This is a genomic window from Pseudomonas sp. FBCC-B35, from assembly GCF_059133755.1.
On the sequence record NZ_CP101439.1, the window covers coordinates 3,360,339 to 3,417,796 of the forward strand.

53 protein-coding genes (1 of these 53 only partly in view) are annotated in these 57,458 nt (G+C 62.0%); 20 read left to right on the forward strand and 33 right to left on the reverse strand.

Translation table 11 applies throughout. The annotated features are described in order from the left end of the window. Positions 1–209 precede the first annotated feature (209 nt). From phhA to NMB38_RS15250, 3 genes are all read left to right on the forward strand, one after another. Positions 210–998 (forward strand): phenylalanine 4-monooxygenase, encoded by a 789-nt coding sequence (gene phhA, locus NMB38_RS15240; protein WP_027915910.1) that lies wholly within the window; start codon positions 210–212, stop codon positions 996–998. 40 nt (positions 999–1,038) lie between these two features. Next, positions 1,039–1,395, forward strand: a complete 357-nt coding sequence (locus NMB38_RS15245) for a 4a-hydroxytetrahydrobiopterin dehydratase (RefSeq protein WP_023533765.1) — start codon at positions 1,039–1,041, stop codon at positions 1,393–1,395. Between the two features lie 238 nt (positions 1,396–1,633). Then, positions 1,634–1,762 carry a hypothetical protein gene (locus NMB38_RS15250; RefSeq protein ID WP_255212317.1) on the forward strand — a complete coding sequence of 43 codons (129 nt, stop codon included), beginning with the start codon at positions 1,634–1,636 and terminating at the stop codon, positions 1,760–1,762. An 87-nt stretch (positions 1,763–1,849) separates the two neighbouring features. Here the strand turns inward: NMB38_RS15250 and ydiJ are convergent, their stop codons facing one another. Continuing rightward, on the reverse strand, positions 1,850–4,870 hold the full coding sequence (gene ydiJ / locus NMB38_RS15255; RefSeq protein WP_088523376.1) for a D-2-hydroxyglutarate dehydrogenase YdiJ: 3,021 nt from the start codon (positions 4,868–4,870) through the stop codon (positions 1,850–1,852). Positions 4,871–5,020: 150 nt separating this feature from the next. Between ydiJ and NMB38_RS15260 the strand changes: the two genes are divergently transcribed. Further along, the gene (locus tag NMB38_RS15260) at positions 5,021–5,905 is read left to right on the forward strand and encodes a LysR substrate-binding domain-containing protein (protein ID WP_027915908.1); all 885 of its coding nucleotides are present in this window, start codon (positions 5,021–5,023) and stop codon (positions 5,903–5,905) included. A 62-nt stretch (positions 5,906–5,967) separates the two neighbouring features. Here the strand turns inward: NMB38_RS15260 and NMB38_RS15265 are convergent, their stop codons facing one another. From NMB38_RS15265 to NMB38_RS15290, 6 genes are all read right to left on the reverse strand, one after another. Next, a complete protein-coding gene (locus NMB38_RS15265; RefSeq protein ID WP_345956327.1) occupies positions 5,968–7,386 on the reverse strand; it encodes an amino acid permease in 1,419 nt (472 codons plus the stop codon). An 806-nt stretch (positions 7,387–8,192) separates the two neighbouring features. Continuing rightward, a complete protein-coding gene (gene rluB, locus NMB38_RS15270) occupies positions 8,193–9,260 on the reverse strand; it encodes a 23S rRNA pseudouridine(2605) synthase RluB (RefSeq protein ID WP_196129510.1) in 1,068 nt (355 codons plus the stop codon). Between the two features lie 193 nt (positions 9,261–9,453). Further along, positions 9,454–10,230 carry an SMC-Scp complex subunit ScpB gene (gene scpB / locus NMB38_RS15275; RefSeq protein ID WP_027915905.1) on the reverse strand — a complete coding sequence of 259 codons (777 nt, stop codon included), beginning with the start codon at positions 10,228–10,230 and terminating at the stop codon, positions 9,454–9,456. Then, a complete protein-coding gene (locus tag NMB38_RS15280; RefSeq protein ID WP_028688031.1) occupies positions 10,217–11,071 on the reverse strand; it encodes a segregation and condensation protein A in 855 nt (284 codons plus the stop codon). Before NMB38_RS15280 ends, scpB begins: the two co-directional genes overlap by 14 nt. Further along, positions 11,068–11,697, reverse strand: coding sequence for an L-threonylcarbamoyladenylate synthase (locus tag NMB38_RS15285; RefSeq protein WP_023533818.1), 630 nt, complete (start codon positions 11,695–11,697; stop codon positions 11,068–11,070). Before NMB38_RS15285 ends, NMB38_RS15280 begins: the two co-directional genes overlap by 4 nt. Positions 11,698–11,710: 13 nt before the next feature. Next, the gene (locus tag NMB38_RS15290) at positions 11,711–12,571 is read right to left on the reverse strand and encodes a PHP domain-containing protein (RefSeq protein ID WP_494354828.1); all 861 of its coding nucleotides are present in this window, start codon (positions 12,569–12,571) and stop codon (positions 11,711–11,713) included. A gap of 67 nt (positions 12,572–12,638) precedes the next feature. Between NMB38_RS15290 and NMB38_RS15295 the strand changes: the two genes are divergently transcribed. The 5 genes from NMB38_RS15295 to NMB38_RS15315 all read left to right on the forward strand — a co-directional run bounded on the left by NMB38_RS15295 (position 12,639) and on the right by NMB38_RS15315 (position 16,289). Then, entirely contained in the window at positions 12,639–13,232 is a 594-nt protein-coding gene (locus tag NMB38_RS15295; protein WP_027915901.1) for a septation protein A, read from the forward strand. A gap of 1 nt (position 13,233) precedes the next feature. Beyond that, positions 13,234–13,533 carry a YciI family protein gene (locus NMB38_RS15300; protein WP_027915900.1) on the forward strand — a complete coding sequence of 100 codons (300 nt, stop codon included), beginning with the start codon at positions 13,234–13,236 and terminating at the stop codon, positions 13,531–13,533. Between the two features lie 117 nt (positions 13,534–13,650). Next, positions 13,651–14,328: a response regulator transcription factor gene (locus NMB38_RS15305; RefSeq protein WP_027915899.1), complete on the forward strand. Its 678-nt coding sequence runs from the start codon at positions 13,651–13,653 to the stop codon at positions 14,326–14,328. 134 nt (positions 14,329–14,462) lie between these two features. Further along, positions 14,463–14,879 carry a Spy/CpxP family protein refolding chaperone gene (locus tag NMB38_RS15310; protein ID WP_027915898.1) on the forward strand — a complete coding sequence of 139 codons (417 nt, stop codon included), beginning with the start codon at positions 14,463–14,465 and terminating at the stop codon, positions 14,877–14,879. Positions 14,880–14,954: 75 nt separating this feature from the next. Next, positions 14,955–16,289, forward strand: a complete 1,335-nt coding sequence (locus tag NMB38_RS15315; protein WP_027915897.1) for a sensor histidine kinase — start codon at positions 14,955–14,957, stop codon at positions 16,287–16,289. Between the two features lie 61 nt (positions 16,290–16,350). Here the strand turns inward: NMB38_RS15315 and NMB38_RS15320 are convergent, their stop codons facing one another. After that, the gene (locus NMB38_RS15320; RefSeq protein WP_027915896.1) at positions 16,351–16,911 is read right to left on the reverse strand and encodes a nitroreductase family protein; all 561 of its coding nucleotides are present in this window, start codon (positions 16,909–16,911) and stop codon (positions 16,351–16,353) included. A gap of 167 nt (positions 16,912–17,078) precedes the next feature. Between NMB38_RS15320 and NMB38_RS15325 the strand changes: the two genes are divergently transcribed. Beyond that, a complete protein-coding gene (locus NMB38_RS15325; protein WP_027915895.1) occupies positions 17,079–18,533 on the forward strand; it encodes a TrkH family potassium uptake protein in 1,455 nt (484 codons plus the stop codon). Here NMB38_RS15325 and NMB38_RS15330 read toward each other — a convergent pair. Then, complete coding sequence (locus NMB38_RS15330; protein WP_027915894.1) at positions 18,490–19,551, reverse strand: AraC family transcriptional regulator; 1,062 nt, start codon at positions 19,549–19,551, stop codon at positions 18,490–18,492. The two genes, NMB38_RS15325 and NMB38_RS15330, sit on opposite strands and share 44 nt — an antisense overlap. Before the next feature lie 153 nt (positions 19,552–19,704). Here NMB38_RS15330 and NMB38_RS15335 point away from each other — a divergent pair, with 153 nt between their 5' ends. Further along, on the forward strand, positions 19,705–20,016 hold the full coding sequence (locus NMB38_RS15335; RefSeq protein WP_027915893.1) for an Mpo1-like protein: 312 nt from the start codon (positions 19,705–19,707) through the stop codon (positions 20,014–20,016). 45 nt (positions 20,017–20,061) lie between these two features. Here NMB38_RS15335 and NMB38_RS15340 read toward each other — a convergent pair whose 3' ends face one another. The 3 genes from NMB38_RS15340 to recQ all read right to left on the reverse strand — a co-directional run bounded on the left by NMB38_RS15340 (position 20,062) and on the right by recQ (position 23,101). After that, on the reverse strand, positions 20,062–20,343 hold the full coding sequence (locus tag NMB38_RS15340) for an Rdx family protein (protein WP_104926435.1): 282 nt from the start codon (positions 20,341–20,343) through the stop codon (positions 20,062–20,064). A 24-nt stretch (positions 20,344–20,367) separates the two neighbouring features. After that, a complete protein-coding gene (locus NMB38_RS15345; RefSeq protein ID WP_023533772.1) occupies positions 20,368–20,805 on the reverse strand; it encodes a MarR family transcriptional regulator in 438 nt (145 codons plus the stop codon). Between the two features lie 148 nt (positions 20,806–20,953). Further along, positions 20,954–23,101 (reverse strand): DNA helicase RecQ, encoded by a 2,148-nt coding sequence (gene recQ, locus NMB38_RS15350; RefSeq protein ID WP_027915891.1) that lies wholly within the window; start codon positions 23,099–23,101, stop codon positions 20,954–20,956. A 241-nt stretch (positions 23,102–23,342) separates the two neighbouring features. Here recQ and NMB38_RS15355 point away from each other — a divergent pair, with 241 nt between their 5' ends. The 3 genes from NMB38_RS15355 (at position 23,343) to NMB38_RS15365 (ending at position 25,974) form a co-directional block, all read left to right on the forward strand. After that, positions 23,343–23,930: a UPF0149 family protein gene (locus tag NMB38_RS15355; RefSeq protein WP_281211970.1), complete on the forward strand. Its 588-nt coding sequence runs from the start codon at positions 23,343–23,345 to the stop codon at positions 23,928–23,930. A 6-nt stretch (positions 23,931–23,936) separates the two neighbouring features. Then, positions 23,937–24,302, forward strand: a complete 366-nt coding sequence (locus tag NMB38_RS15360; protein ID WP_088523378.1) for a YbaN family protein — start codon at positions 23,937–23,939, stop codon at positions 24,300–24,302. Between the two features lie 310 nt (positions 24,303–24,612). Next, positions 24,613–25,974: a TolC family outer membrane protein gene (locus NMB38_RS15365; RefSeq protein ID WP_058637595.1), complete on the forward strand. Its 1,362-nt coding sequence runs from the start codon at positions 24,613–24,615 to the stop codon at positions 25,972–25,974. A 17-nt stretch (positions 25,975–25,991) separates the two neighbouring features. Here the strand turns inward: NMB38_RS15365 and NMB38_RS15370 are convergent, their stop codons facing one another. The 5 genes from NMB38_RS15370 to NMB38_RS15390 form a co-directional block, all read right to left on the reverse strand. Next, the gene (locus NMB38_RS15370; protein WP_027915887.1) at positions 25,992–26,603 is read right to left on the reverse strand and encodes a tRNA-uridine aminocarboxypropyltransferase; all 612 of its coding nucleotides are present in this window, start codon (positions 26,601–26,603) and stop codon (positions 25,992–25,994) included. A 90-nt stretch (positions 26,604–26,693) separates the two neighbouring features. Beyond that, positions 26,694–28,259, reverse strand: a complete 1,566-nt coding sequence (locus NMB38_RS15375) for a methyl-accepting chemotaxis protein (RefSeq protein WP_027915886.1) — start codon at positions 28,257–28,259, stop codon at positions 26,694–26,696. A gap of 346 nt (positions 28,260–28,605) precedes the next feature. Further along, entirely contained in the window at positions 28,606–28,734 is a 129-nt protein-coding gene (locus NMB38_RS15380; RefSeq protein ID WP_023533827.1) for a PA1414 family protein, read from the reverse strand. A gap of 186 nt (positions 28,735–28,920) precedes the next feature. After that, positions 28,921–29,847 carry a DMT family transporter gene (locus tag NMB38_RS15385; protein WP_027915885.1) on the reverse strand — a complete coding sequence of 309 codons (927 nt, stop codon included), beginning with the start codon at positions 29,845–29,847 and terminating at the stop codon, positions 28,921–28,923. Positions 29,848–29,942: 95 nt separating this feature from the next. Next, positions 29,943–30,350, reverse strand: a complete 408-nt coding sequence (locus NMB38_RS15390) for a hypothetical protein (protein WP_028688038.1) — start codon at positions 30,348–30,350, stop codon at positions 29,943–29,945. A 200-nt stretch (positions 30,351–30,550) separates the two neighbouring features. Between NMB38_RS15390 and NMB38_RS15395 the strand changes: the two genes are divergently transcribed. Continuing rightward, positions 30,551–30,823, forward strand: coding sequence for a hypothetical protein (locus NMB38_RS15395; RefSeq protein WP_027915883.1), 273 nt, complete (start codon positions 30,551–30,553; stop codon positions 30,821–30,823). Between the two features lie 57 nt (positions 30,824–30,880). On the opposite strand, the gene NMB38_RS15400 is transcribed toward NMB38_RS15395, so the two are convergent. Beyond that, complete coding sequence (locus NMB38_RS15400) at positions 30,881–32,203, reverse strand: DEAD/DEAH box helicase (protein ID WP_033695144.1); 1,323 nt, start codon at positions 32,201–32,203, stop codon at positions 30,881–30,883. A gap of 140 nt (positions 32,204–32,343) precedes the next feature. Here NMB38_RS15400 and NMB38_RS15405 point away from each other — a divergent pair, with 140 nt between their 5' ends. Continuing rightward, positions 32,344–33,651, forward strand: coding sequence for a mechanosensitive ion channel family protein (locus NMB38_RS15405; RefSeq protein WP_104926439.1), 1,308 nt, complete (start codon positions 32,344–32,346; stop codon positions 33,649–33,651). A 54-nt stretch (positions 33,652–33,705) separates the two neighbouring features. Here the strand turns inward: NMB38_RS15405 and NMB38_RS15410 are convergent, their stop codons facing one another. Both NMB38_RS15410 and NMB38_RS15415 read right to left on the reverse strand, forming a co-directional pair. Then, entirely contained in the window at positions 33,706–33,975 is a 270-nt protein-coding gene (locus NMB38_RS15410) for a DUF3077 domain-containing protein (RefSeq protein ID WP_104926440.1), read from the reverse strand. A gap of 830 nt (positions 33,976–34,805) precedes the next feature. Next, on the reverse strand, positions 34,806–35,981 hold the full coding sequence (locus tag NMB38_RS15415) for a DUF3800 domain-containing protein (RefSeq protein WP_345956330.1): 1,176 nt from the start codon (positions 35,979–35,981) through the stop codon (positions 34,806–34,808). Between the two features lie 463 nt (positions 35,982–36,444). Between NMB38_RS15415 and NMB38_RS15420 the strand changes: the two genes are divergently transcribed. Further along, the gene (locus NMB38_RS15420) at positions 36,445–37,443 is read left to right on the forward strand and encodes a DUF2314 domain-containing protein (protein ID WP_088523380.1); all 999 of its coding nucleotides are present in this window, start codon (positions 36,445–36,447) and stop codon (positions 37,441–37,443) included. A 129-nt stretch (positions 37,444–37,572) separates the two neighbouring features. On the opposite strand, the gene NMB38_RS15425 is transcribed toward NMB38_RS15420, so the two are convergent. From NMB38_RS15425 to mtnA, 9 genes are all read right to left on the reverse strand, one after another. Next, complete coding sequence (locus tag NMB38_RS15425; RefSeq protein WP_027915878.1) at positions 37,573–38,508, reverse strand: AEC family transporter; 936 nt, start codon at positions 38,506–38,508, stop codon at positions 37,573–37,575. A 1-nt stretch (position 38,509) separates the two neighbouring features. Then, positions 38,510–39,385: a carboxylate/amino acid/amine transporter gene (locus tag NMB38_RS15430; protein WP_111475164.1), complete on the reverse strand. Its 876-nt coding sequence runs from the start codon at positions 39,383–39,385 to the stop codon at positions 38,510–38,512. 154 nt (positions 39,386–39,539) lie between these two features. After that, complete coding sequence (gene rpsA, locus NMB38_RS15435; protein ID WP_003252673.1) at positions 39,540–41,216, reverse strand: 30S ribosomal protein S1; 1,677 nt, start codon at positions 41,214–41,216, stop codon at positions 39,540–39,542. A 124-nt stretch (positions 41,217–41,340) separates the two neighbouring features. Then, the gene (gene cmk / locus NMB38_RS15440) at positions 41,341–42,027 is read right to left on the reverse strand and encodes a (d)CMP kinase (RefSeq protein WP_023533778.1); all 687 of its coding nucleotides are present in this window, start codon (positions 42,025–42,027) and stop codon (positions 41,341–41,343) included. Beyond that, positions 42,024–44,231: a bifunctional prephenate dehydrogenase/3-phosphoshikimate 1-carboxyvinyltransferase gene (locus tag NMB38_RS15445; protein WP_028688040.1), complete on the reverse strand. Its 2,208-nt coding sequence runs from the start codon at positions 44,229–44,231 to the stop codon at positions 42,024–42,026. The genes cmk and NMB38_RS15445 overlap by 4 nt, the downstream gene beginning before the upstream one ends. 110 nt (positions 44,232–44,341) lie before the next feature. Next, positions 44,342–45,436: a prephenate dehydratase gene (gene pheA, locus NMB38_RS15450; RefSeq protein WP_345956331.1), complete on the reverse strand. Its 1,095-nt coding sequence runs from the start codon at positions 45,434–45,436 to the stop codon at positions 44,342–44,344. Beyond that, entirely contained in the window at positions 45,436–46,521 is a 1,086-nt protein-coding gene (gene serC, locus NMB38_RS15455) for a 3-phosphoserine/phosphohydroxythreonine transaminase (RefSeq protein WP_023533733.1), read from the reverse strand. The genes pheA and serC overlap by 1 nt, the downstream gene beginning before the upstream one ends. 136 nt (positions 46,522–46,657) lie before the next feature. Beyond that, on the reverse strand, positions 46,658–49,423 hold the full coding sequence (gene gyrA, locus NMB38_RS15460) for a DNA gyrase subunit A (protein WP_027915875.1): 2,766 nt from the start codon (positions 49,421–49,423) through the stop codon (positions 46,658–46,660). 387 nt (positions 49,424–49,810) lie between these two features. Beyond that, a complete protein-coding gene (mtnA, locus tag NMB38_RS15465) occupies positions 49,811–50,887 on the reverse strand; it encodes an S-methyl-5-thioribose-1-phosphate isomerase (RefSeq protein WP_028688041.1) in 1,077 nt (358 codons plus the stop codon). A 360-nt stretch (positions 50,888–51,247) separates the two neighbouring features. Here mtnA and ubiG point away from each other — a divergent pair, with 360 nt between their 5' ends. From ubiG to NMB38_RS15480, 3 genes are read left to right on the forward strand one after another with little or no spacing between them, the layout of a single operon-like run. Then, the gene (gene ubiG, locus NMB38_RS15470; RefSeq protein ID WP_023533768.1) at positions 51,248–51,946 is read left to right on the forward strand and encodes a bifunctional 2-polyprenyl-6-hydroxyphenol methylase/3-demethylubiquinol 3-O-methyltransferase UbiG; all 699 of its coding nucleotides are present in this window, start codon (positions 51,248–51,250) and stop codon (positions 51,944–51,946) included. A 2-nt stretch (positions 51,947–51,948) separates the two neighbouring features. Next, positions 51,949–52,620 (forward strand): N-acetylmuramic acid 6-phosphate phosphatase MupP, encoded by a 672-nt coding sequence (mupP, locus tag NMB38_RS15475; protein ID WP_028688042.1) that lies wholly within the window; start codon positions 51,949–51,951, stop codon positions 52,618–52,620. 26 nt (positions 52,621–52,646) lie between these two features. Next, positions 52,647–53,387, forward strand: coding sequence for a YciK family oxidoreductase (locus NMB38_RS15480; protein ID WP_028688043.1), 741 nt, complete (start codon positions 52,647–52,649; stop codon positions 53,385–53,387). Between the two features lie 103 nt (positions 53,388–53,490). On the opposite strand, the gene NMB38_RS15485 is transcribed toward NMB38_RS15480, so the two are convergent. The 4 genes from NMB38_RS15485 to NMB38_RS15500 form a co-directional block, all read right to left on the reverse strand. Continuing rightward, entirely contained in the window at positions 53,491–54,276 is a 786-nt protein-coding gene (locus tag NMB38_RS15485; RefSeq protein WP_028688044.1) for an iron-containing redox enzyme family protein, read from the reverse strand. Positions 54,277–54,306: 30 nt separating this feature from the next. Next, the gene (locus NMB38_RS15490; protein ID WP_494354829.1) at positions 54,307–56,763 is read right to left on the reverse strand and encodes an EAL domain-containing protein; all 2,457 of its coding nucleotides are present in this window, start codon (positions 56,761–56,763) and stop codon (positions 54,307–54,309) included. A gap of 305 nt (positions 56,764–57,068) precedes the next feature. After that, positions 57,069–57,389 carry an AtuA-related protein gene (locus tag NMB38_RS15495; protein WP_027915869.1) on the reverse strand — a complete coding sequence of 107 codons (321 nt, stop codon included), beginning with the start codon at positions 57,387–57,389 and terminating at the stop codon, positions 57,069–57,071. Further along, a protein-coding gene (locus NMB38_RS15500) for an acyclic terpene utilization AtuA family protein (RefSeq protein WP_028688046.1) crosses the window boundary here: on the reverse strand, positions 57,386–57,458 show its 3' end. It continues 1,292 nt past the right edge of the window; 73 of the gene's 1,365 nt are visible here — the last part of the coding sequence; the start codon falls outside the window, past its right edge — the gene reads right to left on this strand; its stop codon occupies positions 57,386–57,388. The genes NMB38_RS15495 and NMB38_RS15500 overlap by 4 nt, the downstream gene beginning before the upstream one ends.

Sequence of the window (57,458 nt, forward strand, 5' to 3'; positions counted from 1 at the left end):
CTTGTAAAGAAATGCTGACGAAATGACCGCTAACGTTCATCGCAGACGCTTGATGTTGGGACAAAATAGCGGATTTGTAAAATTATCCTTACAAGATAGCGTGTTTGCCTGGGCTCTAGCCCTTGCATAAGTAGGTGTGCACCGAGCAATAAAGGGTTATTTCTGATGCCTACCTGTACATAACGACAAGAGCCGACCAGGAGACCTTCATGAAGCACACCCAGTACGTGGCCCGCGAGCCGGATGCCCAGGGCTTCATCGATTACCCGCAGCAGGAGCATGGCGTGTGGAACACGTTGATCACCCGCCAACTGAAGGTGATCGAAGGGCGTGCCTGTCAGGAATACCTCGACGGTATCGAGCAGTTGAAGCTCCCTCATGACCGCATTCCGCAGCTGGGCGAGATCAACAAGGTGCTGGGGGCAACCACCGGCTGGCAGGTCGCTCGGGTTCCGGCATTGATTCCGTTCCAGACGTTCTTCGAGCTGCTCGCCAGCAAGCGCTTCCCGGTGGCGACATTCATTCGCACACCCGAAGAACTGGACTACCTCCAGGAACCAGACATCTTCCACGAAATCTTCGGCCACTGCCCGCTGCTGACCAACCCCTGGTTCGCCGAATTCACCCATACCTACGGCAAGCTGGGCTTGGCCGCCACGAAAGAACAGCGTGTTTACCTGGCGCGCCTGTACTGGATGACCATCGAATTCGGCCTGATGGACACACCCAACGGCCGCAAGATCTACGGCGGCGGCATTTTGTCCTCGCCCAAAGAGACGGTCTACAGCCTGTCCGGCGAACCGGAGCACCAGGCCTTCGACCCCATCGAGGCCATGCGCACCCCTTACCGGATCGACATCCTGCAGCCGGTGTACTTCATACTGCCAGAGCTCAAGCGCCTGTTCGACCTGGCTCATGAAGACATCATGGGCATGGTCGCGCAAGCCCAACAGCTGGGGTTGCACGCGCCGAAGTTTCCACCCAAGGTTGCCGCTTGACCGCTGCTTGCCACTCACAACGCCACATGGATAAGAACGTATGAATGCCTTGAACCAAGCCCACTGCGAAGCCTGCCGCGCCGATGCACCGAAAGTCAGCGAGCAGGAGCTTGCCGAGCTGATTCGCGAAATACCGGACTGGAACATCGAAGTGCGTGACGGGCACATGGAGCTTGAGCGCGTATTTTTGTTCAAGAATTTCAAGCATGCCCTGGCGTTCACCAATGCCGTCGGGGAAATTGCCGAGGCCGAAGGCCATCACCCAGGGCTGCTGACCGAGTGGGGCAAGGTGACCGTTACCTGGTGGAGCCACTCGATCAAAGGCCTGCACCGTAACGACTTCATCATGTGCGCACGCACCGACAAAGTGGCCGAGACGGCCGAAGGGCGCAAGTAAACTGCCCAAGGCTTCAGTCTCGGGGCTCACACGGGCGTGGCCGCCGGTCACGCCTTTTTTATGCCGCCAGAGCAGCCTTGAGCCTGCGGCACGAGCCGCCTTGATCGACCCGCTGCGGGGGCCGGGCGTAGGAAAAAAGCCAAACTGTCATCCAGACTTGTGTATCCTGCCCCAGCTTCTTGAAGCTTCACACGCGCCTGGCGCAGCCTTTTCACTCACACTTGCGAGGAACGACGAGATGCACGAGATCCCGAATCTTCCCTTCCCAAGCCTGAACCCAGAAGAGCCCACCGTTACCGCCCATGCCGACTCGGCACCTGCCCGCGAGCAGGAAGGTGACGATCAGACCAGCGCCGATCAGGACTAGACCGCGCGCACTGGCTGTGTGAAAACGGCTGATCGACACCTGGCGCTTCAGCACGTTTTCACACCGCTCGGTCGAGCAAGTCTCCCTTCAGCGCCTGGCGAACTGCAACACCACTTCCAATGGATGACGCATCGGCCGCCCGGCCATGCGCTTGACCTGACTGCGGCAGGAATAGCCGGTCGCCAAAGGCTCCCCTTCCTTATCCAGTTTCAGCGCCCACGACTGCTCGAAGATGTCCTTCGAGGTCTGCTGATTGCGCGCCTCGTGCCCATAGGTACCCGACATGCCGCAGCACCCGGTGGCCTCGGTGATCAGCTTGAGCCCCATGCGTTCGAACACCTGCTCCCACTGCCGGGTGCTGGCAGGGGCGTTGGTCTTCTCGGTGCAATGGGCCAACAGGCGGAAGGTGGACGTGCTCCCTGCCGCTTGCTCGGGCAACGCGCTCAGCAGCCACTCCTGAGGCAACAGCACGGTGGGGCACCCTTCGAGCCCAGGCACTTTCGGGTATTCCTGGCGATAGACGAGGGTCATGGCCGGATCCAGCCCGACCAACGGCACCCCGCAGTCGGCCAGCGCCTTGAGCTGGGTGGCGTTGCGCACGGCGGCCTTGGCGAAGGCACCCAGAAAGCCCTGAACATGCAGCGGCTTGCCATTGGCACTGTACGGTGCCAGGAAAACCTTGTGGCCCAGGCGATGCGCCAGGTCGATGAATGCCGACAGCAACGGCGTCTCAAAGTAGCGGGTGAATGCATCCTGCACCAGCACGATGCTGCGCTCGCGCTGGGCGGGTGTCAGTTCGCGTAGCGCCGGCACAGTGGCCACGCCCACGCCACAGCGCGTCAGGGTCGCCTGGAAGTTGAACCGGCTGATCAACGGGCTATCGACCATGCCCACCTGCTCGGCCAGCAGACGGCTGACCCATTTCGAGCCCATCACCGCGTTGTACAGACCAGGCGCATGGGCCAGGTACGGGATGGTGAATTCCAACGACCCGATCAGGTAGTCGCGCAAGGGGCGCTGGTAACGGGTGTGGTACAGCTCGAGAAAGCGCGAGCGGAAGTCAGGTACGTTGACTTTGATCGGGCATTGTCCTGCGCAGGATTTGCACGCCAGGCAGCCAGCCATGGCGTCATAGACTTCATGGGAAAAATCTTCCTGCCCCTGGCGCCGCGTCCGCTCGTTGCGCAACCGCGCTGGCAGCCCTTTGACCCAGGACACCGGCTTGCGCGCCACCTCCAGTACATCGACCCCCGCCTCGCCTTGCAGACGCAACCATTCGCGCATGAGCGAAGCCCGCCCCTTGGGCGAGTGCCGACGTTCACGGATCGCCTTCCACGACGGGCACATGGCGTCGTTCGGGTCGTAATTGTAGCAGGCACCGTTGCCGTTGCAATGCACGGCGCTGCCATAGGCCTGCCAGACCCGCTCATCGATGGTGCGATCCAGCTCGCCGCGCAAGGTCACGCCATCGACCTTGGTCAGGCCCTCGCTGGCCCCGAGCGGCGTGCAGATCTTGCCGGGGTTGAGCTGGTTGTGCGGATCGAACGCGCCTTTGAGGCGCTGCAGTGCCGGGTAAAGCTCGCCAAAGTACTCGGGCACGTACTCCGAGCGCAGGCCCTTGCCGTGCTCGCCCCACAACAGACCGCCGTAGCGACGGGTCAAGGCAGCTACTGCATCGGAGACAGGCTTGACCAATGCCGCCTGGGCCGGGTCCTTCATGTCCAGCGCAGGGCGCACATGCAGAACCCCGGCATCGACGTGCCCGAACATGCCGTACGCCAACCCGTAGCCGTCGAGCAAGGCACGGAACTCGGCGATGTAGTCGGCAAGTTTTTCCGGTGGCACCGCCGTGTCCTCGACGAACGGCTGCGGCCGCACTTCGCCTTCGACGTTGCCCAGCAGGCCAACCGAGCGCTTGCGCATGGCGTAGACGCGGGTCACCGCCTCAGCCCCCTCGGCCAGCGTATGGCCAAGGCGCTCGACGCTGGTGTCGACACGCAGGTGATCGATGAAGGCCTGGACCTTTGCGTTGACCTCGACGGGGTCATCACCGCAGAACTCGACCAGGTTGATGCCCAGCGTGGGGCGCTCGGGGTCGGCCGGGAAATACTCGGCGACGCTGTGCCAGACAATGTCCTTCATCGCCAGCCCAAGCACTTTGGAATCGACGGTCTCGATGGACAATGGCCGCTGCGCCATCAAGGCATTGGCATCGCGCAGCGCATCCATGAAGCTGGCGTACCGTACGTTCACCAGGGCAGCATACTTGGGAATCGGCAGCACGTTGAGCTTGGCCTCGACCACATACCCCAGCGACCCTTCGGCGCCGCACAGTACGCTGTTGAGGTTGAAGCGGCCTTGCTCGTCTCGCAGGTGCGCCAGGTCGTAGCCGGTCAGGCAGCGATTGAGCGGGGGAAAGGTGGTGCGGATGAGTTCAGCCTGGGTGTCCCAGATATCCAGGGCCGTGCGGTATACCTGACCCACGCGACCGGGCGCCGTACACGCTGCCTGCAACGCGTCTTCGTCAAGCGGCAGGCTGTGCAGGCGCTCACCCCCGAGCAGGATGCTGTGCAGCTCAAGCACATGGTCGCGCGTTTTGCCATAGGTGCAACTGCCCTGCCCGCTGGCGTCGGTGTTGATCATGCCACCCACGGTCGCGCGGTTCGAAGTGGACAGTTCAGGCGCGAAGAACAAGCCATGGGGCTTGAGGGCGGCGTTGAGCTGATCCTTGACCACACCGGCCTGCACCCGCACCCAACGCTGCTCGGCATTGATTTCGAGGATGCCGTTCATGTGCCGCGACAAATCCACGACCACGCCATCGGTCAACGACTGGCCATTGGTGCCTGTGCCGCCACCGCGCGGGGTCAGCTTGATCGCCTGGAAGCGCGACTCGCCCATCAGCGTGGCGACGCGCGCCACATCATCGGCGTCCAGTGGGAACACCGCAGCCTGCGGCAGACACTGGTAGATGGAATTGTCGGTGGCCAGGACGGTTCGGGTACCGTAGTCGGCGCTGATCTGGCCACGAAAGCCACTGTCATGCAGGGCTTTGAGGAATGCCGGGTAGTCGGCGTCAGGTGCAACGGTAGGCAGCTGGGCGATCATCGAAGGACGGCCTCGGAATAGGGCTGGTTCACGGAAAAGATGTCGTGGCGGCATGGGTGGCGCCGGCAACAGTGACGAATGTGGCAATGTTCCTGTAGTTTTGCGCCAGGGGCAAACGGATAATCCTGCCGCTATCGATGACTTTCATGAATGAATTACCGCCACCTAACCCCGTCCATGTCTCTGCTGCTGGCCTTCGAGGCGGCCGCCCGGCACCAGAGCTACACCCGCGCGGCCACTGAACTGTCGCTGACCCAGAGCGCGGTCAGCCGGCAAGTTCAGGCGCTGGAACAGCAGTTGGGTCTGACCCTGTTTCGCCGCGAGGGTCGCCAGGTACGGTTGACGGACGTCGGCCGCCTGTACCAACGCGAGCTCAGCGAAGCACTGGGCCGCATTCGGGGCGCGACCCTACAGGCGCTGGCCTATCAGTCCGGGGTCGGCACTTTGCGCCTGGCCACCTTGCCCACCTTTGGCTCCAAATGGCTGTTGCCGCGCCTGAACGACTTCTACAAGGCGCACCCTGGCATGCTTGTGCACTTGCATTCGCGTATCGAAGCCATCGACTTCGACACCAGCGAGATCGATGCAGCCATTGGCGTGGCCAGCGGTGACCTGCCAGGGCTGATCAGCCACCGCCTGCATGCCGAGGAACTGCTGGTGATCCTTCCGGCCCAGGCCGCAAACGAACAACCGCACTGGAGCCCCACCCGCATCAGCGAGCAGTTACTGTTGAACGTGGCCAACAACCCCCATGCCTGGGGTGAATGGTTCTCGCACCATGGCCTGCCCCACCGAAGCATGCGCCTGGGGCCAAGCTTCGAGTTGACCTCGCACTTGATTCAGGCCGTGCAGGCGGGTATTGGTGTGGGCCTGGTGCCCCGCGTGCTCGTGGAAGACGAGCTGGCCAAAGGGGCGCTGTACAGCCCAGGCCTGGCATTCGCCAGTCAACGCAGCTATTACCTGATCTATCCGCCGCGCAACGAAGCGCTACCTTCGCTACGGGCATTCAGGGCGTGGCTGCTGGAACAGATCTGACGCGCAGAAAAGAAAACCCGAAGCGGTCGACGCTTCGGGTTTTACAGGCGACTGTACGACGCTTATTTGGCGGCGCTGCCAACGGCTTCAGTGATGACGCCCTTACGCCGTGACTTGATGACATAAGCTACGAACATGCAGAGCAACCAGACCGGGATGGCGTAGACGGACACCTGGATACCCGGAATCTGCAGCATGATGCCCAGGATCAAGACCACGAAGGCCAGCACCACGTAGTTGCCGTAGGGGTACCACAGCGCCTTGAACAGGGGTTTCTGACCCGTGCGGTTGAGGTGCTGACGGAACTTGAGGTGCGAGTAGCTGATCATGGCCCAGTTGATCACCAGGGTAGCCACGACCAGCGACATCAGCAGCTCCAGCGCGCTGGAAGGCATCAGGTAGTTGAGCAGCACGGCGATCAGGGTCACGGCCGCGGACACAAGAATCGAACGCACCGGTACGCCACGCTTGTCGACCTTGGCCAAGGCAGCCGGCGCATCGCCCTGCTCGGCCATGCCCAGCAGCATGCGGGCATTGCAATAGGTACCGCTGTTGTACACCGACAAGGCCGCGGTCAGGACCACGAAGTTCAGCAGGTTGGCGGCCACATCGCTGCCCAGCAACGAGAACACCTGCACGAACGGGCTGCTGCCGTAGCTGCCGCCGGAGGCATCGATGCTGGCGACCAAGGTGTCCCACGGCGTGAGCGACAGCAGGATCACCAAGGCACCGACGTAGAAGATCAGGATGCGGTAGATGACCTGGTTGATGGCCTTGGGGATCACGGTCTTGGGCTTGTCGGCCTCTGCGGCCGTAAAGCCGAGCATCTCCAGCCCCCCGAACGAGAACATGATGAACGCCAGGGCCGTCACCAGGCCACTGACCCCATGGGGGAAGAAGCCACCGTGCGACCACAGGTTGGCCACGGTCGCGTCAGGCCCGCCACTGCCGCTGGTCAGCAGGTAGGCACCCAGGCCAATCATGCTGACAATGGCCACCACCTTGATGATGGCAAACCAGAACTCAGCTTCGCCGAAGAACTTCACGTTCATCAGGTTGATGGCGTTGATCAGCACGAAGAACGCAGCGGCTGTTACCCAGGTAGGGATTTCCGGCCACCAGTAGTGCACGTACTTGCCCACGGCGGACAATTCGGACATGCCCACCAGGATGTACAGCACCCAGCAGTTCCAGCCCGACAGGAAGCCGGGGAAGCCACCCCAGTAGGTATGGGCGAAATGGCTGAACGAGCCGGCCACGGGCTCCTCGACGATCATTTCGCCGAGCTGGCGCATGATCATGAAAGCGATGAAACCACAGATCGCGTAGCCCAGGATCATCGACGGGCCGGCGGATTTCATCACGCCCGCCGAACCCAGGAACAGGCCGGTACCGATGGCGCCTCCCAGGGCGATCAACTGAATATGGCGGTTCTTCAGGCCCCGCTTGAGCTCGCCTGAATGCTTGTCGTGTCCACTCATGAACGAAGTCACCTGCATTGTTTTTATCTGTGACGGAATCGGACCCACCGCGCTCGTGGCGCAGCGGAATGGGCAAGGTGGTCACCTTGTTTCCTGAAGGTACAGCTGCGCGGTCGAGTCAACCGGGCGGGGTCAGGAGTGCGCGGTACGCAAGGGGGTCACAGGTAAAACGCGGCGCACTGTATAACCCTGCAAGCGCGCAGGCGTCAACGCGTTGCGTGGTTTCCGGCGGAAAAAACGCAGCGTTCCTGGGGTAATGGCCTTTGTGGGCGAGTTGATCGGCGTACATGGCGCCTCCATTTGTTGTTTTATCAACCGGCTCTGCGGCGGGCTGTTGCACGGGGCAATGAGGGCTATAACACCGTGGAGCGGGGGTTTAGGCAAGGGAGGTGAAGGGCTGAGGACGCAACCGGAGACAGAAGCTTCGGCAAGCTTTCTTTACGGACGGGGACTTTTTCTGATTTGCTGCGAGAATCAGCCAAGGCTTGTAAACAAAACCTTACAAGCTGGAAATATAAGTTGCCAGACTAACGAAATGACTTTGCGCCCAATGGGTTACGGCCGACCATGAGTTGAGTCAGATCAGCACACTCGCACCCTCTGGCAGGGTGCATCTGGCAAGGCATGCATCATTTAGCGGGCTGCACATTGGGGCCGCTTCGCGCCCCATCGTTGGCCACTGGCTCCTGCTCAGCGCGAGATATTCGCCTTTTGCAGAAGCCGGCTTGCGGGCAATGGGCTGCGTAGCAGCCCCAATGTGTTCAGCGTCGGTAATTAAGCAAGGGCCAACAATGGCTCCGAATGCCTCAGCCGCGTGGCTTGCCGCGACCACGGCCTGCAGGCTTGTCACCCTCGGGCTTGGCCGGGCGCTTGCGCATTTCGCTCGGGCGCTCGGCCACTGCGCTGCCACGGTTGCCTTTGCGCGGCGATTCTTCGCGCGCCGGGCGTGCTGGACGCTCGCCGGCCGCTGCGCCGTCCTGGGCCGGGCGCAGGCTGCGCACGCGCTCACCACGACCCAGGGGGCGGGACGATTTGCGCTGCAGACGCTCCATCTTGTCCTTGGCCTTGAGCTTCAAGGCCGGCAACGCCACGGGCTGCAAGCCCACCTCGGCCGCCAGGATGTCGATTTCACCCTGGGTCATTTCCCGCCAGCGGCCCATGGGCAAATCCGAGTTGAGGAACACCGGGCCAAAGCGCACACGCTTCAGGCGGCTGACCACCATGCCCTGCGACTCCCACAGGCGACGGACCTCACGGTTGCGGCCTTCCATCACCACGCAGTGGTACCAGTGGTTGAAGCCTTCGCCGCCTGGTGCCTTCTGGATGTCGGTGAACTTGGCGGGGCCGTCTTCGAGCATGACACCCGCCTTCAGGCGCTCGAGCATCTCGTCATCCACTTCCCCACGTACGCGCACGGCATATTCGCGGTCCATTTCGTAGGACGGGTGCATCAGGCGGTTGGCCAGCTCACCGTCGGTGGTGAACAGCAGCAAGCCGGTGGTGTTGATGTCCAGACGGCCGATGTTGATCCAGCGACCTTCCTTGGGACGCGGCAGGCGATCGAACACGGTCGGGCGACCTTCCGGGTCATCGCGGGTGCAGATCTCGCCATCGGGCTTGTTGTACATGATCACCCGGCGCGTCGCCTCGGCCGCTTCTTCACGCTTGATCAGCTTGCCGTCGACGGCAATGGCGTCATGCAGGTCGACTCGCTGGCCAAGGGTGGCTGCAACGCCGTTGACCTTGATGCGGCCCTGGCTGATCCAGGCCTCGACGTCACGGCGCGAGCCCACGCCAATACGCGCGAGGACTTTCTGCAGCTTCTCGCCAACAGGTGGGGTGATCTGGGTATCTTGCAGGTCTTGCTCACTCATCTGGGCACCTCCCGGTGTAGGAATGAAAACAGGTTTCTGGCAACGAACGCGCCAAAAGGCCGCGCATCATACGTGGTTCGCCGCCTGAATGCATGGGAGGGTAGAAGCTTTTCCACCCTCTGCCACGACTTTCTGCCAGGCGGGCCCTGCTCGACGGCCTGGCCCATGGCCACAGCAGATCGAGTTGAGGCGATCAGGCCTGCTCGCTCGGCTCCCCCTCCAACGGCGTTTCGGCATCAGGGTCGTGCTGGAGCACATCGTCGAAATCGGTCTTGAGGCCCTGCTCCATGGCGTCGAGCTCCACGAGCAGGCTGCGAAAGCTGGTCTCGTCCTTGACCGGCTCAGCCTCCTCGTCCTCGCCCAGGCTGGCGTCGGCCAGGGCCTGCAGGTGCGCCGGTACCGGGGCATCGTCCGGGTCGAGCAAGGGCTCGGGCTCCATCTCGCGCAATTCGGCCAGCGCTGGCAGCTCATCCAGGCTGCGAAGGTTGAAATGGTCCAGGAATGCCTTGGTCGTGGCAAACAGAGCCGGCCGTCCGGGCACTTCCCGGTGGCCCACTACACGGATCCACTCGCGCTCGACCAACGTCTTGACGATGTTGCTATTGACCGCGACGCCACGCACGTCCTCGATTTCGCCACGGGTGATGGGCTGGCGGTAGGCAATCAGCGCCAGGGTCTCGAGCAGCGCCCGAGAATAGCGCTGCGGGCGCTCTTCCCACAGCCGGCCGACCCAAGGCGCGTAATCCTCGCGAATCTGCAGCCGATAACCGTTGGCCACCTCCTTGAGCTCGAACGCCCGACCGGCGCACGATTTGCCTAGCACTTCGAGTGCTCGCTTGAACGTCTTCGGCTCGGGCCGCTCGGGCTCCTCGAACAGCTCGTACAAGCGCTCAAGCGATTGAGGCTTGCCAGAGGCCAGCAGGAAGGCTTCGATCAACGGGGCCAGGTCGCGGGGGTCATTCAGGTTCATGGGCGTCTTCGGCAGGAGCAGGGCGTAACCGCACATGGATGGCGGCAAAGGCTTCATTTTGCACCAGTTCGACGAGGGTTTCCTTCACCAGCTCCAACACAGCCATGAACGTGACCACCACCCCCAGCTTGCCTTCATCGGGCGCGAACAGATCGATGAAGGGCACGAAACCACCGTCTTTCAAGCGTTCCAGCACCTGCCCCATGCGTTCCCGGGTCGACAGGGTCTCTCGGCTGATCTGGTGGCTTTCGAACAGGTCGTTGCGGCGCATCACTTCGGCCATGGACGCCAGCAGCTCCGGCAGGCTGACCTGCGGCAACAGCTTGCGTACCTTTGCCTGGGGCGCCTCCAGGCACGGCACGACCAGGTCACGACCGACCCTGGGCAACCCGTCCAGGCCTTCGGCGGCCGCCTTGAAACGTTCGTACTCCTGCAGACGTCGGATCAGCTCGGCGCGTGGGTCGCCCTCCTCCTCCTCGACCGTGACGCTGCGCGGCAGCAACATGCGCGACTTGATTTCGGCCAGCATGGCGGCCATCACCAAGTATTCGGCAGCCAGCTCAAGGCGCACGGTTTTCATCAACTCGACGTAGCCCATGTACTGGCGAGTGATTTCTGCCACCGGGATATCGAGGATATCGATGTTCTGCTTGCGAATCAGGTACAGCAGCAGGTCCAAAGGCCCTTCGAACGCTTCGAGAATGACCTCCAGGGCATCGGGGGGTATGTACAAGTCCAGCGGCAGCTCGGTCACGGCCTCGCCGTAGACCAGCGCGAGCTGCAACTGGCCTGGCAGCTCGGCCGGCTCGGCCGCTGCCTGGGCGAACGGCTCGGCGGTCACGCGTTGACCATGAACGGAGTAGGGTCGCCGCAGCCTTCGCGAATCAGTTCGGGTTCATCGCCTGACAGGTCGATGATGGTCGACGCCTTGAGGTCACCGTAGCCGCCATCGATGACCAGGTCGACATGGTGCTCCAGACGCTGGCGAATTTCGTAGGGGTCGGTCATGGGTTCGGCGTCGCCGGGCAGGATCAGGCTCACGCTCATCAAGGGCTCACCCAGCTCGGCAAGCAGTGCCAGGGTAATGGCATGGTCCGGCACGCGCAGGCCGATGGTGCGGCGTTTTTCATGCAACAACAGGCGCGGCACTTCGCGCGTGCCGTTGAGAATGAAGGTGTAGGGCCCCGGCACATGGGCCTTGAGCAGGCGGAAGGTGCCCGTATCGACCTTGGCGTACAAGCCCAACTGGGACATGTCGCAGCACATCAGGGTGAAATTGTGGGTCTTGTCCAGCCCGCGCAAACGGCGCACCCGCTCGATGGCCGACTTGTCACCGATCTGGCAACCCAGCGCATAGGCCGAGTCGGTGGGGTAGACCACTACCCCACCCTTGCGGATGATCTCGACCGCCTGGCGTATCAGTCGCGGCTGTGGGTTTTCCGGGTGAATCTGGAAAAATTGGCTCACGTCGTCGTCCTGTTCAAACCGGCAATGGCTGTTCATGGCTGAAACGGTGCCACACAGGTGGCAGGTCCTCGGGCAAAGGCCGATAGGCACCGATTTCGCCCCAGGTGCCGGGGCCGTGGAAGTCACTGCCAGCACTTGCCAGCAGCCCGAACTCACGGGTGATGATGGACAGGGTGCCCACCTGCTCGGCCGGCATCATCCCATTGACCACTTCAAGCGCCTGCCCGCCTGCCTGAATATAGTCGGCAATCAGCCGCCTGCGCTTGCTGCGCGTCAGCTCGTAATGCATGGGATGCGCCAGGCTCACCCATGCGTTGGACTGGCGCAGGGTGGCAACGGTTTCCTCCAACGATGGCCAATGTTGCTTGACGTCACCGAGCTTGCCGGCACCGAGCCATTTGCGGAAGGCCTCGCCCCGGTCTTTGACGTGGCCGGCATGCACCAGGTAGTCGGCAAAATGTGGCCGGGCCGGGGCATTGCCACTGTCACCGAGCGCCTGCTGGATTTGCCGGGCACCTGCCAGCGTCCCTGGCATGCCCTTGGCTGCCAGGCGCTTGTCGATTTCCTCGGCACGCAACCAGCGGCCACGGTGCAGGGCCTCGATCGCCGCCAGCAAGGGCGGTGCATCTACGGGGAAGTTGTAACCGAGTATGTGGATGGTTGCGCCGCCCCAGGTACAGGACAGCTCGACGCCGCTGACCCATTGCATGCCGTGCTCGCGGCAGGCCTGGCGGGCTTCGGCCAGGCCTTCGAGGGTATCGTGGTCGGTGAGCGCCAGCGTACGCACCCCATGCTCGAAGGCCCGGGCGACCAGGGCCGAAGGCGACAGGGCGCCGTCGGAGGCCGTGCTGTGACAGTGCAGATCAACATTCATGGAGTAGCGCTTTCGCTGGATTCGATGTTTGTTATTATGCCGTCACATCCCGGTTCTGGCTGCCATTGTGAAACAATTCATCGATTTCATCCCGCTGCTGCTGTTCTTCATCGTCTACAAACTGGACCCACGGCCCGTCGAGCTGGCCGGGCACAGCTTCGAATTCGGTGGTATCTACAGTGCCACTGCCATGCTGATCATCAGCTCGCTGGTGGTGTACGGCGCGTTGTTCCTGCGCCAGCGCAAGCTCGAGAAAGGCCAGTGGCTGACGCTGGTCGCCTGCCTGGTGTTTGGCGGCCTGACCCTGGCCTTTCACAGCGAAACCTTCCTCAAGTGGAAGGCGCCGGTGGTGAACTGGCTGTTCGCCCTGGCCTTCGCCGGTAGCCACTTCATCGGCGACCGGGTACTGATCAAGCGCATCATGGGCCATGCGCTGACCTTGCCCGATGCCATCTGGGCCCGCCTGAACCTCGCCTGGATCGCGTTCTTTCTGTTCTGCGGCGCCGCCAACCTGTTCGTCGCCTTCACCTTCCCAGCGTTCTGGGTCGACTTCAAGGTGTTCGGCAGCCTGGGCATGACCGTGCTGTTCCTGGTGGCACAAGGGCTGTACCTGTCGCGCCACCTGCAAGATACCTCCTCTGCCTCCAAACCCAAGGACTGACATGCTCTACGCCATCATTGCCAGCGACGTCGCTAACTCCCTGGAAAAACGCCTGGCTGCGCGCCCGGCCCACATCGAGCGCCTTCAGCAGCTCAAGGCAGAAGGCCGGGTGGTACTGGCCGGCCCGCACCCGGCCATCGACAGCAACGACCCAGGCGAGGCAGGCTTCAGCGGCAGCCTGATCGTGGCCGAGTTCGATTCCCTGACCGCCGCCCAAGCCTGGGCCGATGCCGATCCCTACATCGCTGCCGGCGTCTACGACCAGGTCGTGGTCAAGCCCTTCAAGCAAGTGCTGCCTTGAAACACCTCGCCTAGAAGGCGTGCTTGGCATCGCCAGTTGGCAGCTGACCTCAAGACTGGGGTATCTTTCCGGCTGGCGGACCAACGCGTCGCCGTCAATGGTTGAATTGAGTGAGTCATGAGCGAGCTGTTACTGATTGATGACGACCAGGAGCTGTGCGAGCTGCTCAGCAGCTGGCTGACCCAGGAAGGGTTCACTGTGCGGGCCTGCCACGATGGCCAGGCTGCACGCCAGGCGTTGGCCGAACGTGCGCCAGCGGCCGTGGTACTGGATGTGATGCTGCCCGACGGTAGCGGTCTTGAACTGCTCAAGCGCCTGCGCAGCGAGCATGCCGACCTGCCCGTGGTGATGCTGTCGGCCCGCGGCGAGCCGCTGGACCGCATCCTGGGCCTTGAACTGGGCGCCGACGACTACCTGGCAAAGCCGTGCGACCCACGCGAGCTGACTGCGCGGCTGCGCGCCGTGTTGCGCCGCAGCCATCCAGCCCCGGCCACCAGCCAGCTGGAATTGGGCGACCTGGTCTACAGCCCTGCCCGCGGGGTGGCCAGCATCGACGGTCGCGAGCTGACCCTGACCCTGTCCGAGAGCCGCATTCTTGAAGCATTGCTGCGCCAACCGGGCGAGCCTCTGGACAAACAGGCGCTGGCGCAGATCGGCCTTGGTCGCCGGCTGACGCTCTACGACCGCAGCCTGGACATGCACGTGAGCAACCTGCGCAAGAAGATCGGCCCGCACGCCGACGGCCGCCCCCGCATCATCGCCTTGCGCAGCCGCGGCTACTACTACTGCCTGTAGTACTTTCGTCAGTCTGATGCCAGGAAAGGGAACTGGCCTTTACGTTCCCTTTACCGTGCCCTGACCGCGCTTGACGATCATCTCCCTAGACTGTGCTCATCCGGTGATCGCCGGCCCATGACAGGAGAGACACCATGCGCAAGACCCTTACCGCCCTGCTGTTCGCCGCCGCACTGCCCACCGTTGCCATGGCCATGCCCGACGGCGGCCCGCGCCATGATGGCCCGCATCATCGCGGCGGCCCGGCCTTCCACGAACTGGACCTGAGCCGCGAACAGCGCGACCAGATCGGCAAGCTGATGGGCGATCAGATGAAACAGCGCCACGACATCACCGAGCGTTACCTTGGCAAGCTGCCGGCGGCCGATCAGAAAGCCATGAAAGAAGAGATGCAGGCCAGCCGCGACAAGACCGACGCTGCGGTACGCAACCTGCTCAAGCCAGACCAGCAGAAGAAGTTCGACGAACTGCAAAAGGAACGCGCCGCCAAGAAAGCGGAGTGGCAGGAGTTCCAGGCCTGGAAAGCTGAAAAAGCCGGCAAGTCCCAGTAAGCTCCACTGTCAGCGCCCGCTGTGCGCCAGGTTCGCCTGGTGCACGGCGGGCTTTCATCGTTTGGGGAGGTCTACGTGCGTTCACTGTTCTGGCGCATCCTGGCCAGCTTCTGGCTCGCCATCGCCCTGGTAGCTGGGCTGTCGATATTGCTGGCGCACACGCTCAACCAGGACGCCTGGATTCTAAGCCGTCACCCGGGGCTGAACACGTTGGCCAGCCAATGGGCCAGGCACTACGAACAGGAAGGCCCGGACGCAGCGCAGCATTTTCTCGAAAGGCGCAAGGCGCGCTACAAGATCGACGTGCAAGTACTGGACGACAGCGGCGACGCTGTGGTGCCAGGCACCTTTCCCCGGCGCGCGGCTGCACTCGAAGCCAGGCAGCACAACGATGAGCGGCGCCTGCCGTGGCGCCGCCTGACCGAGGAATACACCAGCCCCGAGAGCAAGGCGTCCTACCTGCTGATCTACCGCATCCCTCACCCTGCCCTCGATGCCTGGCACCGCGAGAGCCTGCTCTGGCCGCTGAGCGCACTGGGCATCGCCCTGGTGGTGCTGACCCTGTTCAGCCTGTTCGTCACACTGTCCATTACCCGCCCCCTGAGCCGCTTGCGTGGCGCGGTGCACGACCTGGGGCAGAGTACCTACCAGCAGAACAGCCTGGCGCAACTGGCCGGCAGGCGCGACGAATTCGGCGTCCTGGCCAAGGATTTCAACAAGATGGGTGCTCGCTTGCAGAGCACCATCGCCAGCCAGCGCCAGTTGCTGCGCGATGTGTCCCACGAGCTGCGCTCTCCGCTGGCCCGTCTGCGCATCGCCCTGGCCCTGGCCGAACGTGCCGAGCCGCAGCAACGCCAGGCCTTGTGGCCGCGCCTGACCCGCGAATGCGATCGGCTGGAAGACCTGATCAGTGAGATTTTGACCCTGGCGCGCGTGGATGCCGACCAGGCCCATGCCGAAACGGTCGATCTCAACGCGCTACTGGGCAGCGTGCGCAAGGACGCGCAACTGACGGCACCCGAGCATGACGTGCGCCTCGAAGCGCAACCCGGGTTGACCTTGCAAGGTTGGCCGACCCTGATCGAGCGTGCGGTGGACAACCTGCTGCGCAATGCACTGCGCTTTACCCCCGCGGGTCAACCCGTGGAGCTGAGCGCCTGGCGCGAGGACGACGTGCTCAGGGTCTGCGTACGTGACCGAGGCCCCGGCGTGGCAGCTGAGCACCTGGCCCAGCTGGGCGAGCCGTTTTTCCGGGCGCCGGGGCAAAAAGCCCCTGGACACGGCCTTGGGCTGGCGATTGCACGCAAGGCGGCAGAGCGCCACGGCGGCCGACTGATACTGGCCAACCATCCACAAGGCGGTTTTGTCGCAACCCTGGCGCTGCCGGTGGCAGAAGCACCTGGCAGCTAGCGCCACCACGCAGGTCTGCGCCAAGGCCAGCGGCTTGGGTCAAACGCGGCGGGCTGGGCGGTCAGTCGCCCCAGGCGCTGACGAAGTCGGCAGTGGCGAGCACAGGCGCCGTGCGAGGCTCGGTCATGGGCGTACCCACATACAGGAAGCCAAGCAGCTCCTCGTTTTCTGCCAAGCCCAGGCCTTCATGAACATGGGCATCGAAGGCCAGGTCTCCGGTACGCCATACGGCACCCACGCCCTGGGCGTGCGCGGCAATCAGTATGCCGTGGGCGGCGCACCCTGCTGCCAGTTGCTGCTCGAGCACTGGGACCTTGGGGTGCTGCTTGTGCAAATGGGCAATGACCACGATCAGCAAGGGCGCGCGTAGCGGCATGGCGCGGGCCTTGCTCAATGCCGCCTCACTGGCATCACCGCGCTTCTGAACCGCGCTGGCGAACAGTTCACCCAACCGCTCGCGTGCTTGGCCTTCGATGGTCAGAAAGCGCCACGGGCGTAGCTGACCGTGGTCCGGGGCCCGCAGCGCAGCCTGAAACAAGGCCTCACGCTGGGCATCGTTGGGCGCAGGGTCGGTCAGGCGCGGGACCGAAACCCGGTTGAGCAATGCGTCGAGAGCCTCCATCGGCTACCCTCCTGGAACATGAATGTGCGGCCATTCTCAAGGGCCCGGCCCCAGGCTGCAAGCCCGACCTCGTCCGAGACCTGCAGCATGAAGATGCAGCTTGGCCTTGAGCCTTTGCGCCCCACAGGTAGAATGGCGCCCTTCCGTTTCGAGCCCGAGCAGAACACATGGCGTTGCCGACCTTAAGGATCATTGGTTTCATCATCGGCATCTTCCTCATCACCCTCGCCGTGGGCATGGCTGTCCCCATGGCTACCTTGGTGATTTTCGAACGCACCAGCGACCTGCCGTCCTTTCTCTGGTCGAGCCTGATCACCTTCGTGGCGGGCCTGCTGCTGGTAGTGCCCGGCAGGCCGGAGCACGTGCATTTGCGTCCGCGTGACATGTACCTGCTGACGGTGTGTTCCTGGGTGGTGGTGTGCGTATTCGCTGCCCTGCCCTTTCTGCTTACGCAGCACATCAGCTACACCGATGCGTTTTTCGAAAGCATGTCGGGCATCACCGCCACTGGCGCTACCGTACTCAGCGGCCTGGACAGCATGTCGCCCGGCATCCTGATGTGGCGCTCGATGCTGCACTGGCTGGGCGGCATCGGCTTCATCGCCATGGCGGTGGCCATTCTTCCCCTGTTGCGCATTGGCGGCATGAGGCTGTTCCAGACCGAATCCTCGGACCGCTCCGAGAAGGTGATGCCGCGCTCGCACATGGTCGCCAAGTCCATCGTCGGGGTCTATGTCGGGTTTTCCATTTTCGGTGCCCTGGCGTTCTGGTGGGCCGGCATGAGCCCGTTCGATGCGATCAACCACGCCATGTCGGCGATCTCCACCGGCGGTTTTTCAACGTCCGACCAGTCCCTGGCCAAATGGGACATGCCCGCCGTGCACTGGGTGGCCGTGGTGGTGATGATCCTCGGCAGCCTGCCGTTCACCTTGTACGTGGCCACGTTGCGCGGCAACCGCGGGGCCCTGATACGTGATCAACAGGTGCAAGGCTTGCTGGGCATGCTGGTCGCGACCTGGGTGATACTGGGCACCTGGTACTGGTACACCACCAACCTGCACTGGCTCGATGCCTTGCGTCACGTCGCACTGAACGTGACCTCGGTGGTGACCACCACAGGGTTTGCGTTGGGTGACTACAGCCTGTGGGGCAATTTTTCGTTGATGCTGTTCTTCTATCTGGGATTCGTGGGCGGGTGCTCCGGCTCGACGGCCGGCGGCATCAAGATATTCCGGTTCCAGGTGGCCTACATCCTGCTCAAGGCCAACCTCAACCAGTTGATCCACCCCCGGGCGGTGATCAAGCAGAAGTACAACGGGCATCGCCTCGACGAAGAAATCGTACGCTCCATCCTCACGTTTTCCTTCTTCTTCGCCATCACCATCTGCGTGATGGCATTGCTGCTGTCATTGCTGGGGGTCGACTGGATGACCGCCCTGACCGGCGCGGCCGGGACGGTGTCCGGTGTGGGCCCCGGCCTTGGCGAAGTGATCGGGCCGTCCGGCAACTACGCCAAACTGCCCGACGCTGCAAAGTGGATCCTGGCCGGCGGCATGCTGCTGGGCCGGCTGGAAATCATCACCGTGCTGGTGTTGTGCATGCCGGCTTTCTGGCGTCACTGACGGCGTCGAGATCGGTGCCCAGGCGTGCCCGGTACTCGCTGGGCGTGACGCCAAACCAACGGCGAAAGGCCCGATAGAAGTTGCTAGGGTCGGCGAAGCCAAGCAGGTAGGCAGTTTCCAGCAAGGTCATGGTGGGCTGGGCCAGGTACTGTTCGGCCAATTCGCGCCGGGTATCGTCAAGTAACGCCTGGAAGCTGGTGCCCTCGTCTTGCAGCCGGCGCTGCAAGGTGCGCTGGGACAGGTGCAGTGCCTGTGCCAGGGTTTCACGCTTGGGCTCGCCCTGGGGCAGGATGCGGCACAGCACCTGACGCACCCGATGGGTCACCCGGCTCTCCGAGAAACGTGCCAGGTACTCACCGGCGAACCGATCGTGCAACACGGCCATGGCTTCGTTGGCCGTGGGCAGGGGTGCCTCCATGTCAGCCCGCTCGAACACCAGAGCATCGTGGGGGGCATTGAAGATCAACGGGGAATGAAAGGCTACCTTGTAGGGTTCCAGGTGCTTGGGCGGTGGCCCCTGTATCAGTACCCGCCGCGGCTGCACTGGCCGGCCGCTAAGCCATTTACACAAGGACAGCGCACAGGCCAGCGACGCCTCGGCACTGTGCCGGGTGGGCGGCAAGTGGTCGCCGTGCACGGTCAGGATCAGCGAATAGCCTTCAGGGGTGAGGATGAAGCTCAAGTCAGAACTTTCGGCAATGATGCGCTGATAGCGCACCAGCCGTGCGAAGCCTTCGGCCAGGGTACGGCTGGACATCAGCGCGTAGCCCACCACATGAAAGGATGCAGGCCTGACCACGCGCGCCATGTTCAGGCCGATTGCTTCATTGCCCGACAGCTCCACCGCCAGTTGCCAGAGCCGGGTCATGGCGTCCTGCGGGAAGCGCGCATCCGGATCATCGAGAGCAGCGAAGTCCAGCCCCAGCTGCTTGAACATGGCCTGGCAATCGAGCCCTTCGAGCTCCAGCGCCTTGACGATCCCAGATGCCCAGCTGGCGGAGGTGGTTCTTTCGCTCATGGCACGCTTCTTATGCTGACCGCTCCTGCGGTGAACCCCAAGGATACTCAATTGGCGCCTATTGTCACTGGTACGCCTCGTCAGTGACTCTAGACTCGAATCAGGCTCCACGCCGTCTCTATCATTCGCCAGTCAACCTTCCGGAGCAGTGTCATGGACCGCACAGCGCAATTCCGAACCTTCGCCGAGTTCTATCCCTACTACCTCAGTGAGCACAGCAACCCCACGTGCCGCCGTCTGCACTTCGTGGGCACCAGCCTGGTCATTGCCCTGCTGGCCTATGCCATTGGTAGCGGCAAGTGGATGCTGCTGCTCGCCGTGCCCGTGGTCGGCTACGGCCTGGCCTGGGCAGGTCATTTCTTTTTCGAGAAGAATCGGCCAGCGACCTTCACCTATCCCTTCTACAGCCTGCTGGGGGATTTTGCGATGTTCAGGGACGTGCTACTGGGCAAGGTGCGCCTCTGACGCCAAAGGGCCAGACTGCCCGCGGTATCGACACGGCCAGGGCGGTCAGCGATCGTTGTGACCCAGGTCGCGCTGTGGATCGATCTGATCGCGTATGCGCTGCTTGAGCACCTTCGCTTCGGGGAAGCCGCCATCGGCCTTGCGCTCCCACACCTGCACGCCATCGCACGTGATGCGAAAGACGCCGCCGCTGCCCGGCTGCAAGGCCACCTGCCCCAGGTCCTGGCCAAACGTACTGAGTAGCTCCTGGGCCAGCCAGCCGGCACGCAACAGCCACTGGCACTGGGTGCAATAGGTGATGATGATTTCAGGCTTTGGCTCGGTCATGTGATACCCCTCGCAATCGATGGATCAGGGCTTTTCAAGGTTGCCCAGAATCTTGGCATGGACCCGCATGCAGACCTCAAGGTCTGCTTCGTCGACACCTGTGAAAAGCTCGATGCGTAGCTGATTGGCGATGGTCTCGATCTGCTCGATCAGGGGCTTGGCCGGGGGGCACAGCACAATCTTCTTGGCCCGCCGGTCTTCGACAACGGCCTGGCGGCGCACCAGCCCCTGCCCTTCGAGGCTGTCGAGCAACCGCGCCAGGGTCGGGCCCTCGACGCCGACGCTCTGGGCCAGTTCGCGCTGGGTGGGCGCCTCCTCGAACCGCGCCAGGTGCAGCAGCACCAGCCACCGCGCCTGCGACAGATTGAGGCCGGCCAGGCGGCGATCAAGCTCGGCACGCCAACCACGGGACATCTGGGCAAGCTGCATGCCGAAGCGGTGTTGATTGTCGGTCAGGGGCATAAAGCGACTCGTTGAACAGTTCTAATTGTTAGGCAGCTAATCATGCGCGGCGCGACGAGGCAAGCCGTCCGGTCGCGCTGCTGCAGGGGAAACATGCGCTGGCATGACACGGATCAGCAAACCGCTTGGGGCAAGGCAGCGTGCATCGTTACAGCTCGAACTCTGCCGCCAAGGCGGCGCGCACGCAGTGCAAGACGCCGTCTGGCACACGTGATCCGAACAACGGCGCAATGGTGGAAACGGGTGGCAATTCGCCTTCGCCGTCGAGGAAGGCATCCTGGATCTCCGACAGAAGATCTTCCGGCAGGTCCAGCGCCTGTTCGAGGTTAAGCTCCTGACGCCCCAACGCCTCGGCCAGCAGGCTGTAGACATTCTTTTCCGTGCAGTCGAGCTGGCCGGCGATCTGCGCCGGCGTCATGCCGGCGCGGGCCAAGCTGACCAACTCATGACGCAAGTCCAGTACCACCTTCGGCGCCTCAGGGGTACCGCCACTGCCATTGAGCACTTCCAGGAAAGCCTGCCCGTAGCGTTCCAGCTTGCGGGCGCCAACACCGCTGACCTGCGCCATGTCGCTCAGGGTCACCGGCTGGCTGCGCAGCATCTCGAGCAAGGTGGAGTCCGGGAAGATGACGTAAGGCGGGACGCGGTGCTCTTCGGCAAGCTTGCGGCGCAAGGTGCGCAGCGCTTCCCACAATTCGCGTTCTTCTGCGCGCACCAACTGGCTGGCCGGGCTGCCGCCGCCAGAAGACGATGCCTTGGCCACGGTCTGCGGCTTCAGGTCACGGCGCAGTTGCAACGTGACCTCGCCCCGCAACAGCGGCCGGCAGCTGTCCGATAGGCGCAGGCCGCCGTAGCCTTCCAGGTCGATATCCACCAGGCCACGGGCCACCAGTTGGCGGAACAGGGAGCGCCAATCGGCCTCGGCCAGCGCCTTGCCGACGCCGAACACCGACAGTTTGTCATGTCCGAAATTGGTCACTTTCTCGGTCTGCTTGCCCAGCAGCACGTCCACCAAATGCCCCACGCCATAACGCTGGCCGGTACGAAATACCGCTGACAACGCCTGACGGGCAGGCTCGGTGGCATCCCACGTCTGCACATTGTCGACACAGTTGTCGCAGTGCCCGCAGGGCTGTTCAAGCGTCTCATCGAAGTACGCCAGCAAGGTCTGGCGTCGGCAACGTGTCTCCTCGCACAAGGCAAGCATCGCGTCGAGTTTGTGCTGCTCGATGCGCTTGTGGCGCTCGTCACCTTCGGAGTTCTGCAGCATTTGCTTGAGCATGACCATGTCCTGCAAGCCGTACGCCATCCAGGCGTCCGAAGGCAGGCCGTCACGACCGGCGCGACCGGTTTCCTGGTAGTAGGCTTCCAGCGACTTTGGCAGGTCCAAGTGCGCGACGAAACGCACGTTGGGCTTGTCGATGCCCATGCCAAAGGCGATGGTCGCGACCATGATCAGCCCTTCTTCGTTGAGGAACCGATGCTGGTTGGCCGAGCGCGTTTCAGCCGGCAGACCGGCGTGGTATGGCAGCGCCGGGAAGCCTTGGTCGCAGAGGAAGGCAGCGGTTTCGTCGACTTTCTTGCGCGACAGGCAATAGACGATACCTGCGTTTCCACGGCGTTCGCCGAGAAATGCCATGAGCTGCTTGCGGGGCGCTTCCTTGGGGACGATGCGGTAGAAGATGTTCGGCCGGTCGAAGCTCGACAGGAAGCGCTCGGCCCCCTGCAGGTGCAGACGCTGGACGATTTCTTCCCGGGTACGCATGTCCGCTGTGGCGGTGAGCGCGATGCGGGGTACATGGGGGAACAGCTCGGCCAGTTGGCCCAGTTGCAAGTATTCGGGGCGAAAATCGTGGCCCCACTGGGATACGCAGTGGGCTTCGTCGATGGCGAACAGCGAAATGTCCAGGTCGCGCAGAAAATCGAGCATGCGCGGTTGCACCAGGCGCTCTGGCGCCAGGTAGAGCATCTTCACCTCGCCGCGGCGCAGGCGCCCGGCCAGCTCACGTTGCTGCTCGGCGTTGAGCGTGGAGTTCAGCGCAGCGGCCGACACCCCCAGTTCATCGAGCGTGGCGACCTGATCGTCCATCAGTGCGATCAACGGCGACACCACCACGGTCAAGCCTGGGCGCAGCAACCCCGGCACCTGGAAACACAGCGACTTGCCGCCACCTGTGGGCATCAGCACCAGGGCATCGCCACCATTGGCTACGCATTCGATGATCGCTGCCTGGCGCCCTCGGAAGCTGTCGTAACCGAAGATGTCCTTGAGAACGCGCTGAGCCTGTTCGAGCATGTGCAACTCCAAAAACGCCGTACCACCCCGCTACAGGCTGGACGAAAAACCCGCGCCGCACACGCCGAATGCGTAAGCGGTTTTTGCCAAGGGCCCGACAACGGTGGGCCTTTGGCTGGAAACCGCCAAGTATACCGCACCCACCCCCTGCACTGGCACCGTTGCGATGGGCGTGTCTTTGCCCCGCTGACGCTGCAAGGTGCTAGAATTCGGTATCGTTTATTCCCAAGGTAGCCCCGTAATGTCCTTCGCCGAGCAACTGACCCGCCTGCAAGCCTTCCTCGACGCCGATGAGCTGCACGAAGAAGCGCTGGACTATGTCGCCGCCCACGGCTACCTCACTGCCTTGTCGATCAACGCCGAGGAGGTGCCCGAGCGCGAATGGATCGACGCCTTGTTCGCCGAAGAACCGCACTACGCCAGCGAGGCCCAGCGCGAGGAGATCGAAGCCACCCTGGTTGCCCTCAAAGGCCATATCGCGCGCCAGTTGGCCAGCGATGACGAGTTCGAACTGCCGTGCGACCTGGATCTGGGCGATGACCCAGACGACTCCGACCTGCGCGGCTGGTGCATCGGCTTCATGGAAGGGGTTTTCCTGCGTGAGGAAGCCTGGTTCGAGAACGCCGAGGAAGAAGTGAGCGAGATGCTGCTACCGATCATGGTCGGTTCTGGCCTGTTCGACGAGCAGCCTGAATTTGCCGACATCGCCAGTAATGCCAGCCTCCAGGACGACATGATCGTGCAGATTCCCGAGGCCCTGACCGCGCTGTTCCTGCTGCTGCATGCTCCGGAAGAGAAACCGGCACTGCTCAAGCCCCGTCACCACTAAGCCGGCATGCGCTACCTGTTGCTGGCCATCGGCTGGCTGAGCGTGGCGCTGGGCGTGGTCGGCGTCTTCCTGCCGGTACTGCCGACCACGCCGTTTCTCCTGCTGGCAGCGGCGTGTTTTGCCCGCAGCTCGCCGCGCTTTCACAACTGGTTGGTCAACCACCCTCGCCTGGGGCCCTGGATCAGGGGCTATCTCGGGGGCGAGGGGATGCCGCTCAAAGCCAAGGCTTATGCCCTAGGCCTGATGTGGTTGAGCATCGCCGTTTCCTGCTACCTAATTGCGTTTCCTTGGGCACGGCTGTTCATGCTGGCCAGTGCGGTGGCCGTCACTGTCTACATTCTTCGGCAGAAACCCTATACACCACCTAAGTGACAATAATTTGTCGCCAAATATCAATTTGGCCTACGGTACTGGCTTTTTATCTAAATCCGTTCTGGAACTGCCTGTAGCCCTCGTCCAGCGCCATCTGGACGGCGCCGAGTGGCGCCTGATTCAGCAGCCACCCTACTAATCGTTAGACAATTAATGTCGAACATGGCACGTTGATATGAATAAATCTTCTTACTCATTCCAGTGAATGTACTTAGCTGTGGGCTTAAAAACCTGCAACACTATACGGCATCGAAATATAGTCATTTTTTTGGCGATCTGCAGGAAAAACCAGGATCAGGGAGAGGTACCCATGCGTCTTTTGAACCCCATCACCAGCGCGTTGCTGTTGGCTCTGGCAAGTGCCCACGTGCAGGCGATGTCGATCACCGAAGCTGTCCAAAGCGCCGTGGACTACCACCCCCAGGTCAGCTCGAACCGCAACAGCAAGTTGTCTGCTGATGAAGATGTGAAGTTCGCCCGTGGCGGCTACTACCCGTCCGTCGACTTGGTGGCGGGGTACGGCCGCCAGCGCTCGGATAATGCCAACACGCGTGGTACTGACGGGCGACGTGGAAAGGAAACCCTCAACTACTCCCAGGCCGACCTGCGCCTGCGGCAGATGATCTTCGATGGGTTCAACACCTCCAGCGAAGTGGGCCGCACCCAAGCGGTCTCCACTTCCCGTGCGTACTACACCCAGGCGGTGGCTCAGGACGTTGCCTTGCGCGCCATCGAGGTCTACCTGGAAGTGCTCAAGCGCCGCGAACTGGTGAGCCTTGCCAAGAACAACCTGCAAGCCCACCTGCGAGTGAACGACCAGATCGGCCTGCGCAACGAACGGGGCGTAGGCAGCACGGCTGACCTGGACCAGTCCCGTGCCCGTCGCGCCCTGGCGGAAAACAACCTGGATACCGCAGAGGTCGACCTGGCCGATGCCGAGGCCAACTTCTTCAGCGTCGTAGGCCGTGTGCCGGATGAGCTGGAAGACCCGCAAGCGGTTGCCGTGCAGATGCCTGCAACGCTGGAAGAAGCACGCGAAGGCATGCGCCAGAACAACCCCTACATCAAGTCGGCCCAGGCAGACGTTAACGCTGCCGAAGAGCAGTACAAGGTTGCCAAGTCGACCTTCTACCCGCGCTTTGATGCCATTCTGGCCACCGGTGCCAACAACAACACCGGCGGTGAAAAAGGCCACAGCAACAACGACTGGCAGGCAGGCGTAGAGATGAACTACAACCTGTTCCGCGGTGGCAGCGACAAGGCACGCCTGAACTCCGATGCGCACAAGATCAACCAGGCTATGGACATTCGCAACAATGCACTGCGCGAGCTGACCGAAAACCTGAGCCTGGCCTGGAACGCCTTGAACAACGCCAGCAAGCAGTTGCCTACCGCGCGCGAATACGCCGACACCACCAAACGGGTGCGTGCTGCCTACCAGGACCAGTTTGGCCTTGGCCAGCGCACCCTGCTGGACGTGCTCGACAGTGAGAACGAACTGTACAACGCCGACCGTCGTTACACCGAGGTACGCTACACCGAAGCCTATTCCCGCTACCGGGTACTGGCCACCATGGGCGAGCTGTTGAGCAAGCAGCGCATCTCGCTGCCGCCTGACGCCTATGCTGCCACCGAAGTGCGCACCGAAGCCCATCTGCCCGAGATGCGCTGATTGCACCGGGGCGCCGTTCAGGGCGCCCCTGTGTCCTTGCGATGATTACGCTGGTAGGTGCCTGCCCCCATGGCTTGGATCTGCCCTTCGATCAGGCCTTCGAACGGCGCCAGCACGGCGTCGAAGCTGACCGGTTGCTCGAGCACGTTCAAGGCCTGCACCACCGCCTCGATGGTCGATAGCGCGCCTGCCTCCGGGGCCTTGCGCAGTCGGTAGCGTGACGGCGTCACATTCCCTAGGGTTACTTTCGGCAGAGCCGCCAGCAGTGGGTTGAGGTACATCAACTTGCGCGCCTTGCGCCAGGTGCCGTCCGGGACAACCAGCAACAACGGCATGCCGTCAGTCTGCGTGTAAGGCCCGAGCGCTTGTGAGTCCGCGCCCGGGAACAACACCACTGGCCGATAACCTGGCATTGCCAGCCATTGATCCAGGTCCTTGAATACCTCACCTACGTGCAACTGGGCATTGACCAGGCCAAGCGCTGCCAGGCGAGCCGTGTTCAGCGCATGAGACGCCTCGCTTGGGTGCTGCAGCAGCAACACGCGGGTCCTGCTGCTGATCGCAGGTATCAAGGCGCAGAGGCAATGGTCGAGGGGGCGCAGGCAGCGCTCGCAGCGGGGTCTGGACATGGGATCTCCTTGGCCGCGCAGTGTGCCACACAATCGCAGATCAACTGGCACGCCTTCAGGCCAAAGCGCGCCCAACGCAGGCATTGGCGATCAGCGATTGAAGCGCTCGGCCAAGCCATAGAGGTAGTCGGCCATGCGTTCGAGGTCCTGGCTGATTTGCGCGCCTTGCCGTGCCTGCCCGGCGCTTTGATCGCACAACTGGGCAATGCGCGTGATCTGCTGGTTGATGTCCTCGGCCACATGGCTTTGCTGTTCGGAAGCGGCAGCCATCTGCTGGCTCATGCCTGTGATCCTGCTGACCGCCTGGGCGATGCCGACCAGCGCGTTCTGCACGGCCTCGACGCTTTGCCTGCTGTCGCGCGCGATGCGTTCACCGTGGCCGGCGGAACTCACCGCCCGCTCGGCACCGGCGCGCAGGGTGGCGATGATCTGGTGAATTTCCTCGGTCGAGGTGCGGGTACGCTGGGCCAGCGAACGGACCTCGTCGGCCACCACGGCAAACCCCCGCCCTTGCTCTCCCGCACGGGCTGCTTCGATAGCAGCGTTGAGTGCCAGCAGGTTGGTCTGCTCGGCAATGGCAGTGATCACATCGACCACGCTGCCGATGGACTGGGTCTGCTGAGCGAGCGCATTGACGGCCTGGCCAATGTCACTGACCGCCTCGCTCATGCTGTCCATGGCGTGCAGGCTCTGCTGGGCCAGCTCGCTGCCGCGCTGAGCGAGCTGATCGGCGTCACCGGCAGCATGGGCCGTGTTCTGAACGTTCTGCGTGACCTGCTGGATGGTGGCTGCCATCTCGGCGATGGCAGTGGCCGATTGATCCGTTTCACTGCGCTGACGGTCAAGCATCGCGGCCTGGGTGTCTGACAATTTCGAGGATTGTGACGCCCGGTCCTTGACCCCCACGCCTGCATCCTCAAGCCGGGTCAGGGCCGTTTGCAGGCGTGCTTCTTCACTCAGGATGGCCAGGTCCATTTGCCCATGCAGCCCGGGGCTGGCGCTATAGGTCAGCGCCACCAGCGGGCTGGTGAAAGCCTTGGGGTGTGCGGCCAGCGTGCGCTGGATGGCTTGGCTGTGCTGGCGTTCGATGACGTACCAGGCCAGCAGCAGACTGGTCATCAGTACCGCCAGCGCAGCGTAGGCCGGCAGGCTGGCATAGGCCAGCGCCGATATCACCCCGGCGGCGGCAAGCGGCCAGCCAGTCCCCAGGCGCTGACGCACACGTGCCACCCAAGGCAACGGTGCGCGGTCACTGCGCAGGCGTGCGTACAGGCGCTCGGCACGTGCGATCTGCGCGCGGCTGGGCACTGAACGCACTGACTCGTAACCACTGACGCGGCCTTGTTCGTAGATGGGCGTGACATAGGCACTGACCCAGTAATAGTCACCGTTCTTTGCCCGGTTTTTGACGATTCCCATCCAGGGCTTGCCCTGCTTGATGGTGTCCCACATATGGCCAAACACCGCGGCGGGCATATCCGGGTGACGTACCAAATTGTGGGGCTGACCCACCAACTCGTCATAGGTGAAGCCACTGATGGCCACGAACGCTTCGTTGCAGTAGGTGATTCGGCTATCCAGATCGGTGGTCGAGATCAGGCGCTGATCGCCGGGGAAGGTTCTTTCGTGCTCGGTGACGGGCAGGTTCGTGCGCATCTTCGGCGATCCTTGCAGGATGAAAATGTGAGAAAAATAGGCGCAAGGTTGATATGTAGCAGAGCGCTTTCAAATAGGAGGCCGTAGCCGCAGGAAATTATTGCATCCTGACGAAATACATCAACGCAATGTTTAACCCAATGTCGCAGCTGGCTGAAACAGGTCGCAATGAACGGGGATGAGCGCATGAAGCGGGAGGCATGACAGGGGGGCGGAGCGGGGTTGCATCAGGCGGCATTAAGCCGCCTGAACAGACGGAACCTGGCAGCGGACGTGCCGGGAGCAGAAACGCTGATCGGAACAAAAAAGCCGCTCTACCCAAAACGGGAGAACGGGCTTCGCTCGCTCAGCGGCGTCGTGGCTGGCGAGGGCGCTGCTTTTCGTCAGTCGGTATGGGAACCGGCTGCAAGGGCGGCGGAATCAAACCCAAGGCAACCCCAAGGTCGTGGAGCCAGTTGTACAGTGCTTTATTCATAATGCCCCCTTTACGGGTAAGCCTAACGGCGAATCAGTTCGGCGCTGCCTTACACAGATCATAGCCGCATGTATCGGCTGACGCCTATATCTGATCTTACAGATGGGGGTGATTGTGACGCCGATCAAGCCGTTTGGGGGATTTCCTGGCACCGCCAATCGTTTCCCTATGTTACTGCTTGCCCCCTCATCCGACCCATTTGCGCAATTGCTGCCGTACCCAGGGCTCGGCACTTACCAGAACCACCCCCAAGAGCACCAGCACAGCGCCAAGCACGAAATTCACGGTCAGCGGCTCGCCCAGGATCAACACCCCGAAGGTGACGCCGAACAGGGGCGTGATGAATGAAAACACAGCCAGATTCGATGCCAGGTATTTGCGCAACAGCCAGAACCAGGTCAGGTAGCTGATGAACGAGACGATTACGCCCTGAAACAACACGCTCCCAACCGCCAGCGGCGTCATGACCACATCGCCGGCCTGCCCCGTGATCAGCCCAATGAGCAGTAAACCGACGAAACCTACGGCTAGCTGATAGAACAGGGTAAGGGTTGCCGGCGCCTCGGAAAGCCGCGACCCCCTGACCACGACCGTGGTCGCGCCCCACGCCAAGCCGGCCAGTACCCCGAAGGCATCTCCCAGCAAGGTGCGCCCGTCCATGTTGGCCCATGACGTCCCACCCGCAAAGGCCATTGCAATGCCCACGAACGCCAGCAGTATACCCAGCCACTGCAACAACCTCAGCCGTTCGCTGGGCAGCATGAAATGCAGGCCAAGGGCAGTGAAGATTGGCGCTGTGTACAGGAATACTGACATGTGCGCGGCCGTGGTCAGCTTGAGCCCTTCGGCAATGAACAGAAACTCAAGCCCGAACAACCCACCCGCCAGTACACCCGCGCGCCAGGTCACCCCCATCTGCTTCCAGTCGCCGCGCCAAAGCACCATCAACCCGACCAGCACCGCAGCGATGCAATTGCGCAGGGTTGCCTGCATCACCGGGGCAATGTCCACGGCGGCCGTTTTTATCAGCACCTGCTGGCTGCCCCAGATCAGGCAGAGCACCACCATGACCTGGAACGCGAAGGCATCGGGGTTCTTGCGGGCCACGCTCATCGGCGGACCTCGAGACGGTACAAAGGCATGCGCAGTGATTCACCTGAAGAGAGGGACAGGAGATTATCGATTCACGCATGCCTCACTGGCCAGCCTTAAATGGCACCACCGGCAATCTGCGCCTTGGACGAGACGTGCTCGAAGGTGCTTTCATCCAACGCATCTTCCTGATCGTCCAGCACTTGCCGCGGGTGTTCAAAGCCTGGAATGCTGCTGTCGATCAGGCTCATCAGGCGCGACCCTCGCTCGGTCAGTACGAAGTTTTCGCCGTTACCACCCTCCTCTTCCGGGCGGCTTTGAATATAGCCTCGCTCCAGAAGCAGCTTCTCATAGTCGCAGGCCTGGGTTTTGAGGCGATCCAGGTCACCGACCGGCTCCCCCTTGGCCGCCAGGTCAGCGGCATGCGCTTCGGCATAAGGGCGGGGCGTGAAGTTTTGCCCGCTACCGTTTTGTACTTCATGCAACAAGCGTTCGATCAGGTCCCAGTTATAGACAGTACGCATGCGATTACCTCCTGGTGTGCGTCGAGGATGTACACAGGCTTGGGACCTTCCGAATCTTCGCACGTTCCACGCAAATGGCCTGAAGGTCGCGTGCATTAGCTGCAAGAAACCACGCCAGCTTCTGCCCATTCATCCAAGGCTGTGAACCAATCGGTTTGCTGCACCTCAACCGTCCATCAACAACGCCGGAGGGCTAAAGGATGAAACCACTGCTGCGTATCACTTGCCTGGTTACCTTGTGCAGCGCGTTGCCCGCCTGGGCATGCACGCCGGAAGAAGCGACGCAAAAGCGCGAGGAACTGGCTGGGCTGGTGGCTCAACTGACCGAACAGAACCCGGCGAAGGCCAAGGAAATCAACGAGGAACTGCAAGGCATGCAGCTGGGAACCGCCAGCAAGGACTTGCCGGACAAGTGTCAGTTGATCGACACGCGTATCAAGGAATTGAAAGCGGCCGAGAAAAAGGCAGGATGATACAGGGACGTTAGGCCAGAGCAGCGCTGAGCGCTGCCCTGGCCCAGGCCCCTGGTATTACTCGGCTGAGGGCTTGCGCTTCTTCAACGGTGCGAGCCCATCAGAGCTGGTCAACGGTGCGTTGGCCTTGGGCTTGGCCGTAGGCTTGCGCTTGGCAGTGGCCTTCTTGTCACCACCTTTCTTGTCCGTCTTCTTCTTTTTGGTACTGGCAGCCTTGCCAGACGCCTTGACCTTCTTGGGCCCGCTATAGGTGCCCTTGACTTCCTTGATGACCCGGCGCTCGAACTGCTGCTTGAGGTAGCGCTCGATGCTGGACATCAGGTTCCAGTCGTTATGGGTGATCAGCGAGATCGCCAAGCCTTCGCCGCCGGCGCGCCCGGTACGGCCCACCCGGTGCACGTATTCATCGCCGCTGCGTGGCATGTCGAAGTTGATGACCAGGTCCAGCCCATCGATGTCCAGGCCCCGCGCGGCCACGTCGGTGGCGACCAACACCTTGGAGCTGCCCTGCTTGAAGCGCTCGATGGCCAGCTTGCGGTCTTTCTGGTCCTTCTCGCCATGCAGCACGAACGCCTTGACGTCCTTGGCGACCAGGTGACCGTAGATACGGTCGGCCATGGCGCGGGTATTGGAGAAGATGATCGCCTTGTCGAAGGTTTCGTTGGCCAGCAGCCATTGCACGATCTGCTCTTTGTGCTGGTCATGGTCGGCGGTGATGATCTGTTGGCGAGTGCCCTCGGCCAATTGTGACACGCTGTTGAGCATCAGGTGCTCAGGGTCCTTCAGGACCTTGCCGATCATGTCGCGCAAGGCCGCGCCGCCGGTAGTGGCCGAGAACAGCAGGGTCTGCTCGCGGTTTTCGCATTCCTTGCACAGGCGCTCCATGTCCTCGGCGAAGCCCATGTCGAGCATGCGGTCGGCCTCGTCCAGGATCAGCACCTGGACGTGGGACAGGTCGAGGTTGCCGGCGTTGAGCTGCTCAAGCAAACGGCCCGGTGTGCCGATCAGCACGTCCGGCACCTTGCGCAGCATGGCGGCCTGTTCCTTGAAGTCTTCGCCCCCGGTCACCAGGCCCGACTTGATGTAGGTGAACTGCGAGAACAGCTGCACCTGCTTGAGGGTCTGCTGTGCCAGCTCACGGGTAGGCAGCAGGATCAGCGCGCGAATCTCCACACGACGCTCGCGCAGATCGACCAGACGATTGAGCAGCGGCAGAACGAACGCTGCCGTCTTGCCACTGCCGGTCTGCGCGGTGACACGCAGGTCCCGCCCTTGCAGCGCCAGGGGAATGGCGGCGGCCTGCACCGGGGTAGGCTCGACGAATTTAAGCTCGGCCACGGCTTTGAGCAGGCGTTCGTGCAAGGCGAATTGGGAGAACACGGAGGTAACCTCAGGCAAGTACGGAAATCAGCTGCATAGGGTAACGTTTTCTAGCGATTTAGCCGAATTTCTTTTGGCATGGGCCTGCCCATCCGCGTTCTAATAACGCTTCGTTTGGCAACAAGACTGTAAGCAAGCCCATGGACATCCAACGCTTCTGGCGCGACTCCCTCGACCTGTGGGGCACACTCGACCAACACCCCATGCTGCACGCCGCCATCGGCCTGGCCGTATTGCTGGTGATATCGCTGATTCTAGGGCGCCTGGCGCGCTTTCTGGTGCTGCACGGCGCCCGCCTGCTGGCACGCCAGCCAGCCCTGAAATGGCTCGACGACTTGCGTCACAACAAGGTCTTCCACCGCCTGGCGCAGACCACACCGTCGCTGGTGCTGCAGTTCGGGCTCAAGCTGGTGCCGGAGCTGTCCGACACCGCCCAGCACTTTCTGGGCAACCTGGCGTTGGCCTTCACGTTGCTGTTCATGACCATGGCCCTGTCGTGCCTGCTCGATGCCCTGCTCGACATCTATGCCCGCACCGAGCACGCCCGCACTCGCTCCATCAAGGGCTATGTGCAACTGGCCAAGATGATGCTGTGGATCTTCGCGGCCATCGTCATCGTCGCTACCCTGATCGACCGTTCGCCGTTGCTGCTGCTGTCTGGCCTGGGCGCGATGTCGGCCGTGCTGCTGTTGGTGTACAAGGACACGCTCTTGTCGTTCGTGGCCAGCGTGCAGCTGACCAGCAACGACATGTTGCACGTCGGCGACTGGATCGAAATGCCGCAGGTCGGCGCCGATGGCGATGTGGTGGACATTACCCTGCACACGGTCAAGGTACAGAACTTCGACAAGACCATCGTTTCCATCCCCACCTGGCGCCTGATGAGCGAATCGTTCCGCAACTACCGTGGCATGCAGCAGTCAGGCGGCCGGCGCATCAAGCGCAGCCTGTTCATCGATGCCGCCGGGGTCCGTTTTCTGACCCGAGAAGAGGAACAGCGCCTGGGCCAGGTGCGCCTGCTGGGTGACTACCTGGCCGGCAAGCGTCAGGAGCTGCAAAGCTGGAACGAAGCCTTGGGGCCGGTGGCGGAACTCTCGGCCAACCGCCGCAAGCTGACCAACATCGGCACCTTCCGCGCCTTCGCTCTGGCCTACCTGAGAAACCATCCCGACGTGCACGCGAACATGACCTGCATGGTCCGCCAGATGCAGACCACGGCAGAAGGCGTGCCGCTGGAAATCTACTGCTTCACCACCACCACGGTGTGGGCCGAGTACGAGCGCATCCAAGGGGACATCTTCGATTACCTGTTGGCGGTGCTGCCGGAGTTCGGGTTGAGCTTGTATCAGCAGCCCAGTGGCAATGACATGCGCGTAGGCCTGGCCGGGCACAATGCGCCCGTGCAGGAGCCGATGCCGCGGCGGATTGAGGAAATGAGCGAGGCTTGAGAGGGAGGGGGGCTGCTGCGCAGCCCTCTTGCCCTGTCCAGTAGTACAGAAGCTCTAGGGGGCACTCATCATTCCAAGCTCTGCGTCATCGAGTAAGGCCTTAGCCATCGCACATAGGTACTGCGAAGCCCATAGTAACTGTGGCTTGTCTTCCAGAAGACCGTCGAGAGACAAATCCCGTGCGTACCCCATCAACTCTGAAGCTTGCTCGCGCGCGTAATCGCAGGGAATACCAGGTTCGATACGAAACAAAGGATGGGTTTGATTTTGACCCTGATAAAACGTGGTTTTGCCTACGGTTAACGGAGTTTCTTCATTTGCCATCGACTGATCACCCTTAAGTAAGTTAGTTGACCCTTCTCGCACACAGCTCCGTCAGCCCAGAACAGCCCAACGAACGATTCGTGGAGTACGTTCGCGTCTGCGAGTTGAACCAATTCCTGCACTGACTCAAAAAGTACTGCGAGTGTCTTGGTGAGTGCAGCCACCGACATTGTGAGATGGGAAATCTAGGCTGCATGCCTGCGTGCCGCTAACTGCCAGCCTCGCACAGTACGAACAGCGTCCTGAAATCGAAAAGCAGTACCTGAAGTGGAGAGAAGGAAGGGGGATCCGGCACTATTTTCAGCATGGTATGACCCTCAATTTGAGATTGGGTACTACCACCATCTGCTGTCAAACAAAGGGTGGCAGCTGTACACAGGTTGACAGACCGGTCAAATTGAGAAACCCGGCGCACCCGAAGGCGCCCCATGTACAGCCGCCATTGAAGGCCAAGCTATGGATTGCAATTTGAGTCGGCCTGTCAAAGCCGGTCGTTGAGTCGCAACGACTGGCTGAGATTAGGGGCCAACCTGGAACACTGCAATGGGTGAGAGTATCTTTGGGAAATGCCCTACAGGGAAGATGTATAGTCTGATTTCTGCCGCTATGCACTGGACGGAGTAAGCGCTGACGGACATTGCAAGAAACAAGCGCGGCAGACCATTTCGCCAGCCAGACGACGGGCTATGATCGTTACGCTGTCGACGCGAGCCTCATACGAAACCGCGAGCGGTGAAATCACTTTGTCCGTCCCGCCGCCTTTGGTGAGTCACCCTCTTTCGGCGAAAGAACGCTTCAATCATCCCTCGGCCTGTACCGAAAGCTACCCATCATCTCTCTGTGATCAGGTCATCAAGTGAGGATAGTAGTTTCTGTAGGTCCACGAGCCTTGAAGCCTTGATGATGTCGTACTCACCTCGACTACTGAGCATGTAAACCTCTCGGGCTTTTTTGACACGCTCAAGCAACGGCACGACCACACCTGATGCCATCTCGAGAAAGTCATTGATGTCAGCTCTTGTTTGGGGAATCTTATATCCCTTGGATGTACTCGTGATGATGACATCAGCATCTCGTAACTTTGCAATGCCGCTCGACCTCACACGCTGCTTGGACAGATCACCAAAGCCCCTCTCCTCCAGATGAGCAAGGATGTCGGCTATTGGAATGTAGTCCTTGGTCACAAACTCACTCTGGAATCTGAGGTAATCCAGAATACTGAGCTGCAAACGCTCGTCCTCGTCCGGATAAAGGCCGGCTTTATCGATGAAAATATCCGCCTGACGCAGAGCCTCCTGATGCACATGCCAGTCCGCGTAGCTGGAATCATCCATCGAGGGAGCAACCAGCGAATTGAACTTGGGTGGCCATTCGAGAATGCCGAGCGTCTGCTCACGTAGGATCTTTTTATAGACCTCAGTAATAATGCCGACAGCTTTTTGCTCATAGAGCTGGGCCACGGACCCCGCAAAGAAATCAGCGACCTGAATCAACACATCATCCTTGCTGGATTTTGTCTGGAATGCATGATCGTCCCCGAAGAGGTCTCCCATATAGCGATCCTCAACGTAGGCCTTAAGGCTTTCCTGAAACTCAGCTCCGCCATGCTCATCTACCATCATCTGCAGACTGTGGCAGTTCGTGAAAAGTCGGTTGTAAAGCAATCCGTTGATATGCTTCACGAACGAGGTCTTGAATTGCAGCCCCCCATCTTTGTAGATGCGCTCCTTCTCCACCGCCACGAAATAGAGCTTGATCGGAAGGTTCGCCAGGTCGGTCAGAATACGAACACGTCGCTCAGCATCCTTCGCCCGCACCTTACTGGACTTGATTTCGCCCGTTTGGAAGTGCTTCCGCCGGAGCGCCTCGGCACAGTGGTAGGCATCCTGCAGATTTTTCTCAGCAACAAGAATGGAACAAATGACGAAGAAACGAGAGCTCCCGGCCTTGGATATGCCCAGATCAGAATTACCTGACTCGTCCACATAGGCGTATGTCTTATCCAATTAGATGCCTCCTCATTAATAGGTAGCCGTAGTGCTACCAGGAGCAGGTCCTTCGCTGAATATGTGGACGCGATCAGGGCTGCTTCCACTCTGGCTATGGAGACTCCATAACTAGCGGAGCTATGCAGTCGCAGTCAAGCGCTACCAACAAAATCGCATGAAAGGAGTGTAGTGTCTCTATGGATTCTATGGACCCACGCCTATGCGGTCTAGTATTGCACCGGCGTCTGAACTGAGGTGAATCAAGCTTTAGTGCCTTACCTTATAAACGTTGAATCCGGCATGCCTAGACTCTGTACGAGCTTCCGAGAAAGCCAATTCCTGCCTCCCAACCCCAGAAGAACGTTACGAAAGACTATGGCTGTGTTCAAGGCTCGCCAGCCTCTCGAACCAGCTCCCTGCTCTTCGGTCAGATGACCTTGATACTCTTCGTCATCAACGCGCACTCACACGGATGTACCCCATGACCGAGCAAATCATCTACCCGGCCGACGACAACAGCCCTGCCCTTCAAGCCGCCATCGCCAATGCACAGGCCACGTTCAAGTTCTTCTGGCGCGAGCTCTCCTGGGAGGCGCGCCGGATCATCAAGGGCCTGGAAATGGCCGCCGTGAAGATGGCTTTCCCGGTCCAGGGCGACGACCCGGAACTGCCAACCGTCGAGAACATGTGGCTCAGCGAAGTGGCGTTCGACGGCGTCTCGATCAGCGGCGTACTGCTCAACGAACCGGAATGGGCTACGGGCTTCGATGCAGCGCAGCGTGTGACGCTGCCGTTTTCGGCGCTCACTGACTGGATGTACGTGTCTGCCGGTGAGGTCTATGGAGGCTTCACCATCGATGCAATGCGCAGCGAGATGCCCGCAACCGAACGTGCAGAACACGATGCGGCGTGGGGCCTGGAATTTGGTGAGCCCGGGTTCGTGGCGCTCGTACCGGCACCCAAAGGGCAACCTCAGGTATTGCTCTCGCGGGCCCTGGATACTCCCGCTGACGCCGAAGCGCTCAAGCGGCTGGAAGAGGCTGACCATCCCATGGCCGTGAGCATGGTGGCGCAGGTGCACGATGCACTGGTGCAACATCCTGCCATGGTGACCGACTCCGATGAGGGCGGTTGGTTGCTGCTGCACCGCGAAACGCTGGCGGGCAACTACCCGGTGGTGAGCGCTCTGCTTGAGCACGGGGCCGACACCTCGGCGCTCAACCCGCTGGGTCAAACGCCGTTGCAACTGGCCGAGCAGGCAGGCTGGCCGCGACTGGTGCGATTGTTGCGCGGGGAGGAGGTGCCGCTTGCGGCGCCGCACGCCCCTGCCCCGCAGGCGCGACCCGCTGAACCTGACGAGGAGCAGACGCACACCCGGCCCCACGCCCAGGCGCAGCCACAGCAAAACAGCCGGCCGCGCTGGATGATCGTGGCTGGCGTGGTATTCGTGGTGGCCTTGATCTGGCTGCTGGTGCGCTAGCGACCTACCCGGCGGTCAAGCAGCCGTGTCGGTGAGGCGTTCTGGACCAGCGCCTCACCCTCAGTGTTCAGGTCCCGGCCAGCATGTCGCTGAACGCGATCGGAATCTCTGAGCGTTCGAACCGCTCATTCACTGCGCATACCCCAAAAGGTAAAGCAGCGCCGTCAAGGTCAGCAGTGAGACCACCGTTGACCAGAGAATGGTCCTGGAGATCAAGCCCGCATCCCGGTTGTAGTACTCCGCCAGCATGAACGGCCCAGTACCGGTGGGCAGTGCAGCCAGCAGCACGGCCGAGGCGGCCCACATGTCGGGCAGGTGAAACACCTTGTACGCCAGCACCCAGGTCAGCGCCGGCTGGCCGATCAATTTCAACGCCACCAGCGGCCAGGGGCTGGCCTGTGCGCGCGGCTGTTTCTCTGCCAGAAAGGCTCCGAGCGACACCAATGCACAGGGCGTGGTGGCCAATGCGAGCATGTCGAGCAAGTGCATCACCGGTTCGGCCAGCCCCAGCCCGGTCATGGCCCACGCTGCGCCTGCCAGCGGCGCGACGACCAGCGGGTTTTTGGCCAACGCCTTGAGCACCAGACCCACGGCGCGGCCCACTTCGGGCTCATCCTGCAAGCCGATTTCGATCAGCATCAGCGACAGGGCAAATACCAGGCAGACCACAATCAGCGATGAAATCAGCGCTGGTTGCAAGCCAGGCTGACCGAACAGCAGCAAGCACAAGGGAATGCCGATGTAGCCGGTGTTGGCGTAGCCGGCACTCAGCCCATCGATGCTCGACGCCACTAATCCATGGCCGCCGCGCAGCCGCCATAGCAGGGTTATCGCAAACATCGCCAGGGCCCCGGCGCCAAATGCGGCGATGAAACCAGGGTGCCAGATTTCAGCCCAGGTGGCCGTGGCGGTGACCTTGAACAGCAAGGCCGGCAGGCACAGCCAGACCACCATCTTGTTGATTTCGGCCGCTGCCTTGTCGCCCAGTTTATGGGTACGGCGGCACAGGTAGCCGACGATGATCAAGGCGAAGATCGGTGCGACAATCACGAAAACGGTGTGCATGTCAGGCTTTGCCGGGCATTGGGGCCTGTGCCCGTGCACTGAAACGACTCAACCATACTGATCCCAGAATGATGGCTCCGCCTGCCAGAAGCCGCCCAAGCGGTTCATGCTGGTTCCAGATCAGCAGGTTGAGCAGCAGCCCCACCGGCACGTGCAGGTTGTTCATCACGGCGAGCGTGCCACCCGATACCAGGCAAGCACCCTTATTCCACCAGTACAGGCCCAGCGCCGTGGGGCACAGCCCCAGAAACACCAACACGCCCCACTGCACCGACGTGCTGGGCAGGTGTGCGCTGTTGCCGAACAACACAAACGCAGGTAGGACCACCAACAGTGCCCCCAGGTAGAAATAGCCGAACCGCGCATAGTGCGGCAGGTCACTGGGAAAACGGGCAACCAGATGCCGATACAACACTTGGCCCGCGGCATACGTGAAGTTGGCCAGCTGCAGCAACAGGAAACCCATAAAGAATTCGCCACTGATGCTGTCGAAGCGAATCACCGCCGCGCCGGCTACGGCCACCAGCGCTGCCAGCAGCGCCCATGGGTTGAACCGCCGGTTCATGGCATCTTCGATCAGGGTCACGTGCAACGGCGTAAGAATGGTGAACAGCAATACCTCAGGTACGCTGAGCACGCGAAAGCTCAAGTAAAGGCACACGTAGGTGATGCCGTACTGCAAGGCACCTATCAGCAGCATCGAGCGGACAAAGCGCGGTTCTACCTGCCGCCATCGGGTCAACGGCAGAAAGACCAGGCCCGCCAGCACCACGCGTGCAAGCACGGCAAAATAGCTGTCGACGTGGCCGGCCAGGTACTCGCCTATCAAGCTGAAAGAGAACGCCTGGATAAGCGCAACGATGATCAGATAGCCCATGGTTGTCTCTCGAAAATCAAGGTCGGGACCTTAGCGGGTTGAGGCAAGCGAGTTCAACCACGAAAAACGTAGGGACACGCCCTAAACGAGGCGAAGATAACGCCCATAAAAAAGGGCGACCCGAGGGTCGCCCTTTTTACCGATCAAACAGAACTCAGTTCTGCTTGGCCATTGCTTCGCGCAGCAGCGCAGCCATGGTGGTATCGGCAGCCGCTTCCGGAGCGTTTTTCAGACTCTGGATGGCTTCACGCTCTTCAGCGTCGTCTTTGGACTTGATCGACAGGCTGATGACACGCGATTTGCGGTCAACGCTGATGATCTTGGCTTCGATCTCTTCGCCTTCCTTCAGAACGTTACGCGCGTCTTCAACGCGGTCACGGCTGATTTCGGAAGCTTTCAGAGTGGCTTCGATGTCGTCGGCCAGGGTGACGATGGCACCTTTGGCGTCAACTTCTTTCACGATGCCCTTGACGATAGCGCCCTTGTCATTGACAGCAACGAAGTTGGAGAACGGATCGTCTTCCAGCTGCTTGATGCCCAGGGAGATGCGCTCGCGCTCTGGATCGACCGACAGGATGACGGTTTCCAGCTCGTCGCCCTTCTTGAAACGACGTACGGCTTCTTCGCCGGTTTCGTTCCAGGAGATGTCGGACAGGTGAACCAGGCCGTCGATGCCGCCGTCCAGACCAATGAAGATACCGAAGTCGGTGATCGACTTGATGGTACCGGTGATCTTGTCACCCTTGTTGAACTGGCCGGAGAAGTCTTCCCATGGGTTGGACTTGCACTGCTTGATGCCCAGGGAGATACGACGACGCTCTTCGTCGATGTCCAGAACCATGACTTCCACTTCGTCGCCAACCTGAACGACTTTCGACGGGTGGATGTTCTTGTTGGTCCAGTCCATTTCGGAAACGTGTACCAGACCTTCAACGCCTTCTTCCAGCTCAGCGAAGCAGCCGTAGTCGGTCAGGTTGGTTACGCGAGCCTGTACGCGAGTACCTTCTGGGTAACGGGCAGTGATAGCTACCCACGGATCTTCGCCCATCTGCTTCAGACCCAGCGAAACGCGGTTGCGCTCGCGGTCGAACTTCAGAACGCGTACGTCGACTTCGTCGCCAACGTTAACGATTTCCGATGGGTGCTTGATACGCTTCCAAGCCATGTCGGTGATGTGCAGCAGGCCGTCGATACCGCCCAGGTCCACGAATGCGCCGTAGTCGGTGAGGTTCTTGACGATACCTTTGACTTGCTGGCCTTCCTGCAGGGTTTCCAGCAGGGCTTCGCGCTCGGCGGAGTTCTCGGCTTCCAGCACGCTGCGACGGGAAACGACAACGTTGTTGCGCTTCTGGTCGAGCTTGATGACCTTGAATTCCAGCTCTTTGCCTTCCAGGTGGGTGGTGTCGCGCACTGGGCGGACATCAACCAGGGAGCCCGGCAGGAACGCACGGATGCCGTTAACGTCGACAGTGAAGCCGCCCTTAACCTTACCGTTGATAACGCCCTTGACCACTTCTTCGGCGGCGAAAGCTGCTTCCAGAACAATCCAGCACTCGGCGCGCTTGGCTTTTTCACGGGACAGCTTGGTTTCGCCAAAGCCGTCTTCGACCGCGTCCAGCGCAACGTGCACTTCGTCACCGACCTTGATGGTCAGCTCGCCAGCTTCGTTGTAGAACTGCTCGAGCGGGATGACGCCCTCGGACTTCAGGCCAGCGTGTACGGTAACCCAGTCGCCGTCGATGTCGACAACGATACCGGTGATGATCGCACCCGGCTGAAGATTGAGGGTTTTCAGGCTTTCTTCAAAGAGTTCTGCAAAGCTTTCGCTCATTTTAATTCCTGTAGATTCGGGCGAAACAGACGCCCATCGCCACATTCCAGACAATGTGGGTTTCGTTTAGATAAAGGAAAGCGGGCAGGACGTTGACTGGTGCCCCTGCCTGCCTTCCTGGTTATCAGAGGAGATCGCGCAAGGCGAGCTCGCTCCTGATACGTTGCAACACCTGCTCGATGGACAACTCGGTTGAGTCCAACTGAATGGCATCAGCCGCTGGTTTGAGCGGGGCCACTGCACGTTGGGTGTCGCGCTCGTCACGCGCACGAATCTCATCCAGCAGACTCGACAGACTAACATCTTCACCCTTGCCCTTCAACTGAAGGTAACGGCGGCGGGCACGTTCCTCGGCACTGGCGGTCAGAAATACCTTCAGCGGCGCGTCCGGAAACACCACCGTGCCCATGTCACGGCCATCGGCAATCAGGCCTGGGGCCTCGCGAAAGGCGCGCTGGCGCACCAGCAGCGCATCGCGCACCGCAGGCAGCGAAGCAACCATGGAAGCACCGGCACCGACGGTCTCGGTGCGAATCACGTTGCTGACATCCTCACCCTCGAGAATGATCTGCTGCAGTTTACCGGGCTCGGCGGCAATGAATTGCACATCCAGATGGGCGGCAAGCTGAGTCAGCAACTCCTCGTTGGTCAGGTCCACGCCATGGTTGCTGGCATTGAAGGCCAGCAGACGGTACAGCGCGCCCGAATCCAGCAGCCGCCAGCCCAGCTCGCGCGCCATCAGACCGGCCACGGTCCCCTTGCCGGAACCACTGGGCCCGTCGATAGTAATGACTGGCGTCAAGGCGCTCACGACTTGCCCTCTTCGGCCACGCGGATGCCAACCTCAGCGCACAGCGACAGGAAGTTGGGGAACGAAGTGGCGACGTTGGCGCAGTCATGGATACGAATCGGCGCGCTGGCGCGCAGCGATGCGACGCTGAAGGCCATCGCGATGCGGTGGTCACCGTGCCCGTGCACTTCACCGCCGCCCAGTTGCCCGCCGTCGATGATGATGCCATCGGGGGTGGGCTCACACTGGATGCCCAAAGTGAGCAGGCCATCGGCCATCACCTGGATGCGGTCGGACTCTTTCACGCGCAGTTCTTCGGCACCGCGCAGCACGGTACGCCCTTCGGCGCAGGCAGCGGCGACGAACAGCACGGGGAATTCGTCGATGGCCAGTGGCACGAGCGCCTCCGGGATCTCGATACCCTTGAGCTTGGCACCGCGCACACGCAGGTCCGCCACCGGCTCACCGCCCACCTCACGCTGGTTCTCCAGGGTGATGTCGCCGCCCATCAGGCGCAGGATGTCGATGACGCCGGTGCGGGTCGGGTTGATGCCGACATGTTCGAGCACCAGTTCCGACCCCTCGGCAATGGATGCCGCCACCAGGAAGAACGCTGCAGACGAGATATCGGCCGGCACCTCGATGCGGGTGGCGGTGAGTTTGCCGCCGGACTGCAACGAGGCGACCGGGCCATCGGACTGCACGTGGTATCCGAAACCGCGCAGCATGCGCTCAGTGTGGTCGCGCGTTGGCGCCGGCTCGGTGACGGTGGTGCGCCCCTCGGCGTACAGGCCGGCCAGCAGCAGGCAGGATTTGACCTGGGCGCTGGCCATCGGCAGCGTGTAGGTCAGGCCCTTGAGCGGCTTGCCGCCGCGAATGGTCAGCGGCGGACGGCCTTCGGGGCCGGTCTCGACCACGGCGCCCATTTCGCGCAGCGGGTTGGCCACCCGGTTCATCGGGCGCTTGGAAAGCGAGGCGTCGCCGGTCATGGTGACGTCGAACGACTGGCCGGCCAGCAGGCCCGACAGCAGGCGCATCGAGGTGCCGGAGTTACCCACGTACAGTGGACCCGGCGGCGGCTTCAGGCCGTGCAGGCCGACACCATGGATGGTCACGCGGCCCTGATGGGGGCCTTCGATGACGACGCCCATGTCGCGAAATGCCTGCAAGGTCGCCAGGGCATCTTCACCTTCGAGGAAACCCTCGACCTCGGTGGTGCCTTCGGCCAGCGAGCCGAGCATGATCGAGCGATGGGAAATCGACTTGTCGCCCGGTACGCGGATTCGCCCGTTCAGGCGGCCACCGGGTTGGGCCAGGAAAATCAGATCGTTGGCGTTCATAGCGTCCACATAGGCCCGGCGGGCCAGGATTTTACTGAAATGCTCGCGGGCAAACCGAGCGCGGGTGAAAACACCCAGCAGCTGGTGCCCGTCCCCTTCAGCGATCGCGTCGCGCAAGGCGTCGAGATCACTGCGATATGTATCGAGTGTGCGCAGGACAGCGTCGCGGTTGGCGAGAAAGATGTCATGCCACATGGTCGGGTCGCTACCGGCGATTCTCGTGAAATCGCGAAAGCCTCCCGCAGCGTACCGGAAGATGTCCAGGTTTTCATTGCGCTTGGCCAGCGAATCGACCAGCCCGAAGGCCAGCAGGTGTGGCAAGTGGCTGGTCGCAGCCAGCACTTCGTCGTGGCGCTCGACGGGCATATGCTCAACGTCAGCCTCCAGCGTACGCCACAGGCGATCGACCAGGGCCAACGCAGCAGGGTCGGTTTCGGCCAGCGGCGTGAGGATGACCTTATGCCGACGGAACAGGCTGGCGTTGGACGCCTCCACCCCGCTCTGCTCGGAGCCGGCGATGGGGTGGCCAGGCACGAAGCGCGACAAGCGCTCGCCAAGGACCGAACGCGCTTCGCGCACGACGTTACCCTTGGCGCTGCCGACGTCAGTGATCACGGCCTCACCCAGATCGAGCCGGGCCAGGCGCGCCAGGACTTTCTCCATGGCCAGGATCGGCACGGCCAGCTGGATCACGTCGGCGCCAAGGCAGGCCGTGGCTAGATCCTCTTCGCAGCGGTCGACCACGCCCAGGGCAACGGCCTGCTTGCGCGAAGGCGCATCGAGGTCGACGCCGACCACTTCGCGGCATAGGCCACTTTCACGCAGGCCTTTGGCGAACGAGCCACCGATCAGACCGAGACCGACCACCACCAGGCGGTCGATGATCGGGACGGGTTTGGTTTTTGCTGCTTTTACCACTGGTATGAACCCTGTACGAAAATCGAGGCAGTCCTTGAGGGCTTACGGGGCCATGCATCGGCCCGGAAGGTTGCGCTTCAAAGCACCGCCTTCGGATAAGACCCCAGCACTTTCAGCGCCACCGCCTCCTGGCTGATCTGTTCGAGCACTGCCTTGATCAACGGATCGCGGTGATGACCGACGAAGTCGATGAAGAAGACATACGTCCACTTGCCACTGCGCGAAGGCCGGGTCTCGATGCGGGTCAGGTCGATGCCGTTCTGGTGGAACGGCACCAACAGCTCGTGCAGGGCACCGGGCTTGTTGCTCATCGAGACGATGATCGAGGTCTTGTCGTCCCCAGTGGGTGGCACTTCCTGGCTGCCAATCATCAGGAACCGCGTGGCGTTGTCCGGGCGGTCCTCGATTTTCTCCGCAAGGCGGGTCAGCCCGTACAGGTTGGCCGCCATGTCGCCGGCGATGGCCGCCGAGTTCCACTCACCCTTGACCCGCTTGGCAGCCTCGGCGTTGCTCGACACCGCTACCCGCTCGACATTGGGGTAGTGGGCATCGAGCCACTTACGGCACTGGGCCAATGACTGGGCATGGGAGTAGATGCGGCTGATACTGTCGGTCTTGGTGTTCTCGCCCACCAGCAGATGGTGGTGAATACGCAGCTCCACTTCGCCACAGATCACCATGTCGTGCTCGAGGAAGCTGTCCAGGGTGTGGCTCACTGCGCCTTCGGTGGAGTTTTCCACCGGCACCACGCCGAAGTTCACGGCCCCGGCCGCCACTTCGCGGAACACCTCGTCGATGGCCGCCATCGGGCGGCTGACTACCGCATGACCGAAATGCTTCATGGCGGCGGCCTGGGTAAAGGTGCCTTCAGGGCCCAGGTAGGCGATCTTGAGCGGCTCTTCCAATGCCAGGCACGAGGACATGATCTCGCGGAACAGCCGCGCCATCTCCTCGTTGTCCAGCGGGCCCTTGTTGCGCTCCATCACGCGCTTGAGCACGGCAGCCTCGCGCTCGGGACGATAGAACACCGGCTCCTCGCCCTCGGCCAACGACGCCGTCTTGACCTTGGCCACTTCCTGGGCGCAGCGGGCACGCTCGCTGATCAGCTCGAGAATCTTTTCGTCGAGGCTGTCGATGCGCACACGCAGTGCCTGCAGTTCATGCTCGGACATCAACCGTGCTCCTTCTCGAATTCAGCCATGTAGGCCACCAAGGCTTCGACCGCATCCAGACCCAAGGCATTGTAGATGGATGCACGCATGCCTCCGACTGACCGGTGTCCCTTGAGGTTGAGCAGGCCACGGGCGTCGGCACCGGCCAGGAAGGCCTTGTCCAGACGCTCGTCGGCCAGGCGGAACGGCACGTTCATCCACGACCGGGCATTGACGCTGATCGGGTTGCTGTAGAACGCGCTGGCATCGATGAACCCGTACAGCAGGTCTTTCTTGGCACGGTTGCGCTGCTCCATGGCGTCCACGCCGCCCTGCTCCTTCAACCACTCGAAGACCAGGCCCGAGAGGTACCAGGCATAAGTCGCAGGCGTGTTGTACATCGAGCCATTGTCTGCCGAAACCTTGTAGTCGAGCATGGTCGGGCAGCTGCTGCGGGCATGGCCCAGCAGGTCTTCACGCACGATGACCACCACCAGCCCGCTGGGGCCGATGTTCTTCTGGGCACCTGCGTAGATCAGGCCGAACTGCGACACGTCGATGGGGCGCGAGAGAATGTCGGAGGACATGTCGACCACCAGCGGCACATCGCCGGTCTGTGGCACCCAGTCGAACTGCAGGCCACCGATGGTCTCGTTGGAGGCATAGTGCACGTAGGCTGCGTTGGCGGTCAGGTTCCATTCGTTCTGACCAGGGATGGCCAGGTAGTCGTAGGGCTTGGCGCTGGCAGCCACGTTGACGTTGCCGAAGCGGCGCGCTTCCTCGATGGCTTTCTTCGACCAGATACCGGTCTCGATGTAGTCGGCGGTGCCGTCTTCAGGCAACAGGTTGAGCGGGATTTCGGCAAATTGCTGGCTGGCGCCGCCCTGCAGGAACAGCACCTTGTAATTGGAGGGGATGGACAGCAGGTCACGCAAGTCCTGCTCGGCCTTCTCGGCGATGGCCACGTAGTCGTCGCTGCGATGGCTCATCTCCATGACCGACAGGCCCTTGCCGTGCCAGTCCAGCATCTCGGCCTGGGCGCGCTGCAGCACGGCATCAGGAAGCGCGGCAGGGCCTGCGCAGAAGTTAAAGGCTCGTTTGCTCACATCCACTCTCGCTCTGCCAAATAGAACAACATCGTAATTCGGTGGCCCAGGCCTGCCTGGGGCCCTTGCAGGCCAAATGCCTGGCTTGATCAGTCAAACGGGGCGACCTTGGTCGCCCCGTTCGGATTCAGCGCACTTACTCTTGCGGGGCTTCTTCGGCGCCCGCTGCATCTTGCTCGTCAGGGGCCTGGGCCTCCACGCCCTCCTCGTCAAGCTCGATGAGCGCATCGAGCTCTTCCTCGGACGGCTCCTGGATGCGCTCAAGGCCCACCAGCGTCTCGTCGGAGGCCAGCTTGATCAGCGTCACGCCCTGGGTGTTACGGCTCAGGCTGGACACCTCGCCGACCCGGGTACGTACCAGTGTGCCCTGATCGGAAATCAGCATGATTTCCTCACCTTCCTGCACCTGGATGGCGCCGATCAGCAACCCATTGCGCCCCTTGGTACCCATGGCGATCACGCCCTGGCCGCCACGGCCGCGACGAGGGAACTTGGACAGCGGGGTACGCTTGCCATAGCCACGCTCGGACGCGGTGAGGATCTGCGCACCGGACTCCGGGATCAGCATCGAGATGATCTGCTGCCCCTTGCCCAGCTTCATGCCGCGCACGCCGCGGGCGGTACGGCCCATTTCGCGCACCACGCTTTCGGCAAAGCGGATGACTTTGCCGGCGTCGGAGAACATCATCACTTCCTTGGCACCATCGGTGATGGCCGCAGCGATCAGGGTGTCACCTTCCTTGAGCTTCAGGGCGATCAGGCCGTTGGAGCGAGGACGGGCAAACTGGACCAACGGCGTCTTCTTGACAGTGCCGGAAGCGGTGGCCATGAAGATGTAGGCGCCAGTAGGCTCTGCCGCCCACTCGGGGGTGTCGCCTTCTTCCTCGTCCACTTCCTCGACTTCGACCAGCTCGCCTTCGAGCACGGCGTCATCGGCGTCTTCGAGTTCTTCTTCAAGGTCGGCGTTCTGCTGCAAGGCCTCAAGATCGACCTGCAGCATGGCGGTGATGCGCTCACCCTCTTCCAGCGGCAGCAGGTTGACCAGCGGGCGACCACGGGCAGCGCGAGATGCCTCGGGGATTTCGTAGGTCTTTTTCCAGTACACCTTGCCCTTGCTGGAAAACAGCAGCAGGGTGGCGTGACTGTTGGCGACCAACAGGTGCTCGATGTAGTCCTCGTCCTTCACGCCGGTGGCCGACTTGCCCTTGCCGCCACGGCGCTGGGCCTGGTAGGCGGACAATGGTTGGGTCTTGGCATACCCACCATGGGAAATGGTCACCACGCGCTCTTCTTCGGGGATCATGTCGCCGTAGTTGAGGTCGTGGCTGGCATTGAGGATCTCGGTGCGGCGGGCATCGCCGTACTCGGCGCGAATCGCCTCGAGCTCTTCGCGGATCACTTCCATCAGGCGCTCGGCGCTGTTGAGAATGCGGATCAGCTCACCGATCTGCTCCAGGATTTCCTGGTACTCGGCCAGCAGCTTCTCGTGCTCCAGGCCAGTCAGGCGGTGCAGGCGCAGATCAAGGATCGCCTGGGCCTGTTCCGGCGACAGGTAGTACTTGCCGTCGCGCAGGCCGTATTGTTCAGGCAGGTCGGCCGGGCGGCACGAATCGGCACCGGCACGTTCGACCATGACCTGCACGGCACTCGATTCCCAGGCGGTGGACACCAGGGCTTCCTTGGCCTCCGACGGGGTGGGCGAGGCCTTGATCATCGCGATGACCGGGTCGATGTTGGACAGCGCAACCGCCTGGCCTTCGAGGATGTGGCCGCGCTCACGCGCCTTGCGCAGTTCGAACACGGTGCGCCGGGTGACCACTTCGCGGCGGTGGCGCACGAAGGCTTCGAGCAAGTCCTTGAGGTTGAGCAGGCGCGGACGGCCATCGACCAGGGCCACGACGTTGATGCCGAACACGCTTTGCAGCTGGGTCTGCGAGTACAGGTTGTTGAGCACCACCTCCGGCACCTCGCCGCGACGCAGCTCGATGACGATGCGCATGCCGTCCTTGTCGGACTCGTCGCGCAGCTCGGTGATGCCCTCGATCTTCTTCTCTTTGACCAGCTCGGCGATCTTCTCGATCAGGCGCGCCTTGTTCAACTGGTACGGCAGCTCGGTCACCACGATCTGCTGACGACCGCCCACCTTGTCGATGTCTTCGATCTGGGAGCGGGCCCGCATGTAGATGCGGCCACGGCCGGTGCGGTAGGCCTCGATGATGCCCTGGCGGCCGTTGATCAGGCCTGCGGTAGGGAAATCGGGACCGGGGATGTGCTGCATCAGCTCATCGATGGTGACGTCCGGGTTGTCGATCAGCGCCAGGCAGCCATCGATCACTTCGCCCAGGTTGTGCGGCGGAATGTTGGTGGCCATGCCCACGGCGATGCCGCTGGAACCGTTGACCAGCAGGTTGGGAATACGCGTCGGCATGACCGCCGGGATCTGCTCGGTGCCGTCGTAGTTGGGCACCCAGTCGACGGTTTCCTTGTGCAGGTCGGCCAGCAGCTCATGAGCCAGCTTGGCCATGCGCACTTCGGTGTATCGCATGGCCGCGGCGTTGTCGCCGTCCACCGAACCGAAGTTGCCCTGGCCGTCGACCAGCAGGTAGCGCAGCGAGAAAGGCTGGGCCATACGCACGATGGTGTCGTAGACCGCAGTGTCGCCGTGCGGGTGGTACTTACCGATCACGTCACCGACCACACGGGCGGATTTCTTGTACGGCTTGTTCCAGTCGTTGCCCAGTTCGCTCATCGCAAAGAGAACGCGGCGATGCACGGGCTTCAAGCCGTCACGCGCATCGGGCAGCGCTCGCCCGACAATCACGCTCATCGCGTAGTCGAGGTAAGACTGTCTCAGTTCGTCTTCGATATTGACCGGGAGGATTTCTTTGGCCAGTTCGCCCATGAGAAGCCTGATTCCTTTTTCTGGTGAAACTTCGCAGCGCCATCAAGGGCCGAACGAAGCTCGCCGCCGCAGTGCACTCGCCTGTGACGACTTACGACAAATCAATGAGTTGTGCCATGGATCTGCGCAATGAAGACCGCCGCACAGCGGGGTCTTGGAAACTGCCGGATATTACCACAACGGCAGGGGTAGTGGGAGATGCGGCAAGTGGCCAGCCGGGCCGCGAATTCATGCCCTGGCCGAGCGGTGCACGCCGGGGTGAACGGTAGCCGCGAGCCCCACAGGCCCGCGCTCGACAGCGCGCCGGGCAGGTGCGCCTGGGCGCGTGTAAACACCTGCTAGGTCGGCAGCAGGCTATGGCGCACGAAGGGTCTGCTGCGCCGCCCTTCAGTGAAGGCGCTTGCGGCACATCATCTGCGCCAGCTTGGCGGTATCCGGGCGTTCGATGATGCCGCGCTCGGTCACGATCACATCAATCAGGTCCGCCGGGGTCACGTCGAAGACCGGATTGAATACCTCCACCTCCGGTGCCACCCGCGTGCCGGCATAGTCGAGCAGTTCATCCGGCTCGCGCTCTTCAAGCGGGATGTCGTCCCCCGTCTCCAGGTTCAGGTCGATACTGCTGCTCGGGGCTACCACCATGAAGCGCACACCATGGTGCATGGCGCTGACCGCCAGTTGATAAGTGCCGATCTTGCTGGCCACATCCCCATTGGCAGCGATGCAATCAGCGCCGACCACGACCCAGGTGATGCCCTTGGTCTTCATCAAGTGCGCCAGGGCCGAATCGGCGCACAGGGTGACCGGCAGGCCTTCGTTGGCCAGCTCCCAGGCCGTGAGCCGCGATCCCTGGAGCCACGGGCGAGTTTCCCCGGCGTACACCCGCTCCACCATGCCTTCCAGAAAGCCTGCGCGAATCACCCCCAGCGCGGTTCCGAAACCGCCGCTGGCCAAGGCGCCGGCATTGCCGTAGGTCAGCAGCGTCTGGGCATTGCCCTGGTGTCGGCGGATCAGTTCGGTGCCGTGCTGGGCCATGGTCAGGTTGGCCTCGCGATCGCTTTCGTGAATGGCCAGCGCCTCGGCTTCCAGTGCGCCCAGCACGTTCTCGTCGGGACGCAGGCGTTGCAGGCGCTCGCGCATCCGGTTCAAGGCCCAGAACAGGTTGGCTGCGGTAGGGCGCGCCTCGGCCAGGAGCATGAAATCCTCTTCGAGGTCCATCTCCCAGTCGCCACCTTCTGCCAGACGCTCCTCGGCGGCCAGTACCAGCCCATACGCGGCCACGATACCGATGGCCGATGCGCCGCGCACGGCCATGTCGCGAATGGCGGTGGCCACCTGGGCGACAGTGTCGCAGGCCAGCCAGTGTTCCTGGGACGGCAGCAGGCGCTGGTCGAGCAGATGCAGAACGCCGCCCTGCCAGCGGATTCCGGTCACCTTCTCGGCCGCCAAAAGTTGCTCGCGCATCACCTCTCCCCGTCGTTCGCGTATCAAAAGCCGGCGATTATAGCGACCCGGCGCCCCGAGCGCTCGGGTATACTTCGGCCTTTTCCAGCGCAAGCTGCGCGCCGCAGACATCCGGCAGCACAAGCAAGGTTGGGCACAGCGTCGCTGGCCGAGGCGCCATCGCCGCCCGCCCTCTGGCATGGGCCTTTACGGCCACGCACAGAAAGCCACCGCACTGCCCGACAGGCAAAAGGCCCACGGGGTGTGCACGAGCCCGGCCTGAACGCCGTGCGAACGCTTGGGCCAACGCCACCGTCTGTATGTCATGTACCTTGCAGCTTGCCACGTGAAGCTGATTCCCACGTTTCTGAGGACTGTTCAATGAGCAACGTCGACCGCGCTGAAATCGCCAAATTCGAAGCGCTGGCCCACCGCTGGTGGGACCGCGAGAGCGAGTTCAAGCCGCTGCACGATATCAACCCGCTGCGCGTCAACTGGATCGACGAGCGCGCCCACCTGGCTGGCAAGAAAGTGCTGGACGTGGGTTGCGGCGGCGGCATCCTCAGCGAAGCCATGGCCCTGCGCGGCGCCTCGGTGACCGGCATCGACATGGGCGAGGCGCCCCTGGCCGTCGCCCGCCTGCATCAACTGGAGTCGGGCGTGGAGGTCGAATACCGTCAGGTCACGGCCGAGGCCCTGGCCGAAGAAATGCCCGGTGCCTTCGACGTGGTCACCTGCCTTGAGATGCTCGAGCACGTACCTGACCCGTCATCGGTAATCCGCGCTTGCTACCGCATGGTCAAGCCAGGCGGCCAGGTGTTCTTCTCCACCATCAACCGCAACCCCAAGGCCTACCTGCTGGCCATCGTCGGCGCCGAGTACATCCTCAAGATGCTGCCGCGCGGGACCCATGACTTCAAGAAGTTCATCCGCCCTTCCGAGCTGGGTGCCTGGAGCCGCGTCGCCGGCCTTGAGGTCAAGGATATCATCGGCCTGACCTACAACCCGCTGACCAAGCACTACAAGCTCAGCAGCGACGTGGATGTCAACTACATGATCCAGACCCTGCGCGAGGAATGAGCATGCGCCTGCGAGCGGTACTCTTCGACATGGACGGCACCTTGCTGGACACGGCGCCCGATTTCATCGCCATCTGCCAGGCCATGCTCGCCGATCGAGGCCTGCCGGCCGTCGACGACGAGCTGATCCGGGGTGTGATCTCCGGTGGTGCTCGCGCCATGGTGGCCGCCACCTTCGCCATGGACCCGCAGGCCGAGGGTTTCGAAGCCCTGCGCCTGGAGTTCCTGGAGCGCTACCAGCGCGACTGCGCCGTGCATACCCGCCTGTTCGATGGCATGAGCGAGCTGCTGGAGGACATCGAGCGAGGCAAGCTGCTGTGGGGCGTGGTCACCAACAAGCCGGTGCGCTTCGCCGAGCCGATCATGCAGCGCCTGGGCCTGGCCGAGCGTTCGGCCTTGCTGATCTGCCCGGATCATGTAAAGAACAGCAAACCCGACCCGGAGCCGCTCATCCTGGCCTGCAAGACCCTGGCGCTGGACCCTGCCAGTGTGCTGTTCGTCGGTGACGACCTGCGCGATATCGAATCCGGCCGAGATGCTGGCACCCGCACCGCCGCGGTACGCTTCGGCTACATCCATCCTGAGGACAACCCCAACAACTGGGGTGCCGACGTGGTGGTGGACAGCCCGCAGGAGCTGCGTAAAGTCATCGACAGCGCCCTGTGTGGTTGCTGATCACCGCTAACGCCAAAGGATCTGACATGTTCGAATACACTGCCCGCCCCGACCTGCTCAAAGGCCGGGTCATCCTGGTCACCGGTGCCGGGCGCGGCATCGGTGCTGCCGCGGCCAAAGCCTACGCCGCCCTGGGCGCCACGGTGCTGTTGCTCGGCAAGACCGAAGCGAACCTCAATGCGCTCTATGACGAGATCGAAGCGGCCGGGCATCCCCAGCCTGTGGTGATCCCGTTCAACCTGGAAACCGCCCTGGCCCATCAGTACGACGAGCTGGCGGTCATGATCGAGGAACAGTTCGGGCGCCTGGACGGGTTGCTCAACAACGCCTCGATCATCGGTCCACGCACGCCCCTGGAACAGTTGTCGGGCGACAACTTCATGCGCGTCATGCACATCAACGTCAATGCCACCTTCATGCTCACCAGCACCCTGCTGCCGCTGCTCAAGCAGTCCGAAGACGCTTCGGTGGTGTTCACCAGCAGCAGTGTCGGGCGCAAGGGCCGCGCCTATTGGGGCGCCTACGGCATCTCCAAGTTCGCCACCGAAGGCATGATGCAGACCCTGGCCGACGAACTCGAAGGGGTGGCGCCGGTGCGCTCCAACAGCATCAACCCGGGCGCGACGCGTACGGCCATGCGCGCGCAGGCCTACCCGAGCGAGAACCCCCAGGACAACCCGCTGCCCGAGCAAATCATGCCGGTCTACCTCTATCTGATGGGGCCTGACAGCAAGGATGTGAACGGGCAGGCATTCAACGCCCAGTGAGCGGCTCGTCTACCTGAGGCCGCCTTGCGCGTTCTCGGCCGTTTCGCAGCCCATCGCCGGCGTATCGGCGATGGGCTGAGCCTGCGTCACGACAGGCGCGCAATCACCCCGCCGCCAACGCCGGGCTCGCCCGCTCGTGCTGGGTGGCTTCAAGTTGCATGCACCGCTCCAGGAACAGGTACATGCAGTCATAGCTCTTGCAGATGGCCCGGCGCAATTCGGTGCGCAAGGCCGTGCTCGGGTTCTCGCCTACCAGCGTACAGATGATCTCCAGCGCCTCCCACGGGTGGGTGTCGTCATACTGCGCGTGCATCTTGAGCCACTTCATGGCCCGCTTGCGCTGCTCTTCCGGGAAGCCCATCGCGTAGGTGTCGGTGGAACACACCACCGCCGACCACTCCCCGGTGGCCCCTTCGATGGCATAGTTGGTGGCGGCCATGGCAATGGCCAGGTTTTCCGTGGCACACACACGCCAGCACCAATCGTTGAGGCCATTGAGCTCAGGCGGCACATCCTGAGCCTGCAGGTCGTGCAGGTGAATGCCGTGGGCGTGGGCCCAGTTCACCCAGTAATCGGCATGGTTAAGCTCCACGCGGATATTACGCATCAACCAGCGCCGCGCCATGTCCTCGCCTGGGTGCCGGCCATAACGGGTCTTGGTGAGGTTATGGGCCATGTACAACGAGAACTGCTCGACCACCGGCCAGCCGCCGATCAGGTACTGGCGAATGGTCGCTTGCTTCAATTTGCCGTCACGCAGACGTCGATACACCTCATGGTCAACCACTCGCTGCTTGCTCTCATGGCAATCGGCAAGCAGTTGCTGGGCCCATTTGGGGTAACTGGCCGGGTCCATCAATGGCCCGATACGAACGAATGCATCAATCACTGTCTACTCCTTGTTCCTTGTGATTTCCAGCTAACGAAAGGTGCCAGGCGCCCGCTGCAACAGAGGCCGGGCGGCAATCCGTTGGCGATGCAGACTGTCACATGTGAATACCTGGGGCCGCTCGATCAGATAGCCCTGGGCGTAATCGACACCAATTTCCTGTAGCGCTTGTTCGATCATGGGTGTTTCCACGAATTCTGCAATGGTGCGCTTGCCCATGACATGGCCAATATGGTTGATGACCTCCACCATGGCCCGGTTGACCGGATCGTCCAGCATGTCCTTGACGAAGCTGCCGTCGATCTTGAGGAAGTCGACGGGCAGATGCTTGAGGTAGGCGAACGATGACATGCCTGCACAGAAATCATCCAGTGAAAAACGACAACCCAGGCCTTTTAGCTCGTTGATGAAGCGAATGGCGCTGCCCAGGTTGGCAATGGCGCTGGTTTCGGTGATCTCGAAGCAGATCATGCGCGGAGGAATGGCATATTCGGCGAACAGGCGCTGCAGGTATTCGAGGAACTTGTCATCGCCGATGCTTGCACCGGACAGGTTGATGGCGCAGGTCGACAGCGGCCCCTGGTGGCCTGCATCCAGGCATTGGCGGATGATGATGAAGACGTTGCGCACTACCCAGCGATCGAGCGCGGTAATCAGCCCGTAGCGCTCGGCAGCCGGGATGAAGCTGTTGGGGAGTATGGTGCGCCCGCTTTCATCGTGCAGGCGCAACAGGATTTCGATGTGGCCGGGCCCCTCGAAAGCCTTCAACGGCGCGATCTCCTGGGCGTACAGGCAGAACCGGTTCTCTTCCAGGGCCACGTGCAAGCGCTGAATCCAGGCCATCTCGCCAAACCGAATGGACAGCTCGCTGTCATCGGCGTGGTACACCTGAACCCGGTTGCGCCCCTTTTCCTTGGCCATGTAGCAGGCCATGTCAGCAGCCCGCAGTGATGCCTCGAGGGTGCCGGGGGTCTGAGCGATATGCACCAGCCCGATGCTGACCGTGGTCACGAACGGCCGGCCTTTCCACACGAAGTGCAGGCTCTGGACGGTCTGGCGTAACTGCTCGGCAATCCGCTCGGCCTGCTCGGACGGGCAATTCTCCAGCAACACGCCAAACTCATCGCCCCCCAGCCGCGCCAGCGTGTCACCTTCTCGCAGGCCCGATTGCAGCACGGCGCAGATGTGCCGAAGCAACTCGTCCCCGGCGGCATGGCCGCACGTATCGTTGACCAGCTTGAACTGATCCAGGTCCAGGAACATCAGTGAATGCCGCCCAGGCTGGCGCGCCAGCGCATTGAGCGCCTGCTCCAGCCGGTATTCGAACTCGCGACGGTTGGCCAGGCCTGTCAGCGCATCGTGCGTGGCCTGCCAGGAGAGGTTGGCGATGTACTGGCGCTCCTGGGTCATGTCGTGCAGCACCAGCACGATGCCATTGACCTGTCCGTCATTGACAATGGACGAGCCCACCAGGTTGATCGACACCGTGCTGCCGTCCAGGCGCTGAATCAGGCGGGCATGTTCGGCGCCCCCTTTCAAACTGCCACTGAGCACCTGCTCCACTAGGCTGCGGCCCTCGTCCACGTCGTGCTCGTCCACCAGGGTGAACAGGGCCGACAACGGCAGGCCCAGGGCCTGGGCGGCCTTCCAGTGGGTCAGCTGCTCGGCCGCCGGGTTCATGTAGCCGATCAAGCCCTCCACATCCGTGGTGATTACCGCGTCACCGATAGCCTGCAAAGTGATCTGCGCACGCTCCTTTTCTTCCTCCAGCGCGTTGGCAAACGCCTGGCGCTGGGCCAGCAGTTTGCTGGAGCGCCGCCAGGCGATGGTGATCAGGATCATCGCAGTCAGCAGGTTGGTGATCAGCAGCACCCGCAGCAGGACGCGCGACCCCTCGCCCAGGGCATCGCTGAACGCCTTGGCAGCCGGCGTCACCCCCTCGTTGATGGTGGCAATGCGGCTTTTCCAGGCACGAATCACCTGCTCATCGACCGGCCCGCTGGCGAAGCGCTGGTGCATCTCGCCTGCCAGCACGTTCAGCTTGGCCAGGTAATCGTCGCCGATGTCCCAGTAATTGATGGCTGTCTGCAGGTAGCTGACAGTACGAAAGTGGCGGTAGAACCAGATGATGCGTTGCACGTCGTCGGGGTGGTTGCCACCTTGCAGGACGGCCTGGCGCACCGCCTCCAGGTCCAGATTCGACTGATCCATGAGCTTGCGCGCGCGGTGATCGCCCTGGGGCACCACGATGGCCTGCTGGTAGCGGCCATAGGTGGCTTCGTCGCGCGTGGTGGCGTACAGGTTGAGGTAGTAGATGGCGTCTTTTTGCGCCTTTGACCACAAGCTTTCGCCCGCCACGTAGGCACGCACGGCAGAAAGCGTGTAGAGGCTGAGGCTGCCAAGGGCGACCTGGAAAACCACCACGGCGATGAATGGCCAGGTGAGCCCGAGGAGCTTGGGCGCTTCTTGAGTGCGATGTCCCTTCATGGAGTCCCTGTCACAGAGCAGATAAGGCGCGAATCAACCCAGACAAAGCACAGCGTAGGCCATCTGCCATTAACGCGATGAAAATTTAGGGGCCCGATTTCAGTCAATGATAGCCGCCGCGCCTGCTGCCTGCAGGGCGCAGCGTCTGGTTCGCCGGTTTGAGCGTGGCGCGGTGCTGGACCCATTGTCGCAGACACCGCACGGACCCCGTCAATCACGTCATGCCAGCCTGGTTTTTGGCCCACTCAAGTGCGCACCGCAGGGGCCGGGCTTGACCCGTGTGCACGGCGCGGGCCGACCGCTTGTCAGAGTTCGAGATCCAGCAGCGCCGCCCCCAGCGTCTTGCCATGGGCATCCAAGGCCAGCGATCGGGTCACACCGCCACGCAGGATGCCGGGCAGCACGAAGTTCAACGCCCCGAGCTGCGCCAGCTCGTACCGGCGAACGGGGGGGCCTGCCGGGTCCAGCAGCTCGGCAAAGTGGGCCGTGACGCGCTCTACCGTCAGCCACTGGGCCAGGCGCGGGTAGTCAGCCGAATCAAAGGCGATTACCGAGATGTTCGACGTGTCGCCCTTGTCGCCAGTACGGCTGTGGGCTATATCGCGCAATTTCGTGTGGGTACTCATGCCACCTCCTCCAGATGCACCTGCAAGGCGACCGCGTCCCTGGGCAGCAACAGCGAAGCCACCGCCACC

Coding starts and splice junctions, on each gene's coding strand:
- phhA (WP_027915910.1), top strand. CDS start 210: ATGAAGCACACCCAGTACGTGGCCCGCGAGCCGGATGCCCAGGGCTTC.
- NMB38_RS15245 (WP_023533765.1), top strand. CDS start 1,039: ATGAATGCCTTGAACCAAGCCCACTGCGAAGCCTGCCGCGCCGATGCA.
- NMB38_RS15250 (WP_255212317.1), top strand. CDS start 1,634: ATGCACGAGATCCCGAATCTTCCCTTCCCAAGCCTGAACCCAGAAGAG.
- ydiJ (WP_088523376.1), bottom strand. CDS start 4,870: ATGATCGCCCAGCTGCCTACCGTTGCACCTGACGCCGACTACCCGGCA.
- NMB38_RS15260 (WP_027915908.1), top strand. CDS start 5,021: ATGAATTACCGCCACCTAACCCCGTCCATGTCTCTGCTGCTGGCCTTC.
- NMB38_RS15265 (WP_345956327.1), bottom strand. CDS start 7,386: ATGAGTGGACACGACAAGCATTCAGGCGAGCTCAAGCGGGGCCTGAAG.
- rluB (WP_196129510.1), bottom strand. CDS start 9,260: ATGAGTGAGCAAGACCTGCAAGATACCCAGATCACCCCACCTGTTGGC.
- scpB (WP_027915905.1), bottom strand. CDS start 10,230: ATGAACCTGAATGACCCCCGCGACCTGGCCCCGTTGATCGAAGCCTTC.
- NMB38_RS15290 (WP_494354828.1), bottom strand. CDS start 12,571: ATGAATGTTGATCTGCACTGTCACAGCACGGCCTCCGACGGCGCCCTG.
- NMB38_RS15300 (WP_027915900.1), top strand. CDS start 13,234: ATGCTCTACGCCATCATTGCCAGCGACGTCGCTAACTCCCTGGAAAAA.
- NMB38_RS15305 (WP_027915899.1), top strand. CDS start 13,651: ATGAGCGAGCTGTTACTGATTGATGACGACCAGGAGCTGTGCGAGCTG.
- NMB38_RS15310 (WP_027915898.1), top strand. CDS start 14,463: ATGCGCAAGACCCTTACCGCCCTGCTGTTCGCCGCCGCACTGCCCACC.
- NMB38_RS15320 (WP_027915896.1), bottom strand. CDS start 16,911: ATGGAGGCTCTCGACGCATTGCTCAACCGGGTTTCGGTCCCGCGCCTG.
- NMB38_RS15325 (WP_027915895.1), top strand. CDS start 17,079: ATGGCGTTGCCGACCTTAAGGATCATTGGTTTCATCATCGGCATCTTC.
- NMB38_RS15330 (WP_027915894.1), bottom strand. CDS start 19,551: ATGAGCGAAAGAACCACCTCCGCCAGCTGGGCATCTGGGATCGTCAAG.
- NMB38_RS15335 (WP_027915893.1), top strand. CDS start 19,705: ATGGACCGCACAGCGCAATTCCGAACCTTCGCCGAGTTCTATCCCTAC.
- NMB38_RS15340 (WP_104926435.1), bottom strand. CDS start 20,343: ATGACCGAGCCAAAGCCTGAAATCATCATCACCTATTGCACCCAGTGC.
- NMB38_RS15345 (WP_023533772.1), bottom strand. CDS start 20,805: ATGCCCCTGACCGACAATCAACACCGCTTCGGCATGCAGCTTGCCCAG.
- recQ (WP_027915891.1), bottom strand. CDS start 23,101: ATGCTCGAACAGGCTCAGCGCGTTCTCAAGGACATCTTCGGTTACGAC.
- NMB38_RS15355 (WP_281211970.1), top strand. CDS start 23,343: ATGTCCTTCGCCGAGCAACTGACCCGCCTGCAAGCCTTCCTCGACGCC.
- NMB38_RS15360 (WP_088523378.1), top strand. CDS start 23,937: ATGCGCTACCTGTTGCTGGCCATCGGCTGGCTGAGCGTGGCGCTGGGC.
- NMB38_RS15365 (WP_058637595.1), top strand. CDS start 24,613: ATGCGTCTTTTGAACCCCATCACCAGCGCGTTGCTGTTGGCTCTGGCA.
- NMB38_RS15370 (WP_027915887.1), bottom strand. CDS start 26,603: ATGTCCAGACCCCGCTGCGAGCGCTGCCTGCGCCCCCTCGACCATTGC.
- NMB38_RS15375 (WP_027915886.1), bottom strand. CDS start 28,259: ATGCGCACGAACCTGCCCGTCACCGAGCACGAAAGAACCTTCCCCGGC.
- NMB38_RS15380 (WP_023533827.1), bottom strand. CDS start 28,734: ATGAATAAAGCACTGTACAACTGGCTCCACGACCTTGGGGTTGCCTTG.
- NMB38_RS15385 (WP_027915885.1), bottom strand. CDS start 29,847: ATGAGCGTGGCCCGCAAGAACCCCGATGCCTTCGCGTTCCAGGTCATG.
- NMB38_RS15390 (WP_028688038.1), bottom strand. CDS start 30,350: ATGCGTACTGTCTATAACTGGGACCTGATCGAACGCTTGTTGCATGAA.
- NMB38_RS15395 (WP_027915883.1), top strand. CDS start 30,551: ATGAAACCACTGCTGCGTATCACTTGCCTGGTTACCTTGTGCAGCGCG.
- NMB38_RS15405 (WP_104926439.1), top strand. CDS start 32,344: ATGGACATCCAACGCTTCTGGCGCGACTCCCTCGACCTGTGGGGCACA.
- NMB38_RS15410 (WP_104926440.1), bottom strand. CDS start 33,975: ATGGCAAATGAAGAAACTCCGTTAACCGTAGGCAAAACCACGTTTTAT.
- NMB38_RS15420 (WP_088523380.1), top strand. CDS start 36,445: ATGACCGAGCAAATCATCTACCCGGCCGACGACAACAGCCCTGCCCTT.
- NMB38_RS15425 (WP_027915878.1), bottom strand. CDS start 38,508: ATGCACACCGTTTTCGTGATTGTCGCACCGATCTTCGCCTTGATCATC.
- NMB38_RS15430 (WP_111475164.1), bottom strand. CDS start 39,385: ATGGGCTATCTGATCATCGTTGCGCTTATCCAGGCGTTCTCTTTCAGC.
- rpsA (WP_003252673.1), bottom strand. CDS start 41,216: ATGAGCGAAAGCTTTGCAGAACTCTTTGAAGAAAGCCTGAAAACCCTC.
- pheA (WP_345956331.1), bottom strand. CDS start 45,436: ATGTCCGAGCATGAACTGCAGGCACTGCGTGTGCGCATCGACAGCCTC.
- gyrA (WP_027915875.1), bottom strand. CDS start 49,423: ATGGGCGAACTGGCCAAAGAAATCCTCCCGGTCAATATCGAAGACGAA.
- mtnA (WP_028688041.1), bottom strand. CDS start 50,887: ATGCGCGAGCAACTTTTGGCGGCCGAGAAGGTGACCGGAATCCGCTGG.
- ubiG (WP_023533768.1), top strand. CDS start 51,248: ATGAGCAACGTCGACCGCGCTGAAATCGCCAAATTCGAAGCGCTGGCC.
- mupP (WP_028688042.1), top strand. CDS start 51,949: ATGCGCCTGCGAGCGGTACTCTTCGACATGGACGGCACCTTGCTGGAC.
- NMB38_RS15480 (WP_028688043.1), top strand. CDS start 52,647: ATGTTCGAATACACTGCCCGCCCCGACCTGCTCAAAGGCCGGGTCATC.
- NMB38_RS15490 (WP_494354829.1), bottom strand. CDS start 56,763: ATGAAGGGACATCGCACTCAAGAAGCGCCCAAGCTCCTCGGGCTCACC.
- NMB38_RS15495 (WP_027915869.1), bottom strand. CDS start 57,389: ATGAGTACCCACACGAAATTGCGCGATATAGCCCACAGCCGTACTGGC.